This is a genomic window from Arthrobacter sp. BE255 (assembly GCF_031457335.1).
GTDB lineage: Bacteria > Actinomycetota > Actinomycetes > Actinomycetales > Micrococcaceae > Arthrobacter.
In genome coordinates this window covers 1-57,671 of sequence record NZ_JAVDWK010000019.1, presented here as the reverse complement: position 1 = coordinate 57,671, position 57,671 = coordinate 1, and the positions used below count along the sequence as shown (strand labels likewise).

Below are 57,671 nucleotides of genomic sequence, written 5' to 3'. Positions count from 1 at the left end.
TGTCGGGTTCGTCCATGATGACGGACTCGAGCTCGGCAGTGGCTTCCTCGTCTGACTCAAATTCCGCGAGGATCAAAGCTTCTTCGATGGTGTAGCCCTTACCCAGGGCGGCGGCCCCGGTCTCGCTGGACTTGGCTTTGAGGGCGCTCTCGACGGTGGTCTTGGTCCGTCCGGTCTTCTTGGCGATCGCGGCGGCCGAGACGCCGATCAGGGACAGCTGGTGGTAGGCGTCGGCTTCGTCTGCTTCGGTCAGTTCGGCGCGCTGGATGTTCTCCACCACCTGCGTAACGATGCGCTCGGCTTCCTCGGGTGAGTCGATGATCATGACCGGGATCAGGGGCCGTCCGGCTTCGACGGCGGCGCGGGTGCGGCGCTGGCCCATCAGGACGTGCACGGTTCCGTCGTCCTTGCGGTGCGCGATCACCGGTTCCATCACGCCGTGTTCCTTGATGCTGGCGATGAAATCGGCGGTCAGGGCCGCGTCCTTCCGGACGTTGATATCGACGGTCAGGGTTGCCGGGTCGAGCATTTCGAGTGTGGGTGTTGTTGCGTTCATGGTTTTGTCCTTGCAGAGACGTGGGGGGTGTGGGGCGGCTCAGGTGACCGGCCAGCTCCCCTTTCCCCCCGTTGTTTTTTGGCTGCTGGCGAAGCTTGCGGAGCTGTGCCCGTGCAGGCCCGTCTACCCGCAGGGCAAGACCCGGAAAATCTTCGGAGGAAATCAGCGACGCAGGAGCGCCGGAGAAGACTTTTACGGGGCACAGGCCCCGGGAGGAACGACAGGGGCTAGAGGGGCCGGAACGGGCACGTACAATCCGAAGGACAGCAGCCAAAAACGTCGTAGACACACCAGGGCCAGGGGGTCCGGAGCTCTGCGACGGCACGCCCTGGACCCAACAGCCGGCGGCGCCAGCGGACGCCCGTCAACTGGTTGGAGCGCAGCGGAAACCAGGGCGAGCCCAGCGAGCCTGCCTCTCCCCCTGCTCCGGAGAACCCAACGACACCGCCAACCTTTGGCTTGCCGCCGGCGGCCGCCGCCCGGCACCCGGTCGCTGCGGGATTGGCGGTCCGCCGCCGGCAACCACCAGTACAAGCCGGCCACTTGCGGCGGACCGCCCGGACGCGCAAGGTGAACAGCCACGGCTACTTATGTGGCCCTGTCGATCATTGCCAGGATCGCGCGGGTGGTTTCTTCCGCCTGACGGTGCAGCTCTTTGATTTCCTGGTCTGCCGGGGCAGCTTCCCTCTTTTCGAGCTGGACCTGCCATGTATGCAGCGCTGAGAGCAGTTCGGGCGTAAACGTCGAGTCTGCCCCGCCCTGCAGGCCGAAGTAGTAGATGGCATCCGTCATTCCCGGGTGACCGATCCACGCGGCGGTGTTGGCCGCTTTGTCGCGTTGGCCTGCCTCGTAGTGGGCTTCGTAGTCGAAGTCGCCGTCAGCATCCCAAAAGTCGGTCATGGTCCTGTCTCCTTCGTCAAAATCTGGGCGGTGGCCGGGACGTTGGTCCCGGCCACCCCGGCGGGTTTAGCTGGCGAGCAGTTCGGTTAGTTCGGCCGCGTCGGTGACCAGTGCCGCGCCGCCTTCTTTGAGGAGCCGGTGGCATCCTGCGGAGTTGGCGCTGTGGACGCTGCCGGGGACGGCTGCGACGTGCCGGGCGATGGTTTCGGCGTGGTGGGCGGTGTTCAGTGCCCCGGAGCGCCAGCGTGCTTCCACGACGCAGGTCACCCCGGCCAACGCCGCAATTATGCGGTTTCTCTGGAGGAAGCGGGACCGGGTGGGCGCGGATCCTGGGGGCAGCTCGGAGAGTGTGAGTCCGTTGGCGCGGATCGCGGCCGCGAGGTCGGCGTTTCCGGACGGGTAGTCCCGGTCCAGTCCCCCGGCCAGGACGGCGATGGTCGCCATGTCTTCTCCGGTGCTTCCGGCCAGTGCGGCACGGTGGGCGTGGGCGTCGATGCCGTAGGCGAGTCCGGCGATGACGCAGATTCCGCGCTGGGCCAGGCTGTAGGCGATGTCTCCGGTGACGGCCGCGCCGTAGCTCGTGCAGTCCCGTGATCCAGCCAGTGCCGCGCAATTGGTCGGGTCGGGGATTCCGTTGCCGATGTTGCCCCGGTACCAGAGGCCGAGGGGCGCGTCCGGAAGGTCGTCCAAACCGGTTGGCCAGTGCTCGTCTCCCGGGATCAGGAAACCTCCGCCCAGGCGCTCGATGGTCGCCAGATCCTTCTCCGGGGCCAGATCCGGGACGCGGGGCGCCCAGCGCTTCAACCCGTCGGCCAGTTCCTCGGGCATCACGTCCGGAAGGGTATGGGCGGGTTGGGCGCCGGTGGCGAACCGTAGCGCGGCGTACGCGCCGAGCCTGCCCACAAAGGTCCGGCCAACCGTGTCGTTGGGTTCGAACAGGCGGGTCAGGGCTGCCCGTGCAATGCGATCGTTCATGGTTTTTGTCCTTGCAGAGACGTGGGGGGTGTGGGGCGGCTCAGGTGACCGGCCAGCTCCCCGTTCCCCCCGTTGTTTTTTGGCTGCTGGCGAAGCTTGCGGAGCTGTGCCCGTGCAGGCCCGTCTACCCGCAGGGCAAGACCCGGAAAATCTTCGGAGGAAATCAGCGACGCAGGAGCGCCGGAGAAGACTTTTACGGGGCACAGGCCCCGGGAGGAACGACAGGGGCTAGAGGGGCCGGAACGGGCACGTACAATCCGAAGGACAGCAGCCAAAAACGTCGTAGACACACCAGGGCCAGGGGGTCCGGAGCTCTGCGACGGCACGCCCTGGACCCAACAGCCGGCCGCGCCAGCGGACGCCCGTCAACTGGTTGGAGCGCAGCGGAAACCAGAGCGAGCCCAGCGAGCCTGCTCTTGTCCAACAGCTTGTTGGACTTTCCGTACGAAGAAAAGAAGACCGACACCAGGTGCCGGTCTTCTTCTCTTCCTCTGCAAGGGAATCTGACGTCGCAGCAGCTTCGCTGCGTCGGGTTCTAAAAGTTGTGGTGTTCCTGGGCGTGCGCCGTGTCCACCGGTCCGGTCTTTTCGCCGGCCGTGAGCAGCTGCAGCTCGAGGATGTCCTCGGCCAGGCTCGCGTCAGCGGCCGGCCTGTCCTCGTCGGTCAAGATGTATTCGGTTCCCACAGCGTCCCTCCCGTTGGTGGCGTCTTTGCCCACTGTAGTCCGGGATCCTGCATGCTGACTGGGTGTGTGGCTGCGCCCGCGTCAGCGTGACCCGGCGGCCGGAGGAGCGCCAGCGGGGGAGGCCGCCCCGCCACCGGGAATGCCGGGACGGATACCTCGAAGGTGATCCGTCCCGGCCTCGGCTGTCCTAGATCAGGCGGCGCTGGTAGGAAGTGCCCTCATCGCGGGCAACGTCTGCGACGGCTCCGCGGTTGATGAGTTCGCGCAGCAGCACGGCGAGCCGGAAGTCCGAAACGTCCTCGGTGGCAAGTTTCAGGTAGCGGCCTGCCTGGGTTCCGTGGCCTTTGAGCCATTCCAGCCAGCCCATCAGGGCCAGCATGGGGGCGCGCTGCCCGGTGGGTACGACCTTCATCAGGTCGAAGGCGACAGCTTCCGCGCGGTCCACTCGCGTCCAGTCGGGGCGGGCGGTGAACTTGCCGGTCAGGGTGTCACCGAAGTTGCCGTTATGCGTGGTGATGGTGTCCCGAAACAGGTAATCACGGATGTGACGGTGCTGGAATGCTGCGGCCAGCTGACGGGCCGTTTCGGTGTCCGGCGTACCTTCGCCGTCCAGCACGGTCGCCCATGTAGCGCATGCGGTTTCCAGTTCCTCGTCCGTACCTTCCGGCGCCTGCACCGGAAGCGCCCACGCACCCAGCAGTTCCGGGTTGTAGACGTCGATATCGGGAGCGGATCCGAAATAGGTCAAGGTGGCGTTCGCGTTGCTGTCGCGGATTTCATCCAGAGAGTTCTTCTCCGGCGTGCCGTAGGTTGCCCAGTAGGTTCCCGTCACCAAGAAGACCTTCTTTACGGGCATCCGCGCAGTGGCCAGCTCCGTGCTGAGCGCGAGCACGTGAGCGGCGTAGGGGAAGCCGTAGGCCGGTTTCTCGTCGGTGTAAACGATCACGAAGCTGCCCGTTGCCTTCTCGTCGTTGGCAGCGTAGGTCGCCATCATTTGGGCGTAATCCAGTGGTGCGGCCTCTGCCGGTGCGTCCATGCGCAGGGTTGCTCCAAGGCTGCCAAAGCGTGACGTCAGCACGACAAACGACTCCTTGGGCTGGTTGCCCAGCAGGTGCGGGACGGCGGCGAGAAGGTCAGCGGAACCGGAGATGGTCAGTTTTTCAGTCATGGTTTTTGTCCTTGCAGAGACGTGAGGGGTGTGGGGCGGCTCAGGTGACCGGCCAGCTCCCCGTTCCCCCCGTTGTTTTTTGGCTGCTGGCGAAGCTTGCGGAGCTGTGCCCGTGCAGGCCCGTCTACCCGCAGGGCAAGACCTGGAAAATCTTCGGAGGAAATCAGCGACGCAGGAGCGCCGGAGAAGACTTTTGCGGGGCGCAGGCCCCGACGAAGGAGGGGCTAGAAGGGCCGGAACGGGCACGTACAATCCGAAGGACAGCAGCCAAAAAACGTCGTAGACACACCAGGGCCAGGGGGTCCGGAGCCCTGCGACGGCACGCCCTGGACCCAACAGCCGGCCGCGCCAGCGGACGCCCGTCAACTGGATGGAGCGCAGCGGAAACCAGAGCGAGCCCAGCGAGCCTGCCTCTCCCCCGGCTCCGGAGAACCCAACGACACCGCCAACCTTTGGCTTGCCGCCGGCGGCCGCCGCCCGGCACCTGGTTACTGCGGGATTGGCGGTCCGCCGCCGGCAACCACCAGTACAAGCCGGCCACGACGGCGGACCGCCCGCGGTGACCGGCCCCGAAAGACCGGCCACCCTCGGCCCTATTCGCGGCGGTCGTGCAGCGGGACGGCTCCATAGTGTCCGGCTGCGCGGCGGAACCTCGCGTCACTGCTGAAGATGAACGTTCCGCCGAACATGTGCCACGGGGCGGGTTCACCTTCCGGGGTGACCGGCTCGGCGTGGACCACGGTCTCACGGTGGAAGTGCTCGTTTTTGACGAGCCGGACGGCGGGCCGTTCCTCGGTGGCCTCGAAAATCGGGTCGATGCCCTCGCCAATGACCGTTACTTCCATGACCCGGGCGGAGATGCCCCGGTTCGAAAAGTCCGTGCCCAGGGCGTCGCGGTAGATCAGGGCGGTGATGCCCTTGGGGGCGGTGGTGTCGTTGCTCATGTGCTGGCTCCTTTGAAGTCGTGGGGCGCTGTACTGCCCGGCTCCGGCCGGGCAGTACAGCGGTTCTCAGTGCTGGTTAGGCGGCATCCCGCACGACGTAGGGCATCCGGTACCGGCTGGGTAATTCAGCGGCGGCCTCCGGCAGGTCTGCCGGGCCCTGGGCCTGCCCGTTCTTCCAGTGGAAGAACGCCTGCTCAGTGATCGCATCCCACAGGCGGGCTTTCGTCCGGTAGTAGGTGCACGTCACGTCACCCTCGCAGTACGTGGCGATACCGAACAGGTTGCCAATGCTGTCAGCGGTGCGGGTAACGGCAACCATGACGTAGGGCCATTGGCCCAAGTCCCAGCCGTCACAGCCCCAGCTGGAAAGCACGGCCCAACCGTGCTCTTCAATCAGTTCCATCCACTCGTAGCCGCCGTTCATGTGGTAATCACCCAGCACGGTCACGCCGTCGATGGTTTCCCCGGTGTCCGCGAGGGTCACGCTCTTTTTGCTTACTGCATTCATGGTTTTTGTCCTTGCAGAGACGTGAGGGGTGTGGGGCGGATCAGGTGACCGGCCAGCTCCCCTTCCCCCCGTTGTTTTTTGGCTGCTGGCGAAGCTTGCGGAGCTGTGCCCGAACCGGCCCGGCTACCCATAGGGCAAGGGCCGAAAAATCTTGCGGGATCGGCGCGGAGCGTTGATCCCTGGCTGAAGAATTTTCGGCACGCAGGCCCCCGGAGGGGGCTAGACGGGTTGGGGCGGGCACGTACAATCCGAAGGACAGCAGCCAAAAAACGTCGTAGACAAACAGGGCCAGGGGGTCCGGAGCTCTGCGACGGCACGCCCTGGACCCAACAGCCGGCCGCGAAGCGGACGCCCAAAGGGGTGCGAGCCCTGCGAGCATGCACCTGCTCCGGGCGAGCATGCACCTGCTCCGGGACTTGTCAGACTGGGTTGGTACGGTGGGATTGTCCCGCCTGGTTCCCCCAATCCCAGGCGGGACAATCTTTCTCAGAAGGAGAGCTGGACTGTGGGACTGCGAAGCTTCTTTACCCGGCGCCGGGCACCGGCCCCAGCGCAGCCCTCCGCCGTCGTGGTGGCTACGAAACGCGAGCCGCTGACGCCCGCGCAGCTGGCGGACCTGGAAGCGGCGTGGGCCGAACTGGAGCAGGCAGCCACGGAGGCAGGTGTGTCGTTCCATGCCTGCACGCGGGACGGCAGCCGCTGGCAGGACGACCCGCAGTCCGTACGGGCCATGGCGGAGACCATAAGGCGCACCCAGAAGTACACCGCCGAGGGCACACACGACGGCCCGCAGCGCTAGAAACGGCCCGTCCTTTAGGCTGGGCCCATGAGCGAGATCTCGTGAGCGAGTCCATCCCTCCGGCTCTGCAACCACCGATTGCTGTTGCCCTGGCGAAACTCGTCAAGACATTCCCCGGACCCGATGCGCTGCCAGGCGTGATGTATTCAGAACCCAAATGGGATGGGTACCGGACGATCGCCCTCATAGATTTTGACAGGGTGACGCTCTGGTCCCGGCAGGGCAAAGAGCTCACACAGGTCCTGCCTGACCTGGCCGCAGCCCTCGCAGCTCAGGTCCCGCCCGGTGTCGTCCTCGACGGCGAAGCCGTCATATGGAACCGGGATCGGCTGGACTTCGAGGCGCTGCAGCGTCGCATGGTCACGTCCAGGGCGGCCCTGCCGGCGCTAGTGAAGGAGTTCCCGGCCGCGTTCGCGGCCTTCGATGTTCTGGCCGTCGCCGGGCAGGACGTCCGCGGTGTCCCGTTCGCCGGCCGCCGGCAGCTGCTCGAAGAATTGGCCCGGAAATGGGCCGCCCCGCTGGCCCTCTCCCCCACCACCACAGACCCTGAACTGGCAAAGACCTGGCTACGGGATCTTCCCGCCACCGGGATCGAAGGGCTCGTTTTCAAGGGAGGATCGCAGACATATGACGCCTCCCGCTCCTGGCTGAAGTTGAAGCACAAGAACGTTCTGGACGTCGTGTGCGCCGCCGTTATTGGCCGTTGACGCAGCCCCAGGCGATCATCGCGGGCTTGCCCATTGATGGGCAGCTGCGGATCGTCGGCCGCTCTACAGTCCTTTCAGCACGTGCAGAGCGCGAGCTGGGCCGCCAGCTCCGCCCGGCGCAGCCCGGGCATCCGTGGCCCGAAGAGATCAGCGAAACCTCGCTGAACAGATCCAGCAAGGACAAAGGCCCGGTGCACCTGACGCTCGTCGAAGCGCTCGTGGTCGAAGTCGCGGCCGACGTCGCGTGGTCCGGCAGATCGTTCCGGCATCCTCTGTCTTTTGTGCGGGCCAGAGCAGAGCTGGACCCCGCCGCCGTCGAACTCCCGCCGCACATCAAGGACCAGTAACCCCCGTAAGTCGCGATGGACGGGTTGTGCCCACTGGCGGGCAGGTGGAGCCCCCGGCACAGCTCAAAGCTGTCCCCATTGGGTACAAGCCGTTCCCTGTCAGACCCCTCCCCCATAATGAACACTGCGGCTTAACCGGCCGCTTTTTATTGGCGTGTCTATTCGAATATATGTTCTAAGGTTGTGTTATGGGACCCGAACAAGCCAGTGCGTTGCAAGCGCAGTATGCGCGGCGTGCCGGCCCGATCGGGCTGACCGTGGAAGAGCTCGATTTCGAGCACTTCCCGGCCAAAAACGGGTATCCGGGGATCCCGGTGAAGGCGTGGATCCGGTTCCCGAACTGCGCGGAACTGGTGGACGGCGAAGTGTTCGCATGGACAGCGAAAGCGGCCGAAGTGACGTGGAAGGACGGGCCGGTCACGTACCGGACCTGGGTGTGGAGCTCGGCGGTAACCCGCCGGGAAGAAATGATGAACAGGAATTTGGGAGAGCGGACCAGCCGTGACAGCAACAGTAAGTGAAACAACCCTCAACGCTCCCGTGGACGTCCGGTTCACCCCTGCCGGACACCCTCTGGCCGTGAGGTATAACGGCCGCATCTGGGCCGTTATGGCCGATCCAGTGCACTGGTTCGCCCGGGAGGCCTGGTGGGACACCAGGCACACGGCGGCCGTGGGCAGCGGTGACCTGGTGAGCGTCGAATATTGGAGGGTCCAGGTTGGCCTGGCGTCGAACTCCGCGCTGCGTACGTTTACGCTGCGTCGTGATCCGCTGTCCAGCCAGTGGCTTCTGGAGTCCATCGCTGATGGCTATTAGGCAACGGTGAAACTGGGCCGCGAACCGGTCAGCGATCAGACGTGGGAGGCCATCAGGGCAGAATTTGCCCTGCCTTCCCTGGGGCAGGTCAGCAGCCGACTGTCCGAGCTCATGGAGGATCCGGAACCGGTGATGCAGCAGCTCGTCCGCGTCTTTATTGACGAGGGGACCTTCTGCCCAGGATTCCAGTTCCTCGCCGGCGGACAGCTCCACCCGACGGTGGTAGACCTTTTCAAACGGGCGATGGAACTGAAAATCCCCCACAACTACTTCACGGTCTGGATGGTTACACCGGCGGGCAGCCTCGGTGGATCCCGCCCCGTAGACCTCCTGGACGGCGGCCCGCAGCCTTTGTTTGATGCCCTGGAAACTCTGGGCAAGGAGCTCTCACCTGCGGCGAACCGGTCGCGTAGCGTTGGGGTATGAGCCTTCTCTACGATGACGCCGGCCTCGCAGCGGTCGTGCTGACGCGGATCGCGGCTGAAGAATCAGAAGGTCCCAGCGAAATGACGGGCCGCATGAGCGAATACATCGCGGACCTGGTGGAACGCAACGGCCCCACCGCCGCGACAGAGCTGTCCATCGCACTGGCACGCCAGCATTTCATCGCCCTGGATACCCTGGCCAGAGAGCTGAACGTCTCGGCGGGGCAGCTGCTGGATGCCTTGGAAGTGGAGCTGCTGGAAAGCCTCGATGACGGAAACTAGGCGGGCCGCCCCGCATCCGGAATGGGTGCAGATGTACCGGCAAGGTATCCCCTCGCCGAAGATCGCGGCCGCACCGGGCGTAGCCACAAGCACTGTCCGTTACCACCCCCACATCGCAGCCCAAGTAAACCCACCCATCCGGGATGAGCATCGGGCGGCGGCCGGCGATCCGGTCCAGCCTTCCACCTCGGGGCTGTGGAACATGGAACCCCGCCCGTAATCCTGTTTGAGGGACTCACCCAAGTGAGATGGTCGTCTTGATCCATCACTAATTGGAGAGGAACGGGTTTTGAAGTCCTTTTCGACCCGCATTCCCTGTCAGTCCTTGCCGGATACCCATCAGTACGGCCCTCTACGCCCCCCTAAGGCCCTGTCCGGTCCTCCATGGCCCACCACACCGCGCGGGGGGTTTAGGCCGGGAGAATGTCATATGGGCGTTTTAGGCTGGTATAGTTGTAATTACACGCATGGATTTTCCGGTTAAACGGAAAAACCCCGCCGCAGCTTTGTTACCAGCAAAGCTGAAAAGCCCTGCTTGCGCAGGACTTTTTATGGCGGGGTTGTGTGTATTCCATATGGCTTCGGAATGCACACATCGTAGCGCGGGCTTGTCCGACTTGTCACATCATGTGATACCCGACACGCCGCACCGATTGCTCCCTGCATTCGGATTCTGCGATTGAAAGGGGTACGCCTTGCGTATCACCGAACACTACAAAATCACTGGGCCTGTGCCCTTCGTCGACGTCCAGATCGAACGCGACAACCTCCTTTTCACCCATCCCACGGCCATCCGGAACGACCTCGGGTCCATTCTCGCCCCGAGCGCTATGGCGCGCATTGAAAGCTTCACCGCCGAAGTGCTCCGCTGCCGCGCAAGTCCTCACGCCGCCGACCGGGCAAAAGGCCTGAAAATGCTGCAGTCAGGGCTGAACGAACCGAACGAAACCCGGCTTGGGTACACCCAGTACGGCAGCAAGGGACACGGATGGGGCCCGGGACTCGGGGACTACCTCTGGAACGCCCTTAATAGCCCTTTGTGCCGGGATGGGCTTCTGACCGGCTTGGATCAGCTCCCGATGTTCATTCCCCGCGTCGGCCAGGATCTGATTTCAGATATGACCACCCGGCTCGTCTTCCCTGAACTCATCGACTACACCATGCACGTTGTTGCGCAGCACCCTGCGATGGCCCGAGATCTGCGGAAGGCATCGTTCACGGTGTGGGACCCCTCGACTACCACATGGACCGTCATTCAGGACGTGCTGCCATTCGCTGGCGGACGCCAGCTGCTACTCGTACCGAAGGCCTGGGTTTCAAACAAGCTCCTGATGGCAGCCAGGCCCTATTACAACCGGTTCACGACTGGTTCAGTGCAGCAGGAACGCCTCCGATACCTCGACGGAAAACCGGACATGCCGCTGAAACGAGACCTGCAGAAGGAATTCCCCGACGTGCGCGGACTCAACACCAGTCAGACGCTCAAGGCAGCCAACAACGGAACGAACCTCATTCAGCTCTACACCGAATTCGTGGACGAGCACTATGAAGCACTCGATGCCCCCAATCTCCTGCTGAAGACGGCGGGCTAGCAAAGTCGCACTTGGGCCGGCGCATGACAGTGCCGGCCCAAGCACAACCCAAGACAGCGATCTATGACGCTGTCCACCTGGATCACCTAATAAATTCGAAAGGTCCCAAAGTGGCCATCTTTTACTTCAACATCACAGGTAACCCCATCGCCTTTCGCCGCAATGAGAATGACCGATTTCTGTTCGACAAGGATGGGAACTGGATTGGTTGGTTCCCCTGGGGTGACAGCGATGCCGTAGACAAGGAAGGAAACTACCTTGGCACGACCGTTGGGACCCGCCTTCTCAAACGGAACTCCCAGCCTTACCGGGGGTATCCCGGGTATCCCGGATATCCCGGGTACGCCGGTTATCCCGGATACCCTGGGTACGCCGGATACGCGGGATACAAATCAGGATTCTCGGACGTCCCGGAGTCAAGTCTTAAAGGGTAATTCGCTGCGCCAACTGAGATGAGGGTACTTCACAACTCCTCGAAGCCGGACTGGTCGAACTTGAGGGTGCTGGCGTTCTCCGAGACCGTGCGAACTTTGCTTTCATCAAAGCCGGTTGTGTCGGTGGCTTCGATCTCAATGCGCACGACGAGATTGGTGGTCGCGCCGGTGCGAAGGTGAGAGAGGACTTCTTCGGCGATGTTTTTGAAGTCCATCGCGATTTTGTCGGCGTTGAGCGTCTTGACGCCGTAAAAGCGCGTCTTGGCCGTCGGAGACACGACTTCGGCCATCGGCCGAACCGGGGCGGCGGGCTGGTCGACGGTCGGCTGGTCGCTCGGTGTGTCGCTTGATGCCTGGGCCTCGCCTTCCCGTTGTTCGGCTGCGGCGTCGGGGCGCACGAGCAGGAGCGAGTCCGTGGCAACAGGGGCGGCACCCTTATCCTGAGGGGTCCACAGACCGACATAGCGACCAGCGGTGTCGTCGTAGCCTGTCGCCAGGGCGAAGGCGTCCGTCTGCCAAATCATCGGCAAATCAACGATGCCTTCGTTGAGCACCCGGCGGTCACGTAAGCGCGGCATATAGGGGTATTGGCTATAGAGGGTCCATAGCGTTCCGAGTGAGACGTGGCCGTCCTTCCAAATCTGCGGCACCATGCTGATAGCGTGTCGGATCGTGGCTGCGGCCTGCCGGGTGGAAAGGTCACCGTCGTTACCGAGCCGACGTGACACGCGGTCGGCGAGCGAGTCGGACTGGCCCTCGACCTTCGTCTCACGGATCACGAACGGCGCGCTGGCGTCAGGCTGTGCCGGGACTAGTGCCCAGGTGAAAGTCTGCAACAGCCTAGAGGTGACGGTCTGGTCGGCCTGGGCCTTCCGCTGCGCGGCCTGATTCTTCTGGTTCTGCGTCAGGTCGAGGTCGGCCTCATTAGCCAGCACATGAGTCCAGCCGAGGTAATCCCGCGTGGCGGTGTGGAGTTCCTCCAGCCTGGCCTCGTCAGCGGCGAGGTAAACCAGCATGTTGCGATGGATGCGGTTGACGCTGCCACGCTGCTCGGTGGCTCTGTGCGCAAAGTCCTTGGCGACAGAGTCGGCGCCGCGCTTGTGCGCCACCTTGGGATGGAGGATGACAAGCCGGGCCTCGTCAATGTCGGGAATGTCTGCATTCGTCTCGGGACAGACGTGGACTCCGGCGAAGTCGCCTCGGGCGCGGGCCTGCCCTTGTAGCCGTTTGACGATCTCTGCCGACACGTCCTCCTTGTGGAGCCGCTCCGCCTGGTCTTTGGCCCTCCGGGTGATGTTGGGCTGAAGGTCGTACCAATACTTGCCCGAGCCGGAATAGAAGTACGTAGCGCGGTCGCCGAGCTGGGTCAGCGCGGAGTGGAAGTTTCCAGGCACGTCCCCGGGGACTGCGGCACCGAGGAACACGCGCTGGGTGCCCGTGCCTTTGTGGACCGAACCCGGTGCGATGGTCGGCGCAGCCCCGAAGAAAACCGTGCGCGCGAGTCGCTTGGTCAGCGACCGCTGCCCGAAGAGCGGCTTCTCGGCATCGATGCGGGCTGGTTCAGAGTTCGCTCCGTCGACATCCGCGTCAATAATCGTCTTCCACGAGTCCTGCAGGTATTGTGTCAGCTCGGCGTTCACATTGGCGGTCGCCAACGGGATCGAGCCGGGCATGATAAGCGGCGAGGCGTCCTCGCCGGTCCACAGCGCGTGAATGACGGTGCTCATTAGCCTCAGCACACCACGGGTGCGCTGGAATCGTTCGAGGGACGACCACTCTTCATAGAGTGTGTCGAACATCTCGGGATGGATCGGGTAGGTCCGTTTGATCCGGTCCTCGTAGGCCACTTCGCGCGCTTCTCGCGGGAAATCGTCGGTGTACTTTCTGTACATCTCAACGTACGCCTTTGCGGTCGCACCGATCTCGGCGAGGGCGGCGGCGTCGGCCTGCTTGAACAGGCGCTGCTTGACTATGTTGTAGGCCTCTTCCGATGAGGCCGGACGCCACTGTTCGGCCACTCGGCGGACAACGTTCTGGAGCCGCTTGAGCGCTTCCAGGCCGTTGGCGCCACCCACCTCCTCTGCGTTCCCGGCGACGATCGTGTCTCCGGTGACTCCGCTCTCCGAGGCGGGAATGGAGACCGCCAGCAGGACACCCGAAGTTCCCTTGCATGCCTCGGTCAGTGACTGTGCGAAGGTGAACTGATCGTCGAATGTTCCGCCGGCCAGATCGTCACGGCCTACAAGTGAGCGGGCGTAGGCGACCCACTCGTCGATCAGGATGACCGCGGGAGCGTACTTCTTCAGCAGCTCGTGCAGAGCTTCGCCGGGGTGGGTTCGGTCAGCGTCGGCCTTGGCAAGCAGAGCGAAGGCCGGCGGTCCGCCGAGCTGCCAGGCCAGCTCGCCCCAGATAGTGTTGACCTGCGTTCCGTCGTCTTTGATGACACCGGACGGGCTGAAGTGGTTGCCCACGATGGCTACGCGGTTGACCCTTCTCCCGGTGTACCCGTTGGCGGTCAACAGTTCTTGGGTTTCCTGCGGGAACTCTCCGACCGGGAGTCCGGCCGCGACGTGCCACAGCGAGAGCATCGAATGCGTCTTGCCGCCACCGAAGTTGGTTTGGAGATTGATGACCGGCGAGGTGTTGTCGTCGCCCGAGAAGCGCCGCACTGCTCGACCGATCAGGTCGCGTAGACCCTCGGTGAGATAGGTGCGTTTGAAGAACTCAACTGGATCGGCGTAATCCGAGTCGACCTCGCCGCCTGTCGCGACCTTGTATAGGTCGGCTGCGAACTCTGAGGCATGGAAGTTTCCGGTCGCCACGTCGTCATGGGGCTGGAGCACTTCACGCCATGGCTTCAATCCCGACGCCTCGGGGTTGGTTACTGCGGCCTTGAGGACCTTCTTGTCGTCCTTGTCCGCTGTCACCCGGCGAAGGTTCAGCCGGACATTGCGAACTTCTTCCGCCTCCGCCGGTGCGCCGACTAGTCTGAGGAGTCGCTCCCCGGTGTCGAGTGAACGGTAGGCGTCGTCGTCGGTGAAGGTACCGTTGTGTGCCCAATTGTTGCGGACTTCTCTGAGCTCGATCGCGAACGACTCGCCTGCTTTGCCCAGCACTTGGTTGAATGGGTACCAGCCCTGACGGTGGCCGCCGGTGATATTTCCTTCGGTCAACATGCGCAACTGCACTTGCGGGTCGCGCGGGTCATAGATTTTCCCCACAGGCCCGTTGTTCTTCAGATCCTTGCCGTGGACGAGCTTTGTCCACTCAGCCCCCGTCTCAGGGGCGGCTTGGCCGATGACAGTCGAGATGAAGTCATCGAGCACTGGCGCCATTACCTGGAACATCCGGTCGATCCGGTCGCGGTTGCTCAGTGCCATCTCAGTTCGCCCTTCCCCACGCATAAGAACGCAGACAGTCCAATAGCGTGAAGTCAAACTCCAAAGCGAACGCTTTGCCGAGCTGTACAGCGTCCGCGTCCATCAGTTTGAACGTTAATTGAGTCATTCGTCATCCTCGAAGTCGAAGTGGTCTTGGGCCGCCACAGGCTTCTTCTTCCTACGACTGGCGTCAAGGATCTCGGGCCAACTCGTCACAAGGCTATTGAAGGACAAAGCGTCCTTTGTCCATCCATTACTCTCCGCAATACGGAACAACAGGTGGGCCAACTCCTTGACCAAGTCGGCGTCGACCGCCCTATCGCTCCTGCTGAGCGCCGACTGAAGGAAGTCACCTGCCGGCGCCATGCCTTCCCGTTCCAAGACTTTGATGAGGTGGTGCAGCGCCTCCCAGTTACTAGTGTGGGAGTCCTCAAGCACGTCGTAAGTCCACGGGAGGTCGGCGGGTTTGATCAGCTGCACGTTGCCCGCCCGGCTTCTGAGGATGTCGTCGCGGTCCAAAGCGACGACACTGGTATTACGGGCGCGGGCGAGGCTGTCGGCGTCGCCAAACTTGCCGACACCGTACCCATGCTGGCGGTACCAGGCGATCGCGAAACGTGAGGTGGGGTCGAAGTCTCCCTCTTGTTCATTCAGCACTTGGTCTAGAATCTCGTTGATCCTTGCCAGGGCGGCACGAACTGTCATCTTCTTGCCATCGGCCTCGAGGACTGCGGCGTATCGACTGAAAACTGCCATTCCCGGTCCGATCGCAGCCTGCGGCAAGTCCACGGGCGCAATCTGGCCTTGCTGCAGCTTTCGCAGCGCGTAGGGCAACTCATCCTCCAGCGCAGCAATGAATCCCCGCCGATCCGTGGTCGGGGCATCAGGATTGCGCGGTCGGAGGGAGAGCACGATGGACGAGGCGAGTGCGTTAGTCCCACTCGCAATCATCCGGTTACTCAGTTCGCTGCGGTTCGGCCATGTAGAAGTGATCTCCCAACCGGAGCGAATCATGCCTTCGAGCAGTGTCTCCCAGCCCGTCGATGCGTGGCCACTCTCGTCAGATTCACTCTGCTTGAACGCATACCAGACCGTGATCGGGAATTCGGTTCCGGCTGACTCGCGAGCATGCGCAAAAACTGACCTAAAGCCATCCTCAAAGAACGCCTTCGCACCGTCCTTGCCGGGGTGGCGATAGGGATTGGCCACCAACTCCTCTGCCTTTGGCACAAGCATCGTCGACAGCAGAGTGGGATGGACGGATCGAAGACTGCGCCGTAACCAAACGTAGAAGAAGTCTGAAAGGTCGGAATATCCAATGTTGTCGTAATAGGGCGGGTCAGTGCTGATTACTGTGCCTGCGTACGAGCGAGTGGCGGCGTCTGCCATGACGGCTTTTCCTTCTGGTCCCGACATAGGAACACCGTCGAGCGCCTCGGCGGTCCACGTAACCGCACCTTGCCAACTGCCGGTCCCGTCAGCGAATGGATTAGGTTCCACGAAGTCCCACGTCATCGGGAGTGCCTGGCGCGCGAAGGTGTTACGGGTGCTCTCGCGCCCGAGGAACCATGTGACGAGCGTCGAGCCTCGGTCCGCAAGCTTCGACAGAGCCATAGCAAGGTAAGTGGCTACAGCATCGGCATACATCTCCGATCCGCCATCCGAGATGACCTTTCCACGCACATTACCGATGAGATCACTCAGAGTCGTTAGCACCGTCAACTGCCTATTAGTAAATAGATCAGTCCATTTCGACATTCCATACGCCTGTACGCGGAAGCTGAGGGCCTGCTGCGGAATGTTCGCCTCAGGCACATCGGCTGGTCGGCCAACCCTCGCAGCTCCAATGTGCACAGCATCCGGAGCTGCGTACTCCCGCTGACGGTTGCCGTGCGCAACGACTGCCATCAACTGGGCAGTCAGGCGATGCGCACGCCCCTCGGAACGGATATAGGTCAGCGGCACCGAGGTCTGACAGGCAATACATCTGGCACCTTGCCGCCCGACAGTGCCGTCGGTTTCTGGTGTCGGAGCCTCTGAGGAGTCCTGTCCGATCGTAAACTCCACGCGTCGTCCCGAGGGGTGCGTCGTATCCGGGACCACGAGCGGGACCACATATCGCTCGTTCCCCTTCTTGTTCCGCAGCCACCAAGAACGCGCGAGTGGCATCTCGATGCCGCATGCCGGGTTCGGGCATGTAACTGTTCGAGTCCAGATCCAGGCCACGACTGTGGCCGAGGAACCGTCGGACAAAGTCGCCTTAGGATATATGTTGCCAATCTGTGAATCGGCCTCTTCTCGCATCCAAGCTCCGTAGGCTCGAACGTCGGCGGCTAGGCCTTCGGCGCCCTTCCAGTCCCTGAATTGCGAATCCGCAATACCTGGAAAGATTGGGGGCTGGTCGCGAAACCTGGGCGGAATCTCGATTAGCGCCTTGTTGATGAGCACGGCGACGGGATTGAGGTCTGACGCGTGCGACTCCAAGCCGAGGCGTTGAGCCTCGAGTGGGATAGTGCCTCCGCCGGCGAAGGGGTCAAGAATCCGAGGCGGGTTCCCATTTGTCGACTTCAAGATCTCAGCGTGCGCCTCGGCGAGTAGCTTCTGATCATTGAGATTCTCCCAGACCACGAGTCTCTCGATCAGGGCATGGAGGCGCTCACGCTCGGCTCGTTGCAACTCCTCTGTCGGAAACTCCTCGGGGCGAGCACTCGGATCGTCAACGAGCTGCGCGAAGAGGACAGCCCGGGCAGCAGCCAGCGGTCGCCTTGCCCACCACATATGCAGGGTCGAGGGGTGACCATGTTTGATCGACTTCTCCCGCGCCGACTCTCGGTTGATTGCCTCTAGCGGCAATGCCACCTCGATCAACTTTCGCTTATGCACTTACTTCCACAACCCATCTGAGTTCGAGCGCGGGGCTCGATTACACGACTGCAAGTTGGCGTCGCGGCTTCCTGACTGATTCTAGGGTCTATCGCTAATGAGCCGCTCATTCAGAACGGACCTGTCCCCTTGGCCCACATCTTGGTCCAGTCGCCGCGGATGCCGGTGGCGTCAAAGTCACCGAGGTCGGTTGTGGCGAAGGGATCGTCTAAGTAGCGGACTTCGTCGTGCTGTGCTCCGCGCTGGTCGACGCGGACGAGGGCGAGGCGGTAGCGCGGGACGGCGTTCTTGCCGGTCATCACTTCATTGTGGGTGACGAAGAAGTCCTCGGCCCCCTCGATGCGGGCCTTGACTTCGATCCGGTAGGTGTCGCCATTCATCGCTGTGGAGAGGATGTCGAAACCGGGGTTATTGAACGCCTGCTCGACGGGCTTGCGGCCAAGTTCGCGTTCGCGGGCCAGCACGAGCTCGACGCCTCGGCGTTCGACCTCCTTGGTCTCCTTGGCGTGCATGGGCGCGTTGGGTGGGAGGTCGTCCTCAAGCATGCCAACGGGGAGCACGAGCGCCGCTGTGACGATGTGCGGCGGCTTTGTGGACATCACCGCCTGCTGGTCGAGCAGTTCCAGGCGTTTGAGGAGGCGGATGTCGAGTTCGACAGCCTTGCGGTTGAGGCTTTCAGAGGTCTCCTTGGCCTTCTCGCCTGCTCGTTCCTTCTCACTGGCGACCGCAGCGTCGAGGAGCAGACGGTCGCGTTCACTTTCGAGTCGCTTGGTGACGAGCATGCGGGTCTTGCCGAGTTCTGAGGATCGACGCGGCTGGACCTCGGCGAGGTATTCGGGGAGCTGGTTGGCGATGATCCAGCTTTTGGCCTTGTCTTCGGCGTCCGGCAGCCACGTGAGTTGCCGGGCGGCCGTGGCCCCTGGTGTGTCGGGGGCCGCTACGCAGTCGAGGTAAGGTGCGGGCCCGGCGGGGGTAACGGTGCCGAAGCTGTCGACGTAGGCGTAGCCGAACCGTCTTGCGACGCTTGCGCCGGTGGCGTCGGCGACTTCCTCGATCACCCCAACCAGTAGGTGTGGCTCTTCGAGCGTTGAGGAGACCAGGACCGTGCCGCGGTTGAGGGTGCCGCCGAACTTCTTGATCGCCTCGTCCATCACTGCATCGTGCAGCGGATGGCCTGGGGCGAGAAGGTCTGCGCGAGCGAGTCCGTCGGGTTGTACGTGGGGCAGGTCGAAGGTGACCCTGTCGTACTTGGTCGCGATCGGGCCGTGTTTGTTGGCACGGACGTGAGCGGCTACATTGGCGATCTCATAGCGACCCCGCTCCCGCTTTACGATGCGGCCACCGAGCCGGGTAAAGGCCGCTTTGAACGCCAACTCGATGTAATGCGGCTGGAGCCGACGGGCGCGCGCCTCGTCCATCGCGGCCCGCAGCGCCGCCAAGTCGGCCTCTGCGAGGTGCTCGGAGGCGAGGGCTCGCTCGTCGAGGATCTCCTTGAGACCGTCGCCGATGGTGGCGTCGATAATCTCGTGCATCTTGGCCTTCACGTCCGGCCGCTCCCCGTATTGGATGGCCTCCAGGAGCAGGTTGCGCAGCGGGATCTCGTTGAATGCTTCTCCGAGGACGTCGAAGACTTTGCCGCCGTACGCCTTGCGCTGCTCCTCAATCTTCTCCAGCAGCCGGGAGAAGACCTCGCCCTCGCGGGTGTTGGAGGCTACGAGGTTCCAGAGGCGACAGACCTCTTCCTGGCCAATGCGGTGAACACGACCGAAGCGTTGCTCAATGCGGTTGGGGTTCCATGGCAGGTCGTAGTTGACCATTAGGTGCGCCGCTTGGAGGTTGAGGCCCTCGCCGGCCGCGTCGGTGGCCAGCAGGATCTGGCAGTCGCGGTTCTTGGTGAACTCCTCGGTGATCTGGCGCCGCTCGCCGCGCCGTACACCGCCATGGATCGCCCGGACTGCGTCCGGCCTGCCGAGCAGCGAGCTGATGCGGGTCTGGAGGTAGCCGAGGGTGTCGCGGTGCTCGGTGAAGATGATGAACTTGCGCGGCCAGCCGTTCTTGTCGGTGGTCAGCGCGTTGTCCTGGAGGATCGTCGATAGCTCGGTCCACTTGCGGTCGGTGCCCAGGTCACGGACTTGCTTGGCGGCCTTGGCGAGTCCGGCCAGTTCTGTCAGCTCGGAGTTGAGTTCCTGGACCGTCTGGGCCGCGGTCGCGGCGTCGAGCAGCTCCTCTTCTAATTCCTCGATCTCTTCGGCGTTGAAGTCGTCGGAATCCAGGCCCTCCAGGTCGACGCTACGCTCGGATTCGGAGTAGGTGCCGTTAAGGATCTCCTGCTTCTTCCGCTCCAACCGCTCGGTGCGACGTACGAGGCTCTTGTAGATCGCTTCGGGGCTGGATGCGAGACGGCGCTGGAGGACCGTGAGGGCGAAGCCGATTGTGTTCTTCCGCTTCCCGCCTATCCTGTCGGCGCGGTTCATGCCTTCGCGGACGTAGTCTGTAACCTGCTCGTACAGGTCGTACTCCAAGGCGGTCAGCTGATAGGGGACGGTCTCAGCGATTCGCTCCGGGAAGAGCTTCTTGCCTTCAAAAGTGAGGAGGTCTTCCTTGACCATGCGCCGCATGATTCCGCTGGTGTCGGCGGTGACCTTGTTCTTGCCCTCGAACCGGTCCCGGTCGAGCAGGGTCAGGAAGAGTTGGAAGTCCTCTTCCTTGCCCGAATGTGGGGTGGCGGTCATCAGCAGAAGGTGGCGGGTGATATCTCCAAGCACCTCACCGAGTTGGAATCGTTTGGTTTTCTCCAGCTTGCCGCTGAAGTAGTGCGCCCCCATCCGGTGCGCCTCATCGACGATGATCAGATCCCACTCAGTCTCCTTGAGTTGCGCTTGCAGCTCCTCGTTGCGGGAGAGCTGGTCCATCCGCGCGATCAGCAAGGGGTTGGACTCGAAGACGTTAAGGTTGACATTTGCGTCGATTAACTGGTTACTCAGGAGGTCGAATCGCAGCCCGAACTTGAAGAACAACTCGTCCTGCCATTGCTCCACCAGCCCGCCGGGCGCGACGATCAGGCATTGCTTCACGTCGTCCCGCAGGATCAGCTCTTTGATGTAGAGGCCGGCCATGATTGTCTTGCCGGCCCCGGGGTCATCGGCCAGCAGGAAGCGAAGCGGAGTGCGTGGCAGCAACTCGCCGTACACCGCACGGATTTGGTGCGGAAGGGGTCGCACGTCACTGGTCGCAACTGCCAGCATCGGGTCGAACAAGCCTGCCAGGGTGATCCGCTGGGCCTCGGCAACGATCTTGAAATCATTGGCAGAGGCGTCGAAAGAACGGCCGCCGGTCTGAGCGACCGTCAGCGCGTCCTCGTCCTTCCGGAACACCACCTGCTGCCCGAGGCCGCCTGCTGTCGTCTTGTAGGTCAACTCCAATGCGTCGCCACCGTGCCACTGAACTGCGATTACAGTGACCACCTCGGCGGGGATAAGCCCGTGGAGGCGTAGTCCCGTCTTGAGTTCCTCAAGCAACACGTTTGACCTCCTGATCGACAGCCCACCAACACGCTAGTCGAAAGGTCCGACAAATCCGCCCTTTTTGGCCCCAGCTCCGGCCCAAATATCGTCCTGCATGATTAGACCGGTAACCCGCCCGGCGACGAGACGAACGGATCCGGAACCTACTACGGCTCGCGTTCCGTCCCTCTGTTGCAGCCCGATGGGCTTGAGTTCTTCCAGAAGCACGATTGACCGTTTCGATCGACAGCCGACTCGCCTTACCAGACCGAGCCGACAGAGCCGCGGGATCGTCGGTGCTCGGCACTAATCTTTACAGCAAAGCCGACCGATAAAGGGGTGCCGTGGAACGGGATGAACGCCTGCGAGTCCATGCGACCTCAGCGCAGGCCGCAAACTGGGTCGCTCAGGCTCGCTCGATTCTGGAACGCCGTTCAATGGTCGAAAAGGCCGGGGACGAGGCCGTCGCTTCCCTGCGCCGCCGAGCTGTGGAAGTACGGACTGAAGGGCGAGTCGCCTGGCGAGTCGTGCCACTGCGTCCAGCTGACACAACGTTCCTTTATCATGCCGCACGACAAGCCTGCCTTCCGACAGTCGGGCCAGAGGAACGGAAGGCCCTCTACAGTCTGACAACGGACGCCGCTACTGCAATCGACGATGCGAAAAGCATCATAGGCATGCGCCGATTCTTCCTAGACAACAAGAAGCGGGAAACCGGTGCCGGTGCCGCCGCCTTCTTGAACCACTACCGCGAGTGGGCCCTTACGGCTGGGCTCCCCCAGCTGCTCGAGCGCCTCGACCGCCATAACGATAATCCGGTCGAGATCCCTCTTACCGCCGCATTGGCCGACTGGGTGGGGCTGCGTGGGCGGCTCGGCGATCTCGGCAGCAGTCAGCGCATGTTCCCAGTCGCGGCCGTTGCGCACTTGCCAAGTGCTGTCGACGCCATCGATGCCGCGTTGCGGCAGGAGGAGCACTTCCGCGCCAATGTTGTTACCGCGGGCGAAGCCGTTCGGAAATACGAAGTGCGGCGGCTCTTGGCCGATATGCCCGTGGAGCGACTCAAAGAAGCGACCCGAGACCGCCTGCGCATCGGACCGCTCACAGAGGCCGGCCTGAACACGGTCCAGGCTGTCCTCGACGGGGGAATCCTGCTATCACACCTACCCGGTATTGGGGCAACGACCGCCATTCGAATGCGTGGTGCTGCGCAAACGCTGTGGCAGACGACGTACGACGAGACGCCCGTCCGGATCGACATCAAGAGCCGCACCCCAGAAGCCACCGAGCTGCTTCGGCGGCTCTCAGCATGGGACGCCATACGACAGACCAGGAGCGCCACCACCGACCTGGCCCTAAAGGAGTCTCTGACTCCCCTGGCGCACGCTCTCGATCATCAGGTCAAACACATTGTCGTCCTCTCCAGTGATCGAACAGTGACAGAGTTCACCGGGGCGGTAGATGCCGTCAGCCGCCGCGCCGAGCAGATCGGCGCAGCTACGGCTGCTCGTATAGCGGCGGATCCATGGGACGACTTCTTCCATCGCCCAGCGGACTACTTTGCACTGCTCGCCGAACTTGGCTTCATCATCGAGGACGAGCAGAAGGCTCACGGCGACCTTCCCGACGACATCGTCGAGGCCGTACGCAGGCTCGAACTCAATACTCAGCATCTTTCAGCGTCGCTGCGCGGCTACCAGAGCTTCGGCGCCCGGTTTGCTCTTGTCCAGCGAAAGGTGATCATCGGCGACGAGATGGGTCTCGGCAAGACCATCGAAGCACTTGCGGTGCTCGCCCATCTTCGCTCCCAGGGTGCGCACCACTCAGTGGTGGTCTGCCCGGCCGCGGTCGTGACCAACTGGGTCCGCGAGGTCCAAGCCAAGTCCAGGCTCCGACCGCACCGTGTCCATGGCCCCGGGCGAGCGACTGCCGTCCGCAACTGGCTTCGCAACGGCGGCATCGCCGTGACCACCTTCGAAACCCTGCCATGGTTTGAACCCCATGTTCTTGGGCTCGTTGACCTGGGATGTGTTGTGATCGACGAAGCTCACTACATCAAGAATCCCAGCGCCCAGCGCTCCCAGCGGGCTGCGAAAATTATCAGCCTGACGGAACGCGCGATCCTACTGACTGGAACGCCGCTGGAGAACCGCATCGACGAGTTCCGAAATCTGGTCAGCTACATCCGTCCCGATCTTGTAGTCGATGGCAACGACCTAGTTCCGCATCGTTTCCGGCGGCAGGTCGCGCCGGCCTACCTCCGCCGCAACCAAGAAGACGTCCTCACAGAGCTCCCCGAGCTGGTCGAGGTAGACGAATGGCTCCCTCACTCGATCGAGGATGCCGCCGCCTACGTCGACGCCGTCGCAGCCGGGAACTTCATGGCCATGCGCCGGGCCGCAATGTCGTGCGGCGGCAAGTCCGTGAAAATGCAGCGCCTCGTGGAGATCGTCCAGGAAGCCGAGGACAACGGCCGACGCCTCATCGTGTTCTCCCAATTCCGCGACGTGCTCGACCACGTCGCCCACACATTGCCAGGCAAGGTCTTCGGTCCGCTCACAGGCTCAGTACCCGCCGCTGCTCGACAGGTCATGGTCGATCAGTTCTCAGCCGCAGGACACGGCGCCGTGCTCGTCTCCCAGATCGTCGCCGGCGGGGTCGGCCTCAACATTCAAGCCGCGTCGGTCGTCGTGATCTGCGAACCGCAACTCAAGCCAACTACCGAGTGGCAGGCCATAGCCCGGGCTCGTCGCATGGGCCAACTTAAATCAGTCCAGGTCCACCGCTTGCTCTCCGAAGAGGGCGTCGACCGGAGAATCACGGAAATCCTAGCCCGCAAGCAGCAACTCTTCGCCGATTTCGCTCGAGTCAGCGAGACGGCCGATAGCGCACCCGAAGCCTTCGACGTCTCCGAAGCAGAGCTGGCACGCGACATTATCGCAACGGAGCGTGAACGCCTCTTCACTCAGAACGCATCGGGCTCTAACGACACACTTTGAACGACACGCGGCGTCCTCTCCGCGGCACGGCTCGTTTCCGGTGGAACACTGCCCCAATGGAGTGAAAGCGAGCCTGCCAAGGCACCCCACTTATGGCGCACCAGCTTGTCAGCAGCAAACGTGCATCTTCAGTCCTCGGTCTGGCGTGCTATGAAGCCCGACATTCCAGGGACGGTGAATTGAATGGAACCGTATTCCGGCGCGTACACCACGCCTTTAGTGATGAGTCGTGAGCGAATAACCGCCAGTTTGTTTGCTGGCTTTTCAAGCCTTGCAGCGACCTCTCCGCTGGAGGACGGACCGTCGCCGTCTTTGGCCATAGCTCGCAAATATCGGCGTTCTGCCGGGGTTGCCTTCTGCCAGCGGGACTCGAAAAACCCGTGATCAAGGTCGATGGTGCCATATTTGATAGCCAGTCGTGCATCATCCTCGCCAATGATCTTTTGCGGTGCTGCGTCCCATGCTGCACGACCGTATGTCTGGAGGAAGAAGGGATATCCGCCAGCCGCGGCGAGCAGCATGGAAAGCGCCTCGTATGTGGTGGAGGCGCCAAGTCGGCTGATGGGTACTGTTAGTGCCTCAGCTGCGGCGTCGGGATTGAGCTGTCCAATCGTCCTGTAGAGGAAAAGCCGCTCACCGTAAGTCCTGGCTTCCGAAACCCTCCCAGGGAGGTTGGGAAGGCCGGCGCCGATCAGGTAGAACGGCCAGCCACGCTGCCCCGCAAGGTGCTGGACCGATAGCAGCGCGGTCAGGAGTTCCTCGTCCAGATCCTGCATCTCATCAATGAACAGTCCAAACCCGGACCTGGCCTTCTTCATTGCGAGGGAAACATCTTCGACGAACTCCTCGATGTCGATGTCGAGCTTGCCTGAATCCGCCCTGCCCTGCCGGGTCGTCACGGAAGCGGAGACACCCGTCACACCCAGCGTGGCGGAGATGTTGCCGATGCTCGACATAGCCCCGTTGAGGTAGGACCAGGCTGGCTTTCCACGCAGTCTGCGGGCCCCGAGTTCGAGCTCGCGGGCAAGTTTCGCACGGGTTGCATCCCTGCCTGCTTCCCCCGGCTGGGCTTCCAGCTGGATGACCAGCCAGTCGTTGCGCCGGGCCTGCTCGGCGAAGACGTTCAAGAGTACGGTCTTGCCCACACCGCGCAGCCCGGACAGAATCATGCCCCTGTCCCCCACCGTATTGGATTTGGTCCGCGCAACGAGCAGGTCGAAGGCATCGATCTCACCCTGGCGACCAACAAGCCACGGGGGCCTCACGCCGGAGCCAGGTGCGAAGGGGTTCATCGAAGGATCCATTTCATGAGTATAGAAAGATCTGGCCAGTTATAACAGTTCTTGTTATAACTCCATATCTTTCGTTACAGTTCACGTTTCCTCGGTGGCGAGGCGAGGTCCTGGACTACTGGCTCACGTGGAACCTTTGGGCGGCAGGGCTCCAGTGGTCCGCGCGGCTATTTCTGCTTGGCGTTGACTATGGAGATGGCGGCGGTTGAAGTGCCGTCCGGGTCCTTGGCTGCTTCTCCGGCGCTTGTTTCTGGCCGGGGATCTGCCGGAATGGCGGTCACGATGACTGCCGGCTGGACAGGGTCCGGCACGGGAACAACCGTGACGGCCGGAACCGCGGCTGGTAGGCCACCAGCAGACTCGGTGCCTCCTGGCGTACCGTTCCCTGATGTGCCGCCGTCGGGAGCGCTGGAACCAGGCGTGGGCACAGCTCCCGGCCCCATTGCCGTGCCGGCGGAGGGCAGCGGTTCTACGGTGATCGGCTGCCCGCCATGTTCTGCGATATCGCTGGCAAGGGTCCCCAGCATCCCTTCGGCCTCCCAGACCATTGAGGGGTCGCCCGCTGCGATTCCCTTCACCAGGTACTGGGCCAGAGCGAATTCGGCAGACAGGGCTGCCCGGCGCAGCAGGTGGTTGTCCGGGGTGTCCCGGCGGCTGGCTGTGTAGCCGGCCAGGACGGCGTCCACGAAGTCCTGCTCGTTAGATGCCACCAGCCAGGCGAAGTCGTCCGCGGGGTCGCCGATCCGAAGGTCGGTCCATCCTGTGACGGCGGTGAGGCGCTGGCCTTCCACCATGAGGTTGTCCTCGTGCAGGTCGCCGTGCACCACACACGGATTGAAGCGCCAAAGCGAGACATCTTCCAGGGCGTGTTCCCAGCGCAGCAGCAGGGCCGGGGGAATCTTCCCGGTGGTGGCCGCCTGGTCGAGTTCATTCAGCCTGCGCTGACGGAACTCGTTGGGGGTGTAGCTGGGCAGGTCTGCGTTGCTGACCAAAGCCCGTGGCAAGTCATGGATGGCGGCCAGGGCCGCACCGATTTCACGGGCGAGTGTCTCCGGCCCTGCTGTCAGTTCCTCGACGCTGCGGATGCTGCCGGCCAGGTGTGAGTAGACAAACGTGCTCAGGGTTCCCAGCCGTACGCTGCCGGCTACCGTGGGCATCAGGAACGGAAGTTCGGCCCGGATACCGGGAGCGAATGCCCGCAGAACCAGGAATTCGGTTTCCAGCCTGGCGCTGGCCTCCGCGTGCCGCGGCGACCTTACGCGCCACCGCTTGCCTTCAGAATCCAGCAGCAGAGCCGAGTCGAAGTCGGCTGGATCATCCGGGGCAGAGCTAACGGCCGTTGGGGTCAGTCCGGGGACTGCCGCGGTTGCAACGGCTGCCAGTTCAATTGGTTTTCTTCTCACGGTTCCACGGTAGATTGCCAGTCGTCCAAGACACCGGTCTGCCGGCGGCGAGTCCTTCACGTGCTTCCTGTCTCACCAACCTCACTTGTCATCGTTGAGGCATAAGGGGCTGGGTCTACGGACGAAATAGGCTGATTCAATGCGCGCTGATGAATTTTGGATCGATAATCCCTTGGAGGGGTACCGGATCCTGAATCGAGAAAAGATCGAAGGAGTCCTGACAGGGTCCCTGGTAGGGATAACGGATGTTGATGCAGCCGTTGCCTTGGCTCGTCTCGTGCATGATGAGTTCGAGTCGTTCGGGACTGGCGGCAATCCCTACGCCGATGAGCGAATGGATGACGAGGATTCCGCCAGGGCATTGCTGGCGCTGCGACAGGTTCTTAAGCGCCTCAGAATTGAGTTCGATCCGCCGTTCAGAGATTTCCGGACATTCCGTCAATTTTGGATCAGGGAGGGTGCCGCAGACAGCTATCAAGCCCGCCGGGACATATTGATCCACTTGTTCGACGACATCCACGAACGCCTTGTCCAGCTTGAGCTCTCCACTATCGAGTCAACGCTCAGCAGTCCAATCTCTCCCCGAGGAACAACGGGGTGGCCCCGAGTCGATGAAGAACTCGCCGAACTGCGCCGACACTTCAGCCAAGCCCGAACAGAGCAAGATTTCCGCAACGTCGGCAATGACTGCGTCATCGTTCTCGAATGCCTGAGCGCGACGGTATACAACCCGAGTAGGCACCTCCAGGACGGTGAAGCCGAGCCCCCGGTCAGCAACACAAAGCAACGACTCGATCGTTACGTCGAAGTGGAGCTTGAGGGCGCGGCTAACGCCGAGCTCCGTAAACTTGCTAGAGCCACCATTGAGTTTGCTCAAGCGGTCAAGCACCGCGGGACTGGCTCCCGAAGAGATGCTGGCATCGCTGCCGATAGCGTAATCCAGCTGGCCAACATCATGCGGCGTATTCTGCCAGACCTCGTCTAACAGGAACCAGCCCTAGGCTAAAGCGCATGGAGTCTCCAAGCACTGGCTACACCTATCCCCTCATGCATCGTCCCGTTTATGGGATCGTCCTGAGTGTCCGGTGGGTCCGGCGTCTCTTCCTCACAATGTCAGGGGCTGGTGTCAACGTTGTTCATTGCCGGCGGACCTGGATGTCGGGGTGGTTCTCCTCGACCCAGTCGGCCATCCGGTTGCCCCGCAACCGGATGAACCTCAGCGAGGCTTCCTGAACCCTGATGTACTCGTCCTTCGTGACCGGCACGCCGGTGCGCGTGAAGACCGTGTCCTTATCCTCATCGAGGAAGAAAGCGATCTTCCCCTCCGGTGTCACGAGATCCTGGAAGTGGAAGAACTCCACAAACTTCTCGAACGTGCAGAAGAGTTCGAAGAAGTCCCCATAGTTCGTGGTGACGTCGGCGAGGGGGCTGCCTGGCTCCTTGGCGTAGTGGCGCCGGATGCATTCCAGGGTCAGGTCCATCCGGTCCGCAATAGATTGTCGCATTCCCCTGGCGGTGTTGAGGGTGGGCAGGTGTATTCCCCTGACGGGCCAGATCATGGCGCTGCCGATCGTGTACGGCGGGTTGAGATAGCGGCGCTTCTGCTCCTCACTCACCTCGGCCTTAGCCTGGACCAAGGCCTTGGGCCTCCCCCACGGGGTGTAGGAGTTCGTGATGGCGTCACTGCCGAACGTGATCGATTTGTCGGGCGTCTGCTCGAACATCAGGTAGTTATTCCGACGCACCTTGGGAATTTCCGAGACCGTCAGTTTGAACAGCTGCCTCTCGCATAGCTCCTTCGTCCAGAGCAGCTGATGGTCAGCCTTGAGCCGCGGACTATGGGAGTCCGGGTCCTTCCCTGGAGGCGTGGTGTCGAGAAGGTAGTCGAAGGCGATGTCGAAGACGCGCATGGAAGGAAGTCTATGTGCCCGCCTATTGCGAACCGCGGAACCTGCAGCTGAAACAGCTCTCACCGAAATCGCAAACGAGCCCGATCTTGAAGGGGCAGCACAAAGCTGGCTCCGTAGTCGTCGCAGGCACGGTGCTACTGAGTCAGCCAAGGTCCCTCCGCTACCCAGTTCTGCACCGGCCCAACCTGACCGGCAACCTGTCTCACAAAAGGATCCTTTATCAAGATGGCAGGGGCCGCTCGTCAAAATTTTCCCAAGCCCTTTCTTCCTGCGGCTTCAGGGACCGGTGGGTCGTCTCAACAATGTGTCTCACCCCGGCTATTCTCAACAAAAGGGAAAGAGGCCTTTGATGAGCCAACAGGAGTCGGTTTTGGGGAGTATTGGATACGCCAGGGTCAGCACCGCCGAGCAAAATTCGGACCTGCAGCATGCGGCCTTGAAGGCGGCCGGCTGCCACCGGATCTTCACAGACCATGGTGTCAGCGGCTCAAGCGCCAGCCGGCCAGAGCTGGACAAGATGCTCGAACACCTGCGGGACGGTGACGAGGTCGTGGTCTGGAAGCTGGATCGCCTCGGGCGCAACACGCGCAACCTTCTGGCCCTCATCGACGACTTGGAGCGCCGGGGCGTACACTTTCGCAGCGTCACCGAAGGCATCAGCACCACGGGGCCGATGGGCAGGGCCATGCTCACCGTCATGTCCGCCTTCGCCCAACTCGAACGCGACCAGCTGGTCGAGCGGACCAGGGCAGGCATGGCCGCGGCCGCCGAACACGGGCGCAAGGCCGGACGGCGGGAAGTCACCGCCGGCCACGCCAAGGTCAAGCGTGCCCGCGACCTGAAAGCTCAAGGGCTAACGCCTGCCGACATCGGGAAGATCATCGGCGCCAGCCGGGCCACCGTGTATCGCTATCTGCGTATTGAAAGCAATGAGGTGATCTAAGTGAAGCGCGTCGCCCCTGACCCAGAGTTCGTGCTGATGTACCGGAAGGGTATCCCAACATCAAAGATCGCCGCCATGGAGGACGTCGCGGAGACCACCGTCCGTTACCACCTACAAATTGCTGCCCGTGCAGAGCCTGGCATCCGGGACGAACACAAGGCAGCCCTGCCCCTTCCAGCACGACGAACGCCGGACGCGGGCCTTCGGAATCTGGCCGACATCCTCGCCTTGCACGAATCCGAGGGCAGGCTGCCCGTCACCCACGGCAAATCGGCAAAGGAACGGGCACTGAGTGCATGGCTGGTGCGCCGACGGCGGGATGCGGCACAAGGGACCCTCTCCCCCATCTATCGTGAAGCCCTGGCGGTCATCCCCGGATGGGACATGCCCTCAACACGAAAAACCGACGACGAGGCACGCTGGCAGCAACGGCTGGAGGAACTGCAAAACCTCAGGGCCGCCGGCGGCGACTGGCCCAGGCATCAGAAAACGGACGACAAGTGCGAACGCACGTTGGGTGTGTGGCTGCACGGGCAGCGGATAGATTACCGCGCAGGCAGGCTCGTCCCTACCAAGGAGAAGAAGCTGAACGACGTTCTACCAGGGTGGCGGGACGGCCGCGGCCACAGGGGCGGTCGCAGCCAGGCCAGGTCAAAAACGCTCTAACCCTGCTTCCGACCAGCTTTGATACCGACAACGGGTTCTGGACAAAGCTTGTGACTGGAAAACCCCCGTCTTCGGCACCAATCACCGCGTCTTAGAAGGTTGGTACCAAACGGTCGTTTTTGCATACAAGCTGCCGCACTGGTTATGGCACCATCACCGGGCAATATTTCGGGCGAACTAGTGGGAATCCGGAACCTTCGGATCCGCGCGGTCGGTCACACCAGTCGCGGGAAACGGTGCGATAACCGGTCTGATCTTCGGAGATTTTTGGCGCTCTTCTGTTCAGGGCATCTGAGCTGGCGGCCCGTCTCTCCGGGCCCGGGCCTCATTCTGCCTCCGACGATGCGGGGTAGAGGAAGACGTCTACGGAGTCGCCGCGGTAGTGGAACCGGACGACGCTCCCCTTCGGGAGGCCCATCACGGCATCATCACCCGAATGGGTTTGCCCGCCGACGTCTGCAAAAAGATCGACCCCGGGCGGCACACAATTGGCGCCGTCAACAAAAGGACCGGAACGATCGATGAGCATGAAGCACCGGTAGCCCCGTCCGTCCACGAAGAACCAGGGTTCGAATCCCCGATACTGTTGATAGCCGCGGAAGCTGGATTGGCCGGCAGCTTCCCCCCAAGGGAATTCCAGCGTTGAGAGGAACGACAGCATTGTGAAAACGGCGCTGTCAGCCTCGTCTGCGATCGGACGCAACGTGGCATCGGGATGCGGTCTAACGATCCATGCCACGGTGAACACAGCGGCAACAAAGACTGCCAGCGCGGTGGCCGTAAATGAGTAACGGCGGACTTGTGTCGCAATGCGACGACGCCAGGCTGAGGACATCAATCCAGTGCTGGGCTCCGCCACGGGTGCGATGCTGGTTGCTGGTTCCGGCCATTCTTCAATGAATGTGTTCCAGGTGGAGTGAGCAACTGACCCGGAATCCGAGGCTGCAGCGGGTGCTGTGACTTCGGTGCCGGCGGCGGCGCGAAGACTCGCAGTGCGTGCCGCCTCCAGTTCCGCCAGTCTTACCAGTGCTGCAGGGTCGGACTGGATATCTGCCTGCGGACCGTATGCCCTCCTGCGGAGCTCGTCCAGCTCGCGCTCAGCGTCGGACCGGGGTGAGGATGGGTCCATCAGCCCGCCTCCGGGATGAGGTAGACGTAAGCATCCACCGTGTCGTCACGAAGTACGAATCGGATGATGCCGTCACCGGCGCGTCCTTCGAATCCTTCAAACCCATCCCGGGATGAGGCGACGTCCATCATGAGATCTGCTGGAGCCGGAGCACAGCGAACGTCTGAGAGATTACCGCTCGCCCGGTGCAGTGCCACCAGACACGGCGAGCCGAACGCGTTCACCCCGGAATAGATCTCGAGACCGAGATACGACCCGTATCCGCGGAGGGTTGAAGCCTCGATCTTCAACAGGGGTGCTCCCCTAAGCAGCAGTCCGGGGAGCCGGTTATCGACCGCGGCCCCGCTCGGATGAAGAGTGGCATCAGGACGCGGCCCGGATAACAGCAGGGTCGTCGTAACGATCCCTCCCGCGAGGACCAGTGCGGCACCGGCCCAGTACAAGCGACTCCACCTTGGCAGCGGATGTTCTATCGAGGCAGCGTCCACGGGGGCCTCCGAATCAAGTTCGCGCAACCTCGCTAGGCCTGGAGGGTCGACACTTATGTCTGGATCCGGACCGTATGCCCGCCTGCGGAGCTCATAAAACTCACGGCCGGCGTCCGAAGAGTGCCTGAAGCCTTCCACAGCTCAAACTACACCCGTCTCGCGGAACGGGTCTATACGCTCAAACATGGTTCAGCCTGGCCTTGAGTCGTCTTGTATCGCATGCGTTTCGCATCAGCCGGTCACTTGTCGGACTTGAACACGATCGAGTCGAAGACGGCGCGTGCCTCTCTCGTCAGCTCCGGATTGATGGGTTGGTGGAAGGCCACCCATGCCTCTCTCGTCAGCTCCGGATTGATGAGTGGGTGGAATTGGACCACCCAGGTCACAGCGCGCTGGCCGTTCAGGTCGACCACCCGGTAGGTTTCGCGTTCATTCTGAGTCGAGTACCAGCGTGAGCATTCGTATAAGGATTCTGAGTGGATGCAGAACTTGCCGCCGTCGCAGGCCGTGATGTCCACGTCGCCCTCGACGGAGTGGTCGAACTCGAAGCCGGAGTAATCGCCCACCACGACCTCGACGGGAGGGGTGCTGGCCGTTGACGTCTGCGCCGTCATCGCCTCGACGAAGGCCTCAGCCGACGGATCGAGCTTGACGAGCGCGTCCTGCCACGCGCATGCGTCCGTCGACACATAATCGGCGGGCCACCAACCCACGAAGACCGCCCCTTCACCCGGGTGATCCGGGTCGAATTTGCCCAGGCCGAGGTCGCCGCCAGACCAGCCGTCTGGGACGGTGATCTCGAAAGGCTCCGTGAAGCTGGTGACGAGGTACGTGCCGGCGTCGATGTCGCGGCCGCTCGGCAGCGGTGGGACCGTGCCCGGCAGCGGTGGGACCGAGCGAGCCTCCGTAGTTGGTGCGGGGGAGGGCTCCTCCGTAGACGGTGCGGGGGAGGGCTCCTCCGTAGACGGTGCGGGGGAGGGCTCCTCGTAGGTGCACGCCGCTAGGCCGACGGGCCCGAGTAGTCCGACTGACACGATCGATGCCGAGGCTATAGCGCGACGTAGCAGCACGGACATGGAGGCCTCCAAGGGCGAACTTTGTGATGGGCACGTTACGCCCAGCCGTCAACGGCCACAAGGGCTAGGCACGGACTACAGGCCGCACGCGAACAAGGACGGGTCGGCGGATGCAAACGCATCATGACGGATGCCAAGATCCGTTCAGCCCGAAAGCTCCTCAACCAGGGAACAATTCCCCGGGAGGTCGCCGACACCCTTGGAGTCTCCGTGCCCACCCTTTACCGATGGGTCCCTGCAACAGGCGCGACCGAGGCACCAAAGAAGTAGTCCCTGCTGGTTTGGTGCAGGCGACTTCTGAAAAAAGACCGTTTGGTGCAGAGGACTATTGAGCAGAATGCATTTCCGTGCAGGGCAGTTCTGACATTTCGGTGTCCATACTCGTCTGCACTACCCCGGAATTCCACCTCATGCCTGAACCCGGCCAAATCGTTTAGGGTCTGATCATTGCCCAGGATGACGACAATAAGATCCGCCGGGCCCTGTCAGTGGCCCAGAACATCCGGTTCATGAGATGCAGGGTCCAGTTCCACTTGGAAGCGTAGGCCGAGGCCCCCTCCTACCGGCGGCCGACCGCACTGCTTCCCTTCGGTTTGGGGCCACCTCGGGTGCCGGCGGTCAGCCGAGGAGACGGGCCTTCTGCGCAGCGAACTCGTCATCGGTCAGAACGCCGGCGTCACGGAGCCCAACGAGCTTTACCAGCTCGTCGGCGACCAGCCGGCCGTCCAGCTGCGGGGATGCCGGGACAGGAGCCAGAGCCGCATTTCCGCCGAAGTCCGGGTGGGCACGGAACCAGGCCTCGATCGTCTCGTAGGCACCGCGTTTGACCAGGACGGCCGCCAGCTCGGTTCCGTGACCCAGGATCTTCAGTTGCAGCCCAACTTCCCCGGCCCTGATTACCGAGAACCCGACGACGTCAGCGATCCTGACCCTGAACATCCGGGTGAAATGCTTGTACGACGCGGTGCCGTCACCGTTGTCGGTGATACTGCCGTATCCGGAACCGAGCTTGTATGTCTGCACTGACATGACTATCCCCCTGTTTGGTTGTCCCTCGGATTCTGCCACCGATGGCACTCAGACGGGAGAGGCAGTGGTCCACTGATGCCCGAAGTGCTTAGATGGTCGCGCAGATGATCTTCGCGTCCTCCCGGACCCCGGCAACCATGCGATGCCCAATGACATCATCGATGCCCTTTTCCCGGTTTCGGCGTGCCAGGTCGGCGATCTCGTTCAGCGGGTGGCCGTCATGGCCGCGGACCCCATTCGAATGCGAATGTCGATACCCCTTGCGGAGCCGCCGCGCCTTGGAGAGACGCCTGCTCGAGTATTCGGCTACTTCAGCTGTCTTTGAGCCGCCGGCCACCAGGCAGGTTCTCGCCCCAGGACGGGTACATCTCCCCCTGGTTGTGTTCGGTTTCGCGTCGGGCGGTTTCCGCTTCGATGGCCTTCGCCACGAAGTGGCTCCAAGTGTTATCCCCTTCGGCGTAGCTGGTCGCCCGGTAGGCGGCTCGCGCCCGGTTGCGGAGCGCGGCGGGAATGCTAACGGTCATGTTCGCTGTTTCGGTGTCCTTTGGTTCTGCCTTCTTCGGCGTCTCGGGCCGGTGTCCGGGGAGCATCCGTGCCAGGGGCGCCTCTATGGCGGGTGCGGCGGTGCGTCTCGGGGGCAGGCCGAGCGGGGGCCGGCCGGGTGTTGGTTCAGCGCTCACGCGTTGACCTCCTGAGATTCCGCGACGGCGATGCGTCGTGTCACTTCCATCGCTACCGCGTGGAGGTCTTCGGCTACGCTGGAGGCCGATTTTGGCCCCGCATTTCCGGCTTTCGCTTCCCCACGCAGAACCTCCCACCACTTTGGCCCTTTATTGAGCTCTCGTTCGAGCTCGTGGGCCAGCAGTCCACGTTCACGGCACGCCTGAGCGGTTGCCTCTGCGTGGCGAATGGTCATCGGAAACAGCACTTCGTCTGTCCCGAAATCGGCTGTGAGGTGGTCGCGGGTGACCTTGTGGACCTGTTTGGAATTCGTACCGGTGCCGACCAGTACGACGCCCAAAAGATCCAGCGACGGGTTGAGTCCGACGACGCTATCCATACGCGCCGCGACCGCGGCGACACCCTTTCGGCTAGACATATCTGTCTTCAGCGGCACTACGGCGTACCGGGCGGCTGCGACCGCTGCCGCCTGCAGCGGCTCATTTCCTGGAGGACAGTCGAGCAGGACCAGGTCATACTCCCCCGCGACACTGGCAAGCAGTTTGGCCAGCGCCAGCTGTGCAGCGTCGCGGTCCTTCTGTGCCTTGGCTCCGAGGAACGCGGCGGCATCGTCGAGGTGAGGACCTCCGGCAATCACGTCCAAGTTGGGACGAACGCCCAGCATCAGGTCAGGCTCGCCCCCGAAGCACAGCGAAGCCGCCAGGCTCCGACCCCCGTCACCCTGGTCGGCATAGCCAAGGTCCTCAGCAAGGTTGCCCTGAGGATCAAGGTCCACGAGGAGCACACGCGATCCACCCTCTGCGAGGAGTCCGCCGACGTTGGCCACCAGGCTGGTCTTGAAGACTCCGCCTTTTCCGTTGATTACCGCGATAACACGGCTAAGGGCGCCGCGGTCCAGATCGAGTTTCATCATCTTCCCTTCCAAAGTGATTCCAGCGTACCCAGCAACCCCGTCTTTGCTTGTGAAGCTGGATTCCGTGTCTTCTCTTTTTTCACTTGTGAAACCAGTCGATACGGCCAACCAAGCCAATACATCGAACACAGCGAATCAAGGCAAACTGGCAAATATGGTATTTACGGGTTCACCTTCTTTACTTTTTTCACTTGCGAAACAAGTAGATCCAGCGAACGCAGTAAAGCCAGCACATACGTTGAGTCGGCGTGCGCAGGCGGAACTCGGGTGACTCAAGCTACTTCCCAGACATACCTCGCGGCGTCTTCGTCCGGGGGGAGCCAGTGTTCGTCGCGTTCTGTGTCATAGAGGGCTGTTTCGGTGATGGCCTGCTCCAAGAAACGATCCAAATAGGCATGCCAGGCGGCCCGCTGGTGCCTGTAGAGGCGGATTTGGGCTTGTACATCGTCCATTACGCCCAGGCGCACGGCTAGTTGGCCAAGATTGGTTGTGGCCGTCACGTGCCATTGACGGCCGTCGCGGTGGATCATCTTCAGCGCGCTCATTTCTGCCAGCGCATTTTCTACTGCTGAGCGGCTGATGCCTGTTGCCCTGATGATGTCCGAGTTGGTGGGGGAGCGGCGGCCGCGTTCGATTGCCTCGTACACGAGGGCAGCGGGTGCTCCGAGGGCGCGGAAGACGTTGCGGATCCCGTGAATCTTGCCTTTGCGCCAGCTCAGTTCACGAGTCAGTTGCTGGAGGTGGGCCGGCAGCTGAATGAGGTACACGTCGGCCGAGCGACGCCGGGCATCCGCGACCTTCGTGATGATCCCGTCGGAGACCCGAACCAGCCGGGGCAGCAGTCTTGCAATGGTGGCGTGGTGTTTTCCTAGAGCTGTGGCGAGTGTGCGGCACCCAACGTCCAGTAGATCCGTTTCCTTGGCCCTCATGTAGCCCAGGAGTGAACGGAACAGGAACCGGAGTCCCACGGACTCCCTGCCGAGTTTCATCATGCGGTAGTCGAGGACCGCGTAGAGGATGTTCTCGAGGTCGTTCACGAGTTGGTGGATGGCCGCCCTACTGGGCTTATTAATGCCCCCCCCTGTGGTTAAAGTCTGGCTTGTGTCGTTAATAAACGCATTCTTTCTCCCTGCCGACGGTGGAGTGTCTTTTTGAGTCCACGCGACGGCTTTGGCCCATTCAGTTTCCAGTAGCCGGCCCTGTTTCGCGTCGCTGCCGTACAGGGCAGCCAGTCCGGGGAACTGCCCTGCGATGCCGGCGCGGACCTGGTCGAGGGTCCACCGGCAGGCGGAGAAGTGGTTCAGGACGGCCATACGGGCTTCTGACGGGCTCTTATACCGTGCGGTGTCGTACAGCCCAGTGCGTGCGATCCTGCGCAGCGGAGCCTCAACTCCTGCCGACACAGGCATAAGGGCAGCTGAGCCCGAGATCGTTGCAGCTGGCTTTGCCATCCGCGCTCTTAATTCCCGGAGCCGGGACAGTTCCGGAGCGAGGGCTTCGCGCAGGCGATCCACGGCGACCGCCGGATTGCGGCGGCTCATGATGTCGTAAGCGGCCGACAGGGGCGTGATGAGCACCTGGTAGCCACCGGACTTGTAAAGGGACCCCGGAACACGAATGCATCCATCCGTTATGTTTTGGTGGGGGCCAGGGTCCAGAGACGCAGCCTGAAGGGCTAAAGCTTCGACAAGCTCACGTGCTGCAGCACCGTCCAGCCGTTCGGCCAGGGGGACATAGATGTGACGGCCGCCGCTGGGGGAGAAGTCTTCCACCCACCGGAGTCCGCACTCTTTCAGGATCCTGCCCAGACGTGCTGCGTCGTCGTCTACGACAGCCTTGAGTGCTTTGGAGGTGTCAAGGTCCAGGCAGATCGTCGCCACGGTGCCGTCGGCACCGTGGACGGTCACGGCGGCAGGGCGGCGCGGCGGTGTCTTGGTGATCCTGGGTATGGTCTTTGGCCGGGGGTACTGGAATCGGTCACCTATCCAGCGGCCCAGCCGGTAGGACGGCTGCCCGGCGATAAGCGGTGCCAGGATCCACGACTGTTCCGGCGTGGCCTGACGGCCGACACTCGGTAGAGCGTGCGTTGACTCCGAATCGGGTTCAGGTACGATGAGACCAGTTCCTTTCCACTGGATGGGTACGACAAGATCCACCCACTGGGTGGGTGTTGGAAAAAGTTCAGATCGAATCCCGCCAAGAAAAGGATCTGAACGCATACGTTTTGAAGGCCCGCCTAGTGCGGGCCTTCAGTTTTTAACTGGCCTTCGCCATGGGCAAAGCCTCCTGGCCGGCCAAAGCATCAAGGTCGATGGTGTTCAGGTGGTCATGCAACAGCCGTGCGAGGAGCTCAGAACGGCTTTCAGCCGTTATCTCAACAACCCTGTTGAGCTTCTCGGCATCCGCCCGCGGAATCTTAGATGTGACGGTCTGACGGTCGCCCTTATGCATCCGTGCCATGGGTCCTCCTAAAATCGGGGTGCTGAGAACTAGCCAATAGCAATCCGATTGCCTTAAGTGGGATGCCGATTCGGCGTGTCGCCCCAGAAAGAACATTTAACGCCCTAGCAGATAGTCCTTGAGTGCAGTCAGGAGGTGCTCAAGGCGTTCTGGCTGCACAGTGAAGGTCACGGTGCGTCCCCTCCGTTGCCCCACTGGGACATCAGCTTCCACAAGGCCGGCGTCTTCCAAGTACTGAAGAGTTCGCCTGGCTGTGTTGGGGTCCGTTCCCAGCTCACGAGCCAGATCCGCTGCTCCTGTAGGGCCTTTGGTGGACAGGTGTCGCAGGATGGCGCGGGAGAACATCGTCCCGAATGACTCAATGGCCATTTCTACGTCCCCGGAGAGGGGGCTCGGGGGACGTATATATCGGGGCATCCACTCATTTTGTCACTTCCTGTGTTTGATTCCGGCTTCCTCAATACAAGACTACATTTAATGTCGTTTTAGGGTAACGTCTTAACTGTCGCATACATAACTGCCTCTAAAGCAGGGTCATGCGCGTGATAGCCGACACAGACGGTTCATTTGACAAGCTTCTTCGCCGGGACTTGTGGAGAATGGCGGGTTGCGGGTTGTGCCATCAAATGGATTTTGTCTGTGGGGGCAGGTAGCTGTGGAAAAGATGTCCAAGGGGGAGGGGTCTGAGTGTGAAGATTTTGTTGCCGTTTGGCACCCACTGGCCGATGGATGCCCTGTTGCGCGAACGTGCGTGCCACGAACGTGAGCTCTTCCGTTCCTGGGTGGCTGGCCTGGAGATCCAGGAGAGCCAGTGTCAGGTCCTTGCCGAGCTTTTGGAATTGATGGATGAGCGCGAGTTCGTTGAGGGCCGCGCTGCCTGCGTGACTTATGAGGCGCAGCTGGACCGCCGAACAGGACTGAAGGATGCCCTTCAGGGTGTCCTCAAAGACCTGAAGGGCGCTGGGCTGCTGACCTCTGACCGGGCGGCCGATGTATTCGCAGATGACCGCCCGGGTGTGGTGTTACGTGGCCGCCGCCCGGACGCGGCCCCGACTGTGGAGGCTGTCGGGCCATTGTGGATGGCTGACTCCTGGGTGCGGCGGCGTTTTGCCGTCCGGTCCGCATCGTGAAGGGCGGCGCTGGGAGCGTAGGCCTGGTTGTAGTGGCTTTTCTTTTGGCCCCCATCTTGATTGTCGTGCTGTTCCTGGGGGCGGGCGGCGCGAAGGCCGCCGCGTCCTGTGGAGTGACAGGTGGCAGCGTTGCCGTGGGCAGCGTCCCCCCCAAGGTTGGTGCCTTCTCCGGGAAGCAGCTGGAGAACGCGGCCGAGATCATGAAGGCTGCCCAGGATCTTGGTCTGCCGGCGGCCGCACAGATTCTTGGTGTGCAGGCCGCCATTGGTGAGTCCACGCTGAACGTCATCGACTTCGGCGACGCTGCGGGTCCGGACTCCCGCGGGCTCTTCCAGCAGCGGGCCAACGGCGCGTGGGGCTCCTACTCGGACCGCATGGACCCCTACATCAGCGCCACGAACTTCTTCAAGGCACTGACAAGGGTTTCCGGGTGGGAGCAGCTGGAGCCCAGCACCGCGATCCACCGGGTGCAAGGCAACGCTGTGGAGGACCATTACGCGCAGTTCCGTGCTCCTGCAGCTGAGGTGGTGAAGTCCCTGGGCGGAGAGGCTGCCGCCCGGATTGATTCCAGCGGCGCCTGCCTCGGCAACGGGGGAGCGGTGATTGGTGAGCTGTCGGGCAAGTGGGTCAACCCGCTGCCCGGCGCGATGATGACCAGCGGCTACGGCCCCCGCGCCGCACCTGCCGGAACGGTTGGGGGAGTCCTGGCGAACTTCCACTATGGGATCGACTTCGCCACTCCCGGCCGCGCGGGAACCATCGTGGCGGTGACGGATATGAAGATCGTCAAGGTCCGAAACCTTGACGGCACGTTTGGCACGGGTGTGACCGGCCAAACTTCGGACGGGAAGCTGACCATCGGTTACTACCACATGGAAGCCGGGTCCGTGAAGGTCAAGGAAGGCGACGTGGTAGCCGCCGGAACCCCGCTGGGCATCGAGGGTGCCACCGGCAACGTGACCGGCCGCCACCTGCACATGGAGTTCTTCCCGGGGGCATTGCCCAACCCCATGGTCCCGGTCAACCAGACAACAGACCCGGCCCCGATCCTCAAAGCACAGGGAGTGAGCTTCTAATGAGCACTAAGAACTTCGGCCTTGTCCTGGCCGTCGCCGTCGTCGCCCTTACCGGTTGCGCGGCCCCGGTATCGAACACCACACCTCAGCCTGCCGAGACGAGCAGCGCCCCGATTGAGATTCACGAGCACGACGAGGATCACGACGTACCTGTGGTGACCTGGGATGCGTCCACGGAAGCGGAGGTCAAGGCCCTTGCCGTTGACTTGATGGGTAAATTTGCCCGCCCGGACGTGACATCACGTGCGTGGTTCGACGCGCTCCAGCCGCACATGAACGCTGACTATCAGGAGTCCGCGCAGTACATCGACCCTGGCCGGATCCCGGTCACAAAGATTCTTTCTGACCCCGCCCTGGTCAGAGAGAAGGGGAACCCGATGTCAGTCATGGCGGAGTTCTCTACGAACAACGGCCCGTGGGTGCTGTCTCTGCACAGGTCAGGGCAGGAGGAACCGTGGCTGATTACCCGTATCGCTCCCAAAGATTCCTAAGCAGCATCACCACTCCGAAAAGAAAGAGGTAGGCCCATGGCAATCGAAAAATCGCTGATCCAGCCGGAACCGGTGATCAGCGCCATCATCAACGGCGACAACACCGGAGTCCTGAAAATCGACGGGGAAGAACACCCCTACGAAGCACCCGATGTCGCCGGCCTCCGGCAGGCGCTCATGAAGCGCGTCATCGGAGAAGCAGCCACCCTCGGCCGCCCCGTCCGCGTGACCTCGATGGACGACACAGGGGTTTCCTACCTGGTGGTCTCACCGGCGGGTGAAGTCGAGGAAGAGCAGCCCACAACGGTCCCGGAGGATGCCCGCGCGATCATTGAGCGCATCCCGTCCACGTCGGCCGCCAGAACCACCGTGGCACGGTCTGCGGTCTCTACGACCGTCGTCAGGGAGCCAGCCCCGGCAGATGCACCAGCAGCGGCCGAGACGATTACCCGCCGATCTATTAGGGAAGCGGGAAGTTTCCTCGCTGCCCCCAGCGCCGTGGAGCCGGCGACTCAGGGTATTCGGGGACTGCTGAACAGCCTGGGCATGTCGCTCGCGCCGTCAGAGGATGAACTGAGCGAACGCGAGGATGTTCGGCTGGCCTCCAAACACTTCGCCGGCACCCGCACCATTGCCGTGGTGAACCAGAAAGGCGGATCGAACAAGACCCCCACCGTGGCTGGCCTGGCTGCCGTTTTCGGCCGCAACGGTGGCAGCGTCGTGGGGTGGGACAACAACCCAACGACAGGGACTCTGGGGTGGCGTACAGAGAAGGGTGACCATGCCAGGAGCGCATTGGACGTGATCGCCGCCGCTGATGCCCTGCTCTCGCCCACAGCCCAGTCGGCGGACATCAACGCGTTCGTGCACCATCAGAGCACGGACAAGTACGACGTTTTGCGCTCTGACGCGGATGTGGATGGAACGCACGAAGTAACCGCTGAAGAGGTTGACGTCCTGCATCGCGTGGTCTCCAAGTACTACCGGCTGATCCTCATGGATTCGGGCAACAACCACCGAAGCGCAGAGTGGAACCGGATGATCGACCACGCGGACCAGTTGGTGGTTCCCACCACCAACGAAGAGGACCGGGTAGAGGCTGCACTTTTGACGTTGCAGGGCCTTGACCTGAAGGCCGAGCGTTCTGCCGGCCTCGCTTCCAACGCCGTTGTGATCGTCTCGGAACGGCAGAGAGGCGAGGCACGGCTCTCGCAGGAGACGGCAGAGAAGTTCGGGCCCTATGTCCGGGACGTGGTTGTGGTGCCTTTTGATGAGGCGTTGAAGTCCGGTCAGATCCGTTTCGGTGCCCTCCAGCCTGCTACTCGTAGGGCGTGGTTGCGGGCGGCAGCTGCGGTGGCTCGTGGGCTATGAACGTGACCGAAAAGACCGAGAACGTCAGCCCCTGGGTGACGGCCGCGCAAAGCATCGCACGGGACGTCCGGGCCGCCGCCCCTGAAGAGGACCATGCGCCTGCAGCTGAAGATCAGCCGGTGGGTTTCGTGGCCGCGCACGGCGGTGCCGGGGCCACGGCCTGGGCTTCGATCCTGGACGGTACGGACCACGGTCCCCAGCTTCCGGCGGACGGGACACCTGTCGTGCTTGTTGCCCGGGCAAGCCTCCATGGGATCGATGCGGCCAAGGCCGCCATTGCTGCCCACGGACGGGCCGCGTTCAGCGCCGTCCTGACCGTCCCTGCCGTACCGGGGCGCACTCCGCGACTGATCCAGAACGAGCTCAAAGTTTTGGCTGGCGCGGTTCACCTGGTTCCCGCCCCGTGGGTGCCGGGGTTGCTGATCAAGCGCTCGGCATTGGCCGATTTCACTGATGTACCGGCAAAGGACCTGGCAAAGGTCCGCGCCGCGCTTTCAATCACTAAAGGAGAAATGAAATGACTGTATTCACCAAACTCAGCGACGTAGCAACCATGATTGTGGCCGAAGCCAAGCCGCTCCCCGCCCCGGTCCAGGACGGCCTTGACACCGTTCTGTTGTGGGCCAAGATCATCGGCGGTTCCCTCGCCGTTCTGGGCCTGATGATCCTGTTCATCGGCCTGTTCTTCGCTCACCAGCGCGGCCGCGGTGAAGAATTCATGGGCAAGGCAGGCTGGTGGCTCACGGGCGCTATCGGCCTGGGTACCGCCGGCCTCCTCGGCGCACTGTTCGTCGGATAAGGAGGCGACCATGAGCAAGGTACAGAACCCCCAAACGTTGAGGGGGAAGGTCGCGCTTTGGTCCTCGGTCGCGTTGGCCTTCCTTGTCGCGATTCTGTTGTTCCTGATCCTGGTCAAGCCAGCAGGAACAGCACCGCCCAACCCGATCGCGGTAGAAACCACTACAGCGACAGGTGATTGCGACGTGCCCGAGGGGGACACGTCTTCCAAGCCGGCCATGCCTAAAGACCTCCGCTGGGAAGCCGACAAGGGGTGGACGTGGCCGGTCTCGGACACCTACGGTCCCACCAAGACAAAGGACGGCTACGGCGTCTGCTTCGCCCGCTCTCCGCTCGGAGCAGCTTTGGCTGCCGTGTCCATGAACGCCTCCGCCAACCTCGTTGATGCAAGAAAGACGGTGGAGCTCTACACCCTGGATTCGAAAGGCAAAGAGGTACTCCTGGAAAAGACTCCGAACGAACCTGCGGCCACTAGCCCGGCATCGTTCGCGGGATTTGTCGTCGACAGCTTCAGCAACGACGAAGCGGCGATCACATTGGTGATCGCAACTCCCGCAAGTAGCAGCGGTTATACGGGCCTACCCCTGACTTTCCGCTGGATTGACGGGGACTGGAAGCTGAAAGTCATTGACGACGGATCAATGTTCGTCGGGCAGCCTCCGGTACCCGTCAAGGGTGGCTTTGTGGAGTGGAGTGGTTCGAATGGCTGATTGCACTGTCTTTTCCGGCCCAGCTTGCGTCGCGGCGAACGTTGTTGGCGGAGTGCAGGATGCTACTAAGGGTGCGGTGAACTCTGCCGTTGATTCGGGGGCTTCCAGCCTGGGCGAGGCCATGATGGGCGCTTGGGATTCGATCATGAAGGGGTTCCTGACGTCCTGGCTGGATTCCGGGATGATGGTCAGTCTGGACGGTGCTTCCATGCAGTGGCTGACTGATCAGTTGCAGGTGATCAGCATCTTCCTGACGACGGTTGGCATCATGGTCGCCTGCGTGTGGACTATGGTCCACACCCGTGGAGATCAGGCAGTGAAGGCATCCAAGGCCCTGTTCAAGGTGTTCATGGTTACCACGGCCGGAACGACAGTGATGCAGGTAGCCATCCCTGCGGGGGATGCCTTCGCGAAATACATCTTGGATGAGGCCGGCGTGACTGTTGCCGGCTATGAACAGTTCGGTCCGGCAGCCGGGGCGGTTAGCCAGATCGGTCCTGGGTTGTCGATTGTGGCCGGGATTTTCGGGGTGATCGCCACGTTGTTGCAGTGGGTCATCATGATAGTCCGTGCCACGGTGTTGCCGCTGCTGATCGCTGTGTGGCCGGTCGCCGCTGCAGCGGCCATGATCCGCGGTGCTGAGGGCAGTTTCTCCACTGTCACTAAGTGGCTGATTGCTTTCCTGATCTACAAGCCCGTCGCGGCAATAATTTACGCGTTCGCGTGGAAGTTGAAGTCGGGTGATGACGGGATTGGAGGCGTCATCAACGGCATGCTGCTGCTGGTGCTGGCTGTTGCTGCCCTTCCGGCGCTGATGAAGCTCCTTAGCCCTGCGACAGCGGCGATGGGCTCTGCAGCTGGCGGGAGTATGGCAATGGCTGCCGGTGCTGCTGTCGTCGGTGCCGCCGTGGCCGGGGGAGCGGCTGTGATGACCGGGGGCGGCTCTGCCGCCGCTGGCGCTTCCGCTGCAGGAACTGCGGGCCGGGTCAGTTCATCGTCTCCCGGAAGTTCAACGGCCCAAGGTACGTCACCACATGTTTCCACGTCCGGCGGCTCAGGTGGTGGATCCTCCTCTGGACCGGGCAGCTCTGCCGGCGGTTCGGGTCCGGCCAGGATGCCCGGGGTGAGCGGCGCAGGTGGTCCCAGCGGTGGCTCCCCTTCCTCGGGCGGGTTGGTTGCTGACGGCGGTGCCTCGGCCGGTGCTTCGGGGCTTCAGGCTGCTTCTCAGTCTTTGGGCGGCGCTGTCGCTCAGGGTGCTAAAGACTCTGATGGAAAGGGCGTGTTGGGCTCATGAGCGATAACTCTGCACAGGAAAAATTCGGTAACTGGCTCCAGCCTGCTTCACCTGGTCTCTATGGCCTCAGCCTTCCCGCGCTGGTCGTCGCGGCTGCCGGCCTGGTGTTTTCGTTGCTGTTCATGATGAAGGAGCTGTACCTGGTGGCCCTGGTCGTGCTGCTCGTCACGGCCTTGGTCGTGCTGCTGGGCATGGTGAAATTCGGTGGCCGGACAATCATCGGAAAAATCACCGATTCTCTGTCCCTGGCCACGCGGAAGTCCTCCGGCTCGGCGTTCTACGTCACCGGGGCACTGTCCACGCTCCCGCCGGAAGACGCGGAGCGCCTGCCCGGTGCCCTACTGGACGTGGACACGATCTCGGGCACCGATGGCCTGGGCCGGAAATACTCACTGCTGCACCACAAAGCAGTGAACCAGCTGGCAGCCGTCTTCGGCTGCTCCCCGGACGGGGCTTCGATGCAGGAACAATCCATGGTCAACTCCCAGGTCTCCAAATACGGCAGCTGGCTCTCTTCCCTGAGCGTGGAAGAAGGCCTGACCGGGGCCACGGTGGTGGTCGATTCGGCCTCGGAATCCTCAGCCGGGACATGCGCAGCCATCCGTGATGACGTCGCCCCTGGTGGCCCGGCCTTCGCCAAGGAAGTCCTGGACCACGCGGTGGGAACCCTGCCGGCGCGCTCGGCCGTGCTGAACGTTTACGCCACGATGGTCTGGGATGCAGCAACGCTCGGGGCAACCGATAAGGACGTGTCCTCAGCCGTTGCTGAGGTCGCCGCCCGTCTTCCTGGCCAGAGCGAAATGCTCCGTGACGCCGGGGCCGGTTCACCCGAACCACTGGTGGAAGAAGAACTCGCCCACGTCGCGCAGCTGGCGTACCAGCCGATGCGCGATCAGGAAATGGCTTTGGATGCCCTCCAAGGCCGCTCGGCCATCAAGGACTGGCAGCATGCCGGGCCGGGGTTCTTCGATGATTCACAGGGCCGCGTAGTGTTCCACGATGGTGTTGCGTCGATGACGCTGATGATGACTGTTCCTCCGGGCGCGCACATCACCTCGCGCAGTTTTGACCGGATCTTCGGGCCGAACGCGAAGTTCCTCCGCAAACGGGTGGCGCTGTTCTACCGTCCCGTGGACCCTGGTAGCGGGGCCAGGATCGTGGACAAGCTGGTGAAAACCGCTGATTGGAAGATCAGCACCCGCAAAGGCCGGCCCACGTCCTGGGACCTGGGGGCCAAGGCTGTAGCCGAAAAGACCGAAGAGGAGCTAGCGCAGGGTGCCAGGCTGTCGCTGTTTTCGATGATGGTCACCGTGACGTTCGCCCCGGATCAGAAGTCCTACCGGGACGCACTGAATCAGGTGAAGTCCCTGATGAACCAGCTGATCATGCCGTACCGGTTCGTGGAGCACGCCGGCTCGGCCGCGTTCCACACCACCCTCCCGTTCGGCGTTCTTCCCTGGCGGTACAGCATCACCCCCCTTTGGATCGGAAGTGGCACCAAATGAGCAAGCGCGGGAGCGAAGCGAAGCACATCAAAACGTCCAAAGGCTTTACCGGGTTTGGCGGCGGCCGCTGGGGCAAGCGTCCCGCGCCGCCGCAGTGGTACTCCTCCTCAACCCAGCTGTGCGGGATTTACCCGTTCTCGGCCGGCACATCCCGACCGAACATCGGGACACCTTTGGGCCGGGATATGAACGTGGGAACGGCCGTGGCCGGGGATATGAAGTCCTGGTACGACGCCGGCCTGATTTCCTCGGCCTCAATGATGCTCTTTGGCCTGAACGGGAACGGCAAGTCCTCGATCGGGCAACGCTTCATCTACTCCATGGCAGCGCGCGGCATCGTCCCGATGGTCTTTGACCCGCTCAAAAACGAATACCGCGAAGCCATCGAAAAGATGGGCGGCACGGTGTTCAGCGTCGGCCCTCGCGGGAAAGACAGGATCAACCTCCTGCACCTCGGGGCATTGGGGGAAGCCGCTGCAAGAATCGGTGGTGTCCTGGGTGAAGAAATGCGGCAGGAAGCCATCGGCAAGGCCGTGGATATGGTCGCCCTCGTCGTCCAGATCAACCGCGGCCTGCCACTGGCCGACAGTGAAGATGCGGTACTGGCCCTGCTGGTTCGCTCGGTCATCAACCGGGTCCGCAGGCCTTCCCTGCACGACCTGAAAGCGGCGTTCCTGAACCCGCCGCCGGAAGTCCTCTCAGCAGTGGCCTGCAACGATGCGCAGCAGTTCCTTACTGAGTACCGGACGTTGCACCTGTCCGTGCTGGCCGTCCTCAACGGCGAAATGGGGCCGCTGATTGGCGGCAGCGAATCCATGAGCATTCCCGTGGGAAACCCCGGCGGGTTCTGCTTCGATACCTCCTCGATCCCGGCCTCAAACACGAAGCTCCTCTCCGCCGCGATGCTCGCCACCTGGAACATCGGCTTCTCAGCCATCGACGCGCACTGGGAACTGTCCCGGTATGACCCGGACGTGTACTGGGGAAGTTACCTGGCCGTGCAGGACGAGTTTTGGTATCCGATGCGTGCCTGTGAGGGCATCATCGACCGGGTAGACCGCGTGGGCCGGACCAACCGCGGCCTGGGTGTAAGCGAACTGAAAATCACCCACAGCCCCAAGGACTTCCTGTCCCTGCCCAACGAGAAGGATCGTGCCACGGCCAAGGGCTTCGCCCAACGCAGCGGCGTCCTTGGACTCATGGCCCTGTCCCTGGATGACCTGCACGAGCTCAGCGCGGTACAGCCGCTCAACGCCAAGGAAATCCAGACCGTAGCCGGATTCAATGCCCCACCGGACTGGAAGCCGAAGCTGAACGCTGACGGCACCCCTGCCGCCCCTCCCGGGGCAGGAAAGATCCTGCTGAAGGTTCCGGGCCGCGTCGGTATCCCCGTTCAAATGACCCTGACTGAGATCGAGAAAAAGCACCACATCACCGACGAACGCAGCCACCGGTTCGTCCCAAAGAAAGAAGGGGCGGCCGCCTGATGGGTGCACCGAACAAGCGAGCCTCAAGCCTCAGCGGCGAAACCGTCGCCCTCTGGGTGATCCTCGCCGTCGTCATGGTCGGAGCCGGTGCAACAACCGGAGCGGTTCATATTGGCTCCATGATGGCAGGAGACGGCCAGCAGCTGCCAGAGAACCCGGCAGAGCTCGTGGTGGGCCTGGTCAAAGGCACCGTTAAATGGCCCGCCCCGGCCACTTGGGTTCTTGTGGGTTTCGGCGTCATCCTGGTGGCCGTGGCTGTTCTGATCACCCGGGCGGTCCTAAAGAGTGCGTCCAAGCGCTCCCGCGTTGACGCAGCTGCCCGCTACATGGCGACGCCCAAAGACCTGAAAGCCCAGACCCTGCGCGGTGCGACGGAAAAGGCCAAGAGCCTCGGTGTAACTGGTTCACCGGGCATCCCTGTCGGGAAGACTCTGATTGGGAAGCAGATGGTCTTCGGGTCCTGGGAAGACATGCACATCGACATCTGGGGCCCGAGAACGGGTAAGACCACCTCCCGCGCCATCCCCGCTATTCTCTCCGCGCCCGGCGCCGCCCTGGTCACCTCGAACAAGCGCGACATTGTGGACGGCACCCGCGACGTCCGGGCTATTGACGGCCGGGTGTGGGTCTTTGACCCGCAGGCCGTCGCCTTGGAAGAACCCACCTGGTGGTGGAACCCGCTGTCCTACGTCACCGACGAAGTCCGCGCCGCCCGCCTCGCTGACCACTTCGCCTCCGGCTCACGCGGACCGGGAGCCCAGACGGACGCGTACTTCGACCCGGCCGGGCAGGACCTGCTGGCCGGTCTCCTGCTCGCGGCCGCCCTGGCTGACCTTCCCATCACACAGGTGCACACCTGGCTGACCGACCCGACCGAGGACGCGGCCGTGCCGATTCTGATGGACCACGGCTTCGTGCAGACCGGCAACGCCGTCCAGGGCGTGATCAACCTCCACGACAAACAGCGCGGCGGCATCTACGGAACAGCCCTCCAGATGGCGTCCTGCCTGACCAACCGGCAGGTTTCCCGGTGGGTCACCCCGCAGGGCCCGGCTGATCACCGGCCACAGTTCGACCCGGCCAAATTCGTCCGGTCCAAGGGAACGCTGTACAGCCTCTCCAAAGAGGGCAAAGGCACCGCCGGCCCTCTGGTCACCGCCCTGACCGTGGCGACCGTGGAAGCGGCCGAAGAACTCGCCGTCCAATCACGCGGCGGACGCCTCGAAACACCGATGATCGGCGTCCTCGATGAGGCAGCGAACGTCTGCCGCTGGCGAGAGCTCCCGAACCTCTACAGCCACTACGGCTCCCGGGGCATCGTCCTGATGACCATCCTTCAGTCCTGGTCACAGGGCGTGGAAGTCTGGGGCCGGGAAGGCATCCGCAAACTCTGGTCCGCCTCCAACATCAAGGTCTACGGTGGCGGCGTTGCCGAAGCCGAATTCCTGAACGAAGTAGCCCAGCTCGTCGGGGAATATCGCTACTCCAACATGACCAAGAGCAGGTCCAGGCAAGGGGTCTCGTACAACTACGACAACGACCGCAAAGAACGCACCCTCGACGTCTCCGACCTCGCATCATTCCCCCGCGGCCGCGCCATCATGTTCGCCTCCGGCGCACCCGCAGCTCTGCTCGAAACCGTGCCCTGGATGGGCGGCAAGCACGACGCCGAAATCCGCGCCTCCATCGCCGCCCACGACCCCTCCAAACGTCCAGCCACGGCAGATACCGCTACAGCTGAAACGGTGAATCCCTGGGTGACCGCCGCGGCCTCAAACAGAGGCGAAGCCGATGAGTGATCTGGGCGAGTGGGACGACGAGCCCGAAGTATCCGACCAACCTTCCGGGTCACTGGTACGTGGGGAACCGGAAGCAGAAAAAGCAGCTGAACCCGAGCTGTTCTACAAGGATCTGGTGACCTTCGTGCAGGAGCATCTCTCCTCGTCCTATAGGCGCAGCCTCAGCGGCACAGATCGAACTTGGTGTCCGTCGTGGTGGAAACACGAAGAAGCCATCAGTCGACTGGAAGCATTATGGCGGTCTTGGGAATTTCTCCGCCTCGACGGCTCAACCGGGATGAGCGTGTGGTGGCGTGATCACGCCGACCACCACATGAGTGTCCTATTCTCCGCAGACGGTCCGTTCAAGGGCTGCAAACCTGTTGCCGGCGGCCACGCAACAAACAAGCTCAAAGCTCTCCCATGCGATCCTCCCCCCGCCGGGCTCTTTTGAAGTGCCGCCAGTTTTCGACGGGGCTAAAGGACTCTAACTGTTGCCGAACTGAAAGCGGGCCCAAAGATCTGTGCAGCAGTAGCGGTGGATAACCCATCAGGATTGTCCCCGCTGTGGGCAGCGGAATTAATTGTCCAGACGGGATCTGGAGAATTGAGCAACAAGCTGGTTTCGCAATTGCCCACGCATCCTCCTCAGCAAAGCTCGTCAGCGGGCTGGCTGTCAGGCTTGAATCCAAGACTGTTCGGTGAGCACGTGCAGGAACTGCTTTCCGGACCCTATTCTGACGCTCGTTTTCTTTCTTCCTAATGTCAGGTTGGGGTGTAGTTCAAATTGACTGCGGGAACCGGCACCCGGCTTGGACCCTGGGACAGAGAGTGGGCTGTTTGCCTCCTTCCGTAAAGTACCTGAAGCGATACAGCGCCAGCGGACTGGGCCCCAGCGGTCATAGTCCGTCAGTAATACTGATCGGTTGCAGCCCCAAAGCGAAGCAAGACATTGGGTGTCAGAGATCAGCTGGATTGAACTCGTTTCCCGAGAAAGATAGACCCGGGGCAGGGTCATAACGCACCAGTAACGCGCAATGGGATACAAGTGCGTTGAGGCGTACTGAAATTCGATTCTGCATTGACCGCCGGGCCCTGGCAGTGGTGCCGTGGACTCCCCGGCACCACTGCTGGTGTATCTTCAACCAGATGCCGAACGGGCCCGAAGACTTGACGGCGGGCCAAGACGGGAACACGATGATCTATGTTGTCCTGTAAGCGGCAACGGAACGGTGGACGACGGTGCCCGATAACGAGGAATTGCCGGAGGGTGTGGATCTGGCGGAGGCGATTGAGGCGCTGCGGTCACAGCTGAACGAAGCCATGGAGAAGTCTCCTGAGACGGGTCTGCGTTTCCGGCCGGGACCGGTGGAACTGACGGTACAGGCGGCGCTCACCAAAAACGTCGTGGGCAAGGCTGGCATCAGATGGTGGCTGATCGAGGCGGGGGGGGAGGCCTCCCGCCAGTCCGCGATTACCCAGACCCTGAAAATCAGCCTGCAGCCGGTGCAGGTCAACCCTCGGGGCGAGGTCGTGGATGCCCTGATTTCCGGTACCGACGCACCGCCGGAAGACACTCCGGATAGGCCGCGGCAGGCGACCGGCGGCCCCGAATAGCCGGAACTAACAACGATCATGGATACCGGCAGAGTAGTGATGATCCGCTACGAGGAGGATGGTGTCCTCCGGGTCGGCTCTGGTTTACAGGTCGGAGGACACCACGTCCTGACCGCTGCTCACGTGGCCCAAGGGACCGGCCATAGCGTGCTGATCGGACCCCGCGAATTTCCGGCCATGATCCTGCTGCGTTCCCCTGACCCCGCGGTGGATTTGGCGGTGCTGGACGTCCCCGATGCTGAGGATCTGGAGTGGCTGGGCTTTGCCCGGGTGGACCGTGAAACCGTCGCCACAATCCAAGGCTGCGTCGCGGTGGGGTTCCCCGCCTTCACGAAAGACGAGAACGGCCACCGCCGGAGAGAACAGGTGGCCGGTTTCATCCCGACAGCATCCGGCTATACGGCCGTGCCAGGCAAAGGAATGAAACCGGGCTTCCTATCGCTTAAAGCTACCGGACCGGGGATCCGTGACTCGTTGCCCGGGGGGGATCTGGAACAGAGCCCGTGGGCTGGTATGTCCGGAGCCGTGGTCGTCTCTGCCGACAACCGGATCCTGGGCGTTGTCCGTCACCACAACCGGCCGGAAGGCGCCGGAACATTGGCTCTGACACCGGTCGGCGCCATCGATCTGCTCCCGGAACCCGACCAGGCAGCATTCTGGGAGGCCTTGAGGGTTACCGATCCTGACCGGCTGCCCCTCCTGCCCCGCGGGCAGCCCGTTGAACCGCTGGTCGGTCTGGCCGAGCCGCTTGCCGGCAACAACGAGTTGCCACTGATCGAGAATTTGGACCCTTACCAGCTGGGTGCCACTCCCAGCCGATACGGCAGGAAGAATAGCTTCGGACAACACGATCAGTACGTGCCGCGAACGCACGAGAATGTGGATGCCCGGGTTGAGGCGGCCTTGGAACCGGGCCGGATGGTGCTGATCGTCGGCCCGTCCAAGGCTGGCAAAACCCGGACCGCATTCCACGCTATGCTGGCGCGATGGCCGCAGGCTGCGCTGCTCGGCCCCACGCCACCGGCCTTGGCCTCCCTGGCCAGACATCCCCGGCTCGCCAACAGCAGCGATCCCCTCATCGTGTGGCTCGACGACCTCCAAAGGTACCTTACCGGCGTCCCGGAACCGCTGACGCCTGCCCTCCTCACGTCCCTGCTCGCGCGTAACGGACCCACCATGGTCATCGCCACCCTGCGTACCGAGGAACGGACGCGTCTGGTTAGGGACACTGGAGAACTGACCCGCGACGCGCGACGGGTGTTGGAAGAAGCCACGCAAGTAAAACTAGGTCCGACCAGCGACCATCTGGAAGAACAAGTCGCTGCCCGGGCCTTCTACCCAGACGAGGACTTGTCCGTGTTCGGGCTGGCCGAGCAGCTCGCAGGCGCACCTGCCCTGCTGGAGCAGTACTTGGACGCCCGCCACACGGCACCTGTAGTTCACGCGATCATCCTCACTGCAGTTGACTGGGTTCGCGTCGGCATACCCTGGCCGGTGCCCGAAATGGACCTGTCCGCCTTGGCACTTCAGACTTTGGAAGCCAAGTTTGGGATCATAATCTCCCCTAAAAAAATTCGGAAGAAGATCGCGGAGGTAGCTACTCCGCCAGTGGGCGCGGGGCGGGTGGCCGCGCTGGCGACGATGCTGCTGCCGGATCGGTCGAGCGGATACCTCCCGTTCTCGTACCTAGTCGCCTCCGACGACGGTCAGGGCGGTGAACCCCGCCCGATCCCGGAGGAATTCTGGTCTAGGGCACTGGAGAGGGTCGATCCTTACGACGCGTTCTCAATCGGCTTCGCGGCCTATGAGCGCAACGACAGCAATGTCGCCATCTATGCCTTCAAACTGGCCGCCGACTCCGGGAACATCGCCGCGATGGTCAACCTCGGGGTTCTGCTGACGAACCTGGAACCCCCGGATCCTGTCGGCGCCCGGACCTGGTACGAGAAGGCCGCCGACGCCGGAGACACCGCCGCGATGAACAACATTGGGGTCCTGCTGGCGAACCTGGAACCCCCGGACCCTGTCGGCGCCCGGACCTGGTACGAGAAGGCCGCCGACGCCGGAAACACCGCCGCGATGAACAACATTGGGGTCCTGCTGGCGAACCTGGAACCCCCGGACCCTGTCGGCGCCCGGGCCTGGTGGGAGAAGGCCGCCGACGCCGGGAACACCGACGCGATGAACAACATTGGGCTTCTGCTGGCGAACCTGGAACCCCCTGACCCTGTCGGCGCCCGGGCCTGGTACGAGAAGGCCGCCGACGCCGGAAACACCGCCGCGATGAACAACATTGGGGGCCTGCTGGCGAACCTGGAACCCCCTGACCCTGTCGGCGCCCGGGCCTGGTACGAGAAGGCCGCCAACGCCGGAAACACCGACGCGATGAACAATCTTGGGCTTCTGCTGGCGAACCTGGAACCCCCGGACCCTGTCGGCGCCCGGGCCTGGTACGAGAAGGCCGCCAACGCCGGAAACACCGCCGCGATGAACAATCTTGGGATCCTGCTGGCGGGCCTGGAACCGCCGGACCCTGTCGGCGCCCGGGCCTGGTACGAGAAGGCCGCCAACGCCGGAATCACCGCCGCGATGAACAACCTTGGGCTCCTGCTGGAGGGCCTGGAACCGCCGGACCCTGTCGGCGCCCGGGCCTGGTACGAGAAGGCCGCCAACGCCGGAATCACCGCCGCGATGAACAACCTCGGGCTCCTGCTGGAGGGCCTGGAACCGCCGGACCCTGTCGGCGCCCGGGCCTGGTACGAGAAGGCTGCCAACGCCGGAGACACCGCCGCGATGAACAACCTCGGGATCCTGCTGGAGGGCCTGGAACCGCCGGACCCTGTCGGCGCCCGGGCCTGGTACGAGAAGGCCGCCAACGCCGGAAACACCGCCGCGATGAACAACCTTGGGATCCTGCTGACGGGCCTGGAACCGCCGGACCCTGTCGGCGCCCGGGCCTGGTACGAGAAGGCCGGTGACGTCGGGAACACCGACGCGATGAACAACCTCGGGGTTCTGCTGGAGGGCCTGGAACCCCCGGACCCTGTCGGCGCCCGGGCCTGGTACGAGAAGGCCGGTGACGCCGGAAACACCGCCGCGATGGTCAACCTCGGGGTTCTGCTGGCGGGCCTGGAACCGCCGGACCCTGTCGGCGCCCGGGCCTGGTACGAGAAGGCCGGTGACGCCGGAAACACCGACGCGATGGTCAACCTCGGGGTTCTGCTGGCGGGCATGGATCCGCCCGACCCTGTCGGCGCCCGGGCCTGGTGGGAGAAGGCCGGTGACGCCGGGGACACCGACGCGATGGTCAACCTCGGGGTTCTGCTGGCGGGCATGGATCCGCCCGACCCTGTCGGAGCCCGGGCCTGGTGGGAGAAGGCCGGTGACGCCGGGAACACCGACGCGATGGTCCGACTCGGGGTTCTGCTGGCGGGCATGGATCCGCCGGACCCTGTCGGAGCCCTGGCCTGGTGGGAGAAGGCCGGTGACGCCGGGAACACCGACGCGATGGTCAACCTTGGGGTTCTGCTGGCGGACCTGGATCCGCCGGACCGCGCCGGCGCCCGGGCCTGGTGGGAGAAGGCCGCCAACGCCGGGAACACCGACGCGATGGTCCGCCTCGGGGTTCTGCTGCAGGGCATGGATCCGCCGGACCCTGTCGGAGCCCTGGCCTGGTGGGAGAAGGCCGCCAACGCCGGAAACACCGTGGCAATGTACAACATTGGGGTTCTGCTGGCGGACCTGGATCCGCCGGACCGCGCCGGAGCCCGGGCCTGGTACGAGAAGGCCGCAAACGCCGGGAACACCGACGCGATGAATAACCTCGGGTTCCTGCTGGAGGAGATGGATCCCCCGGACCGCGCCGGCGCCCGGGCCTGGTGGGAGAAGGCCGCCAACGCCGGAAACACCGAAGCGATGAACAACCTCGGGTTCCTGCTGGCGAACCTGGAACCGCCGGACCCTGTCGGCGCCCGGGCCTGGTACGAGAAGGCCGCCAACGCCGGAAACACCGAAGCGATGAACAACATTGGGATCCTGCTGACGAACCTGGAACCCCCGGACCGCGCCGGCGCCCGGGCCTGGTACGAGAAGGCCGCCAACGCCGGAGCCGCCGACGCGATGAACAACATTGGGATCCTGCTGACGAACCTGGAACCGCCGGACCGATCGGGCGCCCGTACATGGTTTGAACGCGCCGCTAAAGCTGGCTCCACGGATGCCCTGTACAGCCTCGGCTATCTCATGGCTGACCACCCGGGACGCTTAGATATAGACAAACTTCGAGCTCGATGGCAGAAGGTCATTGACGCCGGTCCGGACGATGTGTCTGATGAGACCGTCCTGCTGACCTTGTTAGGACTGGCAGCGGTGGAGGCACTAATCGGTGAGAGCGCTCGCGCCGGAGAACTCCTTGACTTGGCCAAGCAGCATGGAGCCCTCTCGGCGGAGGCTTACAAGGATGTGCTGTCCCCGAAACTCTTGGTTCGGGAATCGGCTGTGCTCGTTCTGAGCAATTTGCCGGAGGACTCCGACGCGCTAAATTTCCTCGGGGTGGCCAACTATCTGGCCGGCGAAGAGGTAAAGGCCAATCACTACTGGCTCCGGTCAGTCCAGCTAGATGACGTCATCGCGCCCCTGCTGTTGCGCATCGCGGAGATCCCGCCGAGCTGATTGTCAGAGATTCTTTGAGAGGTTCAGGAATACTTCAGTGTCGGCTTCAAAGAAACAACACGACCATTCGTTAACGAGAAGTACCTAAGTGGCAGACGATTACTACGAAGTGCGTCCTGACGTCCGGTTTCTGGACAGATTGGAGTTCTGCGAAAGTCCAGGCTACCCGCAGCATGGTCCTGGACTGGACGATGCCGATGCACCGGTAAGGCTTACCCGGGGGAGTGGTTGTCTCCGAAAAGCGCATCGTTCAGGTCACTACTCGGGCGGTGGCCAGCGCACATCTATTCATGAAGAATGCATGAATGCGCGCTCTAGCTTTCAGTCGCTGCAAGCAAAATCTGCATGACGCGCCGGGGGGGTATCAATTGACTGGCACTTTTGGACCGCCCAAACGGCAGGTTCTTCCCGGAAGGTGAGTTCTCCGCAGCCACTTCTACTCCCGTTTGTGAGCCATCGGACGCCGAAATAAAAGCACGGACCCCCCAACCTCGCCGCGGCCGCCAGACCTTCCCCCACGCCTCGGGCGTCCGCCTGGGGATTGACTGGTAAATTTCAACCACCGCGGTGCTGTACGCCTGCAACGAGCGTTTTTCTCGGAACCGTCAACACCTTGGGCAAGGCGAGATCCCGTTCCTGCTGATCACCAGAAGGGCAAGTCCGGCTGGACTGGACGTCGCCGCACTGAGGCGCCGCATCCCGCTCGGAATCCGCTGCGAGGCTCGAGCCGCACGGTCCGCCGTGGCACCGAGGCTTGAGTGGCGCTGCAAAGCCCACACCCCCCGAGCGGTCCGGAGTGAGTGGATCCAAGGTGCACCCAGGCATGGGCGATCGGCAGATTAGGCAAGTCCGCGAATATTCGCGGACTTGCGTGCAACCTTCCGGATCCCGGCGTCTTGGTCGTCTGAGAGCCTCGCAAGGACCTGCTGGGATTCCTGCGTAGGGAGGTTCCGGGCGGCCGCCGCCGCTGCGACCCTGATGATGGGGTTGCCTGACTCGGCCGCGGACTCGACCGCGCCAGCTCCGCCTTGGATGAGGCTGGCGGCGTAGGTGGCCTTGGACGCCAGCATCACGTCATCGCCGCGGATGAGCTGCGCCAGATGGGGCAGAGCCTCCGGCCCGAGCGCGGCCGAGGCGTCGTAGTTAGGTTCCTCGGGGTCGAGGAGCCTGCGTACTTCCTGCATAGATACTGACATCAGGGACCTCCTAGAGATTCTGTGAGAATTCGCTGGCCAACATCGTCGCGATTTCGCTGCCAATGATGTCCGGTGGTGGGTTGGTGATGTTCCCCGTCCCGTTGCCGGTCATCAACCGATCGTTGTCATCTACGTGGTTGAGGTCGAGCACGTGGCCGGCTTCGTGCGCGAGAGTCCATTGTGTTGCTCCTTGGGCCATCACGAGCGCGGGTCGGGTGGCGGGGTGGGCGGCGCAGCCGTTGAGCACTGGAATCGTTGAGCGAACGAAGTAGGCGCAGATGTCGTCGGCGGCGGCGTTGTTCCGATTTGCGAAGAGGTCGTCCTGCTCGGCGGTAGTCTGGCCCCGTCGGCATTGGCCCACCTCGATGTCGTTTAGCTCGGGCAGGTTGAGGTTCTCCGTACTGGCGAGGACGACGTTGATGCCCACAGCCTCGTATAGCTCGCGGATGCGCTGGACGGCCCTGGCGACACCAACGTCCGGCGCGGTGAGCACCTTGGCGTGGAGCCGCACTGTTGGGCCCGGGGCCCCAGCGAATCCGCGCGGCCAGCCCCAGTTCGTGATGGGCGCCGGGTAGCCGGCATCGACAGTGCCTGCACCCGTATCACCACGGGTCACGCGGATGTACTGGCCGCCTTTGAAGAAGTAGGTTTTAG

General features: G+C 62.7%; 52 protein-coding genes (1 of these 52 running past the window's edge). 28 read left to right on the top strand and 24 right to left on the bottom strand.

What is annotated here, in order from left to right:
- The 7 genes from J2X42_RS22315 to J2X42_RS22285 all read right to left on the bottom strand — a co-directional run.
- Positions 1-556: the 5' portion of a ParB/RepB/Spo0J family partition protein gene (locus tag J2X42_RS22315; RefSeq protein ID WP_310168182.1), read on the bottom strand. It extends 794 nt beyond the left edge of the window; 556 of the gene's 1,350 nt are visible here — the first part of the coding sequence; it begins with the start codon at positions 554-556; the stop codon falls past the left edge of the window.
- A gap of 588 nt (positions 557-1,144) precedes the next feature.
- Positions 1,145-1,456 (bottom strand): hypothetical protein, encoded by a 312-nt coding sequence (locus J2X42_RS22310; protein ID WP_310168181.1) that lies wholly within the window; start codon positions 1,454-1,456, stop codon positions 1,145-1,147.
- Between the two features lie 66 nt (positions 1,457-1,522).
- Positions 1,523-2,431 carry a DNA-processing protein DprA gene (gene dprA / locus J2X42_RS22305; RefSeq protein WP_310168180.1) on the bottom strand — a complete coding sequence of 303 codons (909 nt, stop codon included), beginning with the start codon at positions 2,429-2,431 and terminating at the stop codon, positions 1,523-1,525.
- A 535-nt stretch (positions 2,432-2,966) separates the two neighbouring features.
- Positions 2,967-3,149, bottom strand: coding sequence for a hypothetical protein (locus J2X42_RS22300; protein WP_310168179.1), 183 nt, complete (start codon positions 3,147-3,149; stop codon positions 2,967-2,969).
- Between the two features lie 154 nt (positions 3,150-3,303).
- Positions 3,304-4,284, bottom strand: coding sequence for a DUF4192 domain-containing protein (locus J2X42_RS22295; protein ID WP_310168178.1), 981 nt, complete (start codon positions 4,282-4,284; stop codon positions 3,304-3,306).
- Between the two features lie 593 nt (positions 4,285-4,877).
- Positions 4,878-5,228 carry a hypothetical protein gene (locus J2X42_RS22290; RefSeq protein WP_310168177.1) on the bottom strand — a complete coding sequence of 117 codons (351 nt, stop codon included), beginning with the start codon at positions 5,226-5,228 and terminating at the stop codon, positions 4,878-4,880.
- A gap of 76 nt (positions 5,229-5,304) precedes the next feature.
- A complete protein-coding gene (locus J2X42_RS22285) occupies positions 5,305-5,736 on the bottom strand; it encodes a hypothetical protein (protein ID WP_310168176.1) in 432 nt (143 codons plus the stop codon).
- A 505-nt stretch (positions 5,737-6,241) separates the two neighbouring features.
- On the opposite strand from J2X42_RS22285, the gene J2X42_RS22280 reads away from it, so the two are divergent.
- The 9 genes from J2X42_RS22280 (at position 6,242) to J2X42_RS22240 (ending at position 10,704) form a co-directional block, all read left to right on the top strand.
- A complete protein-coding gene (locus tag J2X42_RS22280) occupies positions 6,242-6,535 on the top strand; it encodes a hypothetical protein (protein ID WP_310168175.1) in 294 nt (97 codons plus the stop codon).
- A 41-nt stretch (positions 6,536-6,576) separates the two neighbouring features.
- A complete protein-coding gene (locus J2X42_RS22275) occupies positions 6,577-7,242 on the top strand; it encodes an ATP-dependent DNA ligase (protein ID WP_310168174.1) in 666 nt (221 codons plus the stop codon).
- Positions 7,243-7,268: 26 nt separating this feature from the next.
- Complete coding sequence (locus tag J2X42_RS22270) at positions 7,269-7,589, top strand: hypothetical protein (RefSeq protein ID WP_310168172.1); 321 nt, start codon at positions 7,269-7,271, stop codon at positions 7,587-7,589.
- A gap of 188 nt (positions 7,590-7,777) precedes the next feature.
- Positions 7,778-8,110 (top strand): hypothetical protein, encoded by a 333-nt coding sequence (locus tag J2X42_RS22265; protein WP_310168171.1) that lies wholly within the window; start codon positions 7,778-7,780, stop codon positions 8,108-8,110.
- A complete protein-coding gene (locus J2X42_RS22260; RefSeq protein ID WP_310168170.1) occupies positions 8,091-8,405 on the top strand; it encodes a hypothetical protein in 315 nt (104 codons plus the stop codon). The genes J2X42_RS22265 and J2X42_RS22260 overlap by 20 nt, the downstream gene beginning before the upstream one ends.
- A 6-nt stretch (positions 8,406-8,411) precedes the next feature.
- On the top strand, positions 8,412-8,831 hold the full coding sequence (locus tag J2X42_RS22255) for a hypothetical protein (protein ID WP_310168169.1): 420 nt from the start codon (positions 8,412-8,414) through the stop codon (positions 8,829-8,831).
- Positions 8,828-9,112, top strand: a complete 285-nt coding sequence (locus J2X42_RS22250; protein WP_310168168.1) for a hypothetical protein — start codon at positions 8,828-8,830, stop codon at positions 9,110-9,112. Before J2X42_RS22255 ends, J2X42_RS22250 begins: the two co-directional genes overlap by 4 nt.
- On the top strand, positions 9,099-9,332 hold the full coding sequence (locus J2X42_RS22245; RefSeq protein ID WP_310168167.1) for a hypothetical protein: 234 nt from the start codon (positions 9,099-9,101) through the stop codon (positions 9,330-9,332). Before J2X42_RS22250 ends, J2X42_RS22245 begins: the two co-directional genes overlap by 14 nt.
- Positions 9,333-9,807: 475 nt before the next feature.
- Positions 9,808-10,704 (top strand): hypothetical protein, encoded by an 897-nt coding sequence (locus tag J2X42_RS22240; RefSeq protein ID WP_310168166.1) that lies wholly within the window; start codon positions 9,808-9,810, stop codon positions 10,702-10,704.
- A gap of 463 nt (positions 10,705-11,167) precedes the next feature.
- On the opposite strand, the gene J2X42_RS22235 is transcribed toward J2X42_RS22240, so the two are convergent.
- From J2X42_RS22235 to J2X42_RS22225, 3 genes are all read right to left on the bottom strand, one after another.
- Positions 11,168-14,518, bottom strand: a complete 3,351-nt coding sequence (locus J2X42_RS22235; protein ID WP_310168165.1) for a Swt1 family HEPN domain-containing protein — start codon at positions 14,516-14,518, stop codon at positions 11,168-11,170.
- A gap of 123 nt (positions 14,519-14,641) precedes the next feature.
- Positions 14,642-17,401 (bottom strand): DUF1156 domain-containing protein, encoded by a 2,760-nt coding sequence (locus J2X42_RS22230; protein WP_310168164.1) that lies wholly within the window; start codon positions 17,399-17,401, stop codon positions 14,642-14,644.
- A 110-nt stretch (positions 17,402-17,511) separates the two neighbouring features.
- Positions 17,512-20,922 (bottom strand): helicase-related protein, encoded by a 3,411-nt coding sequence (locus tag J2X42_RS22225; RefSeq protein ID WP_310168163.1) that lies wholly within the window; start codon positions 20,920-20,922, stop codon positions 17,512-17,514.
- 659 nt (positions 20,923-21,581) lie between these two features.
- Here J2X42_RS22225 and J2X42_RS22220 point away from each other — a divergent pair.
- Complete coding sequence (locus tag J2X42_RS22220) at positions 21,582-23,903, top strand: DEAD/DEAH box helicase (protein WP_310168162.1); 2,322 nt, start codon at positions 21,582-21,584, stop codon at positions 23,901-23,903.
- A 128-nt stretch (positions 23,904-24,031) separates the two neighbouring features.
- On the opposite strand, the gene J2X42_RS22215 is transcribed toward J2X42_RS22220, so the two are convergent.
- The gene (locus J2X42_RS22215; protein ID WP_310168205.1) at positions 24,032-25,195 is read right to left on the bottom strand and encodes an ATP-binding protein; all 1,164 of its coding nucleotides are present in this window, start codon (positions 25,193-25,195) and stop codon (positions 24,032-24,034) included.
- 167 nt (positions 25,196-25,362) lie between these two features.
- Positions 25,363-26,598, bottom strand: coding sequence for a macrolide 2'-phosphotransferase (locus J2X42_RS22210; RefSeq protein WP_310168161.1), 1,236 nt, complete (start codon positions 26,596-26,598; stop codon positions 25,363-25,365).
- Between the two features lie 139 nt (positions 26,599-26,737).
- Here J2X42_RS22210 and J2X42_RS22205 point away from each other — a divergent pair, with 139 nt between their 5' ends.
- On the top strand, positions 26,738-27,583 hold the full coding sequence (locus J2X42_RS22205; protein ID WP_310168160.1) for a hypothetical protein: 846 nt from the start codon (positions 26,738-26,740) through the stop codon (positions 27,581-27,583).
- A 151-nt stretch (positions 27,584-27,734) separates the two neighbouring features.
- On the opposite strand, the gene J2X42_RS22200 is transcribed toward J2X42_RS22205, so the two are convergent.
- Positions 27,735-28,508: a DUF6994 family protein gene (locus J2X42_RS22200; protein WP_310168159.1), complete on the bottom strand. Its 774-nt coding sequence runs from the start codon at positions 28,506-28,508 to the stop codon at positions 27,735-27,737.
- Between the two features lie 349 nt (positions 28,509-28,857).
- On the opposite strand from J2X42_RS22200, the gene J2X42_RS22195 reads away from it, so the two are divergent.
- Positions 28,858-29,451 carry a recombinase family protein gene (locus J2X42_RS22195; protein ID WP_396134131.1) on the top strand — a complete coding sequence of 198 codons (594 nt, stop codon included), beginning with the start codon at positions 28,858-28,860 and terminating at the stop codon, positions 29,449-29,451.
- Positions 29,452-30,117, top strand: coding sequence for a helicase associated domain-containing protein (locus J2X42_RS22190; RefSeq protein ID WP_310168158.1), 666 nt, complete (start codon positions 29,452-29,454; stop codon positions 30,115-30,117).
- Between the two features lie 325 nt (positions 30,118-30,442).
- Here the strand turns inward: J2X42_RS22190 and J2X42_RS22185 are convergent, their stop codons facing one another.
- The 3 genes from J2X42_RS22185 to J2X42_RS22175 all read right to left on the bottom strand — a co-directional run bounded on the left by J2X42_RS22185 (position 30,443) and on the right by J2X42_RS22175 (position 32,768).
- On the bottom strand, positions 30,443-30,976 hold the full coding sequence (locus tag J2X42_RS22185; RefSeq protein WP_310168157.1) for a hypothetical protein: 534 nt from the start codon (positions 30,974-30,976) through the stop codon (positions 30,443-30,445).
- Positions 30,977-31,245: 269 nt separating this feature from the next.
- The gene (locus J2X42_RS22180; protein ID WP_310168156.1) at positions 31,246-31,377 is read right to left on the bottom strand and encodes a hypothetical protein; all 132 of its coding nucleotides are present in this window, start codon (positions 31,375-31,377) and stop codon (positions 31,246-31,248) included.
- A 596-nt stretch (positions 31,378-31,973) separates the two neighbouring features.
- Entirely contained in the window at positions 31,974-32,768 is a 795-nt protein-coding gene (locus J2X42_RS22175; RefSeq protein ID WP_310168155.1) for a hypothetical protein, read from the bottom strand.
- 165 nt (positions 32,769-32,933) lie between these two features.
- On the opposite strand from J2X42_RS22175, the gene J2X42_RS23435 reads away from it, so the two are divergent.
- On the top strand, positions 32,934-33,080 hold the full coding sequence (locus J2X42_RS23435; protein WP_396134130.1) for a helix-turn-helix domain-containing protein: 147 nt from the start codon (positions 32,934-32,936) through the stop codon (positions 33,078-33,080).
- Positions 33,081-33,428: 348 nt separating this feature from the next.
- On the opposite strand, the gene J2X42_RS22170 is transcribed toward J2X42_RS23435, so the two are convergent.
- From J2X42_RS22170 to J2X42_RS22145, 6 genes are all read right to left on the bottom strand, one after another.
- Positions 33,429-33,839, bottom strand: a complete 411-nt coding sequence (locus J2X42_RS22170; RefSeq protein WP_310168154.1) for an SHOCT domain-containing protein — start codon at positions 33,837-33,839, stop codon at positions 33,429-33,431.
- Between the two features lie 311 nt (positions 33,840-34,150).
- Complete coding sequence (locus tag J2X42_RS22165) at positions 34,151-34,519, bottom strand: ParB family protein (protein ID WP_310168153.1); 369 nt, start codon at positions 34,517-34,519, stop codon at positions 34,151-34,153.
- The gene (locus J2X42_RS22160) at positions 34,516-35,433 is read right to left on the bottom strand and encodes a ParA family protein (protein WP_310168152.1); all 918 of its coding nucleotides are present in this window, start codon (positions 35,431-35,433) and stop codon (positions 34,516-34,518) included. The genes J2X42_RS22165 and J2X42_RS22160 overlap by 4 nt, the downstream gene beginning before the upstream one ends.
- Before the next feature lie 272 nt (positions 35,434-35,705).
- Positions 35,706-37,205: a hypothetical protein gene (locus J2X42_RS22155; RefSeq protein ID WP_310168151.1), complete on the bottom strand. Its 1,500-nt coding sequence runs from the start codon at positions 37,203-37,205 to the stop codon at positions 35,706-35,708.
- Between the two features lie 484 nt (positions 37,206-37,689).
- Positions 37,690-37,893 (bottom strand): hypothetical protein, encoded by a 204-nt coding sequence (locus J2X42_RS22150; protein WP_310168150.1) that lies wholly within the window; start codon positions 37,891-37,893, stop codon positions 37,690-37,692.
- Positions 37,894-37,989: 96 nt separating this feature from the next.
- Positions 37,990-38,238: a helix-turn-helix domain-containing protein gene (locus tag J2X42_RS22145; RefSeq protein WP_310168203.1), complete on the bottom strand. Its 249-nt coding sequence runs from the start codon at positions 38,236-38,238 to the stop codon at positions 37,990-37,992.
- A gap of 344 nt (positions 38,239-38,582) precedes the next feature.
- Between J2X42_RS22145 and J2X42_RS22140 the strand changes: the two genes are divergently transcribed.
- From J2X42_RS22140 to J2X42_RS22075, 14 genes are all read left to right on the top strand, one after another.
- Entirely contained in the window at positions 38,583-39,023 is a 441-nt protein-coding gene (locus J2X42_RS22140) for a hypothetical protein (RefSeq protein WP_310168149.1), read from the top strand.
- A 32-nt stretch (positions 39,024-39,055) separates the two neighbouring features.
- On the top strand, positions 39,056-40,099 hold the full coding sequence (locus J2X42_RS22135) for a M23 family metallopeptidase (RefSeq protein ID WP_310168148.1): 1,044 nt from the start codon (positions 39,056-39,058) through the stop codon (positions 40,097-40,099).
- Positions 40,099-40,590 (top strand): hypothetical protein, encoded by a 492-nt coding sequence (locus tag J2X42_RS22130; protein WP_310168147.1) that lies wholly within the window; start codon positions 40,099-40,101, stop codon positions 40,588-40,590. The genes J2X42_RS22135 and J2X42_RS22130 overlap by 1 nt, the downstream gene beginning before the upstream one ends.
- 36 nt (positions 40,591-40,626) lie before the next feature.
- The gene (locus tag J2X42_RS22125) at positions 40,627-41,961 is read left to right on the top strand and encodes an AAA family ATPase (protein ID WP_310168146.1); all 1,335 of its coding nucleotides are present in this window, start codon (positions 40,627-40,629) and stop codon (positions 41,959-41,961) included.
- 2 nt (positions 41,962-41,963) lie between these two features.
- Positions 41,964-42,482 (top strand): hypothetical protein, encoded by a 519-nt coding sequence (locus J2X42_RS22120; protein ID WP_310168145.1) that lies wholly within the window; start codon positions 41,964-41,966, stop codon positions 42,480-42,482.
- The gene (locus J2X42_RS22115) at positions 42,479-42,760 is read left to right on the top strand and encodes a hypothetical protein (protein WP_310168144.1); all 282 of its coding nucleotides are present in this window, start codon (positions 42,479-42,481) and stop codon (positions 42,758-42,760) included. Before J2X42_RS22120 ends, J2X42_RS22115 begins: the two co-directional genes overlap by 4 nt.
- Positions 42,761-42,770: 10 nt before the next feature.
- A complete protein-coding gene (locus J2X42_RS22110; RefSeq protein WP_310168143.1) occupies positions 42,771-43,469 on the top strand; it encodes a hypothetical protein in 699 nt (232 codons plus the stop codon).
- 76 nt (positions 43,470-43,545) lie between these two features.
- Positions 43,546-44,763 (top strand): hypothetical protein, encoded by a 1,218-nt coding sequence (locus J2X42_RS22105; protein WP_310168142.1) that lies wholly within the window; start codon positions 43,546-43,548, stop codon positions 44,761-44,763.
- A complete protein-coding gene (locus tag J2X42_RS22100; protein ID WP_310168141.1) occupies positions 44,760-46,268 on the top strand; it encodes an SCO6880 family protein in 1,509 nt (502 codons plus the stop codon). Before J2X42_RS22105 ends, J2X42_RS22100 begins: the two co-directional genes overlap by 4 nt.
- On the top strand, positions 46,265-47,755 hold the full coding sequence (locus J2X42_RS22095; RefSeq protein WP_310168140.1) for an ATP-binding protein: 1,491 nt from the start codon (positions 46,265-46,267) through the stop codon (positions 47,753-47,755). Before J2X42_RS22100 ends, J2X42_RS22095 begins: the two co-directional genes overlap by 4 nt.
- The gene (locus J2X42_RS22090; RefSeq protein ID WP_310168136.1) at positions 47,755-49,554 is read left to right on the top strand and encodes a TraM recognition domain-containing protein; all 1,800 of its coding nucleotides are present in this window, start codon (positions 47,755-47,757) and stop codon (positions 49,552-49,554) included. Before J2X42_RS22095 ends, J2X42_RS22090 begins: the two co-directional genes overlap by 1 nt.
- Positions 49,547-49,987 (top strand): DUF4913 domain-containing protein, encoded by a 441-nt coding sequence (locus J2X42_RS22085; RefSeq protein ID WP_310168135.1) that lies wholly within the window; start codon positions 49,547-49,549, stop codon positions 49,985-49,987. Before J2X42_RS22090 ends, J2X42_RS22085 begins: the two co-directional genes overlap by 8 nt.
- 788 nt (positions 49,988-50,775) lie before the next feature.
- Positions 50,776-51,150: a trypco2 family protein gene (locus J2X42_RS22080; RefSeq protein WP_310168133.1), complete on the top strand. Its 375-nt coding sequence runs from the start codon at positions 50,776-50,778 to the stop codon at positions 51,148-51,150.
- 18 nt (positions 51,151-51,168) lie between these two features.
- On the top strand, positions 51,169-55,821 hold the full coding sequence (locus J2X42_RS22075) for a bifunctional trypsin-like peptidase domain-containing/SEL1-like repeat protein (protein ID WP_310168132.1): 4,653 nt from the start codon (positions 51,169-51,171) through the stop codon (positions 55,819-55,821).
- A gap of 839 nt (positions 55,822-56,660) precedes the next feature.
- Here the strand turns inward: J2X42_RS22075 and J2X42_RS22070 are convergent.
- Both J2X42_RS22070 and J2X42_RS22065 read right to left on the bottom strand, forming a co-directional pair.
- Positions 56,661-57,017, bottom strand: a complete 357-nt coding sequence (locus J2X42_RS22070; RefSeq protein ID WP_310168131.1) for a hypothetical protein — start codon at positions 57,015-57,017, stop codon at positions 56,661-56,663.
- Positions 57,018-57,027: 10 nt separating this feature from the next.
- Positions 57,028-57,671, bottom strand: a 644-nt coding sequence (locus J2X42_RS22065) for a hemopexin repeat-containing protein (protein WP_310168130.1), incomplete at its 5' end; no start/stop codon positions are given.

Excerpts from the sequence above, each read along its gene's own strand:
- J2X42_RS22310 (WP_310168181.1), bottom strand. The coding sequence starts at position 1,456 with ATGACCGACTTTTGGGATGCTGACGGCGACTTCGACTACGAAGCCCAC.
- dprA (WP_310168180.1), bottom strand. The coding sequence starts at position 2,431 with ATGAACGATCGCATTGCACGGGCAGCCCTGACCCGCCTGTTCGAACCC.
- J2X42_RS22295 (WP_310168178.1), bottom strand. The coding sequence starts at position 4,284 with ATGACTGAAAAACTGACCATCTCCGGTTCCGCTGACCTTCTCGCCGCC.
- J2X42_RS22290 (WP_310168177.1), bottom strand. The coding sequence starts at position 5,228 with ATGAGCAACGACACCACCGCCCCCAAGGGCATCACCGCCCTGATCTAC.
- J2X42_RS22285 (WP_310168176.1), bottom strand. The coding sequence starts at position 5,736 with ATGAATGCAGTAAGCAAAAAGAGCGTGACCCTCGCGGACACCGGGGAA.
- J2X42_RS22265 (WP_310168171.1), top strand. The coding sequence starts at position 7,778 with ATGGGACCCGAACAAGCCAGTGCGTTGCAAGCGCAGTATGCGCGGCGT.
- J2X42_RS22250 (WP_310168168.1), top strand. The coding sequence starts at position 8,828 with ATGAGCCTTCTCTACGATGACGCCGGCCTCGCAGCGGTCGTGCTGACG.
- J2X42_RS22245 (WP_310168167.1), top strand. The coding sequence starts at position 9,099 with ATGACGGAAACTAGGCGGGCCGCCCCGCATCCGGAATGGGTGCAGATG.
- J2X42_RS22235 (WP_310168165.1), bottom strand. The coding sequence starts at position 14,518 with ATGGCACTGAGCAACCGCGACCGGATCGACCGGATGTTCCAGGTAATG.
- J2X42_RS22220 (WP_310168162.1), top strand. The coding sequence starts at position 21,582 with ATGCGCCGATTCTTCCTAGACAACAAGAAGCGGGAAACCGGTGCCGGT.
- J2X42_RS22215 (WP_310168205.1), bottom strand. The coding sequence starts at position 25,195 with ATGAACCCCTTCGCACCTGGCTCCGGCGTGAGGCCCCCGTGGCTTGTT.
- J2X42_RS22205 (WP_310168160.1), top strand. The coding sequence starts at position 26,738 with ATGCGCGCTGATGAATTTTGGATCGATAATCCCTTGGAGGGGTACCGG.
- J2X42_RS22200 (WP_310168159.1), bottom strand. The coding sequence starts at position 28,508 with ATGCGCGTCTTCGACATCGCCTTCGACTACCTTCTCGACACCACGCCT.
- J2X42_RS22195 (WP_396134131.1), top strand. The coding sequence starts at position 28,858 with ATGAGCCAACAGGAGTCGGTTTTGGGGAGTATTGGATACGCCAGGGTC.
- J2X42_RS22180 (WP_310168156.1), bottom strand. The coding sequence starts at position 31,377 with ATGATGGACGTCGCCTCATCCCGGGATGGGTTTGAAGGATTCGAAGGA.
- J2X42_RS23435 (WP_396134130.1), top strand. The coding sequence starts at position 32,934 with ATGACGGATGCCAAGATCCGTTCAGCCCGAAAGCTCCTCAACCAGGGA.
- J2X42_RS22170 (WP_310168154.1), bottom strand. The coding sequence starts at position 33,839 with ATGTCAGTGCAGACATACAAGCTCGGTTCCGGATACGGCAGTATCACC.
- J2X42_RS22160 (WP_310168152.1), bottom strand. The coding sequence starts at position 35,433 with ATGATGAAACTCGATCTGGACCGCGGCGCCCTTAGCCGTGTTATCGCG.
- J2X42_RS22150 (WP_310168150.1), bottom strand. The coding sequence starts at position 37,893 with ATGGCACGGATGCATAAGGGCGACCGTCAGACCGTCACATCTAAGATT.
- J2X42_RS22145 (WP_310168203.1), bottom strand. The coding sequence starts at position 38,238 with ATGTTCTCCCGCGCCATCCTGCGACACCTGTCCACCAAAGGCCCTACA.
- J2X42_RS22130 (WP_310168147.1), top strand. The coding sequence starts at position 40,099 with ATGAGCACTAAGAACTTCGGCCTTGTCCTGGCCGTCGCCGTCGTCGCC.
- J2X42_RS22125 (WP_310168146.1), top strand. The coding sequence starts at position 40,627 with ATGGCAATCGAAAAATCGCTGATCCAGCCGGAACCGGTGATCAGCGCC.
- J2X42_RS22115 (WP_310168144.1), top strand. The coding sequence starts at position 42,479 with ATGACTGTATTCACCAAACTCAGCGACGTAGCAACCATGATTGTGGCC.
- J2X42_RS22110 (WP_310168143.1), top strand. The coding sequence starts at position 42,771 with ATGAGCAAGGTACAGAACCCCCAAACGTTGAGGGGGAAGGTCGCGCTT.
- J2X42_RS22100 (WP_310168141.1), top strand. The coding sequence starts at position 44,760 with ATGAGCGATAACTCTGCACAGGAAAAATTCGGTAACTGGCTCCAGCCT.
- J2X42_RS22095 (WP_310168140.1), top strand. The coding sequence starts at position 46,265 with ATGAGCAAGCGCGGGAGCGAAGCGAAGCACATCAAAACGTCCAAAGGC.
- J2X42_RS22090 (WP_310168136.1), top strand. The coding sequence starts at position 47,755 with ATGGGTGCACCGAACAAGCGAGCCTCAAGCCTCAGCGGCGAAACCGTC.
- J2X42_RS22085 (WP_310168135.1), top strand. The coding sequence starts at position 49,547 with ATGAGTGATCTGGGCGAGTGGGACGACGAGCCCGAAGTATCCGACCAA.
- J2X42_RS22075 (WP_310168132.1), top strand. The coding sequence starts at position 51,169 with ATGGATACCGGCAGAGTAGTGATGATCCGCTACGAGGAGGATGGTGTC.
- J2X42_RS22070 (WP_310168131.1), bottom strand. The coding sequence starts at position 57,017 with ATGTCAGTATCTATGCAGGAAGTACGCAGGCTCCTCGACCCCGAGGAA.